Here is a 55,059-nt window from a genome sequence, read left to right as displayed (position 1 = left end):
GCGTGCCTGTTTGATGGCGCCGCCGACCAGCTGGTGGCCCAGGGTGATGGCGGCGGCCTGGCCGTGCTGCTTGTAGCAGGTGCCGACCTTCTGCCGCTCTTGATCGTTCATCAGCGGCAGGTTGACGGCGCCGGGGAAGGCGCCCTTGGCGAATTCGATCGGCGCGCGCATGTCCATCATCGGCACGTCGTCGAGGAACAGCTGGCGGTAGTCGGTGCAGTCGTTGCGCATCAAAGCACCTCGACCGCGTGGGTCTGTCGCTCGACCAGCTCGCCGATCGGCGAGAGGGCCAGGTTCAGTTCTGCTGCCACGGCAAGAAACTCGGCCTCGCCCTCAGGGCTGACCGCCACCAGCAGTCCGCCACTGGTCTGCGGGTCGCACAGCAGGTGCTTCTGGTCATCGGTCAAGGCGCCGATCTTATGGCCGTAGCTGTCGAAGTTTCGCAGCGTGCCGCCAGGGATGCAGCCCTCGGCCAGGTAGTGATCGACGCTGGGCAGGCGTGGCACGGCATCGTAGCGCAGGTGCGCGGTCAGGCCGCTGCCTTCGGCCAGCTCCACCAAGTGGCCGAGCAGGCCGAAGCCGGTGACGTCGGTCATGGCCTTGACGCCCTCGAGCTTGCCGAAGCGGCTGCCGGGGGTATTGAGGGTGCACATCCAGTCGCGGGCCAGGCCCTGGTCCTGGGTGCGCAGCTTGGCCTTCTTCTCGGCGGTGGTGAGGATGCCGATGCCGAGCGGCTTGGTCAGGTACAGGCGGCAGCCCACGCTGGCGGTGTCGTTGCGCTTGAGGTGGCGCTTGCTGACCACGCCGGTGACGGCAAGGCCGAAGATCGGCTCCGGCGCATCGATGGAGTGACCACCGGCGAGCGGGATACCGGCCTCGGCACACACGGCGCGGCCGCCGCGGATGACTTCGCGGGCGACTTCCGGTGGCAAGACGTTGACCGGCCAGCCGAGGATGGCGATGGCCATCAGTGGGTCGCCGCCCATGGCGTAGATGTCGCTGATGGCGTTGGTGGCGGCGATCCGGCCGAAATCGTACGGGTCATCGACGATCGGCATGAAGAAGTCAGTGGTCGAGACCACGCCGCGTTCGTCGTCCAGGGCATACACGGCGGCATCGTCGCGCGAGGCGTTGCCGACCCAGAGTTTCGGGTCCAGGGCCTGGGCGCCGCTCTCGGCGAGAATCACATCCAGCACCTTGGGGGAGATCTTGCAACCACAGCCGGCGCCATGGCTGTACTGGGTCAGACGAATCGGTTCGCTCATACGCACCTCGGATTTTCGTGATGCGCGATTGTAGCAAAGCTGGCCTTTGCGCCAGCGGCTCTTATAATCCCCCGGTCGGCGCGTTGCCGGCCTTTTCCCCGCTATTGAACCGGAGAATCCCATGCTCAAACGTCCCCTGGCGGTCGCCGCCGGTCTCGTGCTGTCTTGCTGTGCCGTCATTGCCCAGGCTGCTGACACCCTGCGGGTAAGCGCCATCCCAGACGAAGCGCCGACCGAACTGCTGCGCAAGTTCAAGCCGCTGGGTGAATACCTGTCCAAGCAACTGGGCATGGATGTGAAATTCGTTCCGGTGGCCGATTACCCGGCGGTGGTCGAATCGCTGGCCTCCAATCGCTTGGACATGGCTTGGCTCGGTGGTTTCACCTTCGTCCAGGTGCACCTGAAAGACCCGACCGCCACGCCGCTGGTGCAGCGTGAGCAGGATGCTCAGTTCACTTCCAAGTTCATCACCGCCAACCCGGACGTGAAGAGCCTGGCTGACCTCAAGGGCAAGTCGTTCGCCTTTGGTTCGATTTCGTCCACTTCCGGCAGCCTGATGCCGCGTTACTTCATGCTCAAGGAAGACAACATCAAACCTGAGAGCTACTTCAGCCGCGTGGCCTACTCCGGCGCCCACGATGCCACCGTGGCCTGGGTCCAGGCTGGCAAGGTCGATGGCGGCGTGCTCAACGCCAGCGTCTGGCAGAAGCTGGTCGATGCCGGCAAGGTCGATACCAGCAAGGTCAAGGTCTTTGCCACCACCCCGACCTACTATGACTACAACTGGACGGTGCGCGGCAACATGGACCCGGCCCTGAAAGAGAAGATCAAGGCGGCCTTCCTGGCGCTTGACCCGGCCAACCCGGAGCACAAGGCGATCCTCGACCTGCAGGCCGCCAGCCGCTTCATCGAAACCAAGCCTGAGAACTACGTAGGCACTGAGCAAGCCGCACGCGAGGCCGGTCTGCTCAAGTGACTATCCATCTGCACGGCGCCGGCCTGCGCCACGGCCAGGTTCGCGCCCTCGATGCGGTGAGCCTGCGCATCGACAAAGGCGAGCGGGTAGCGATCATCGGCCCTTCCGGGGCCGGCAAGTCCAGCCTGCTGCACCTGATGGCGACGGCTGTCCAGCCCAGTGCGGGGCGCCTGGAACTGCTCGGCGAGCAGCCTTGGGCGCTCTCGGCCAGGGCCCGTCAGCGCCTGCGCGCGCGGGTCGGGCTGGTGCACCAGGCGCCACCTCTGCCACCGCGCCAGCGCGTGGTCACGGCAGTGCTGGCTGGGCGTCTGGGGCAATGGAGCACTCTGCATGGCCTGCTCAACCTGATCTACCCGAGCGACGTACCGGGGGCTCGCCAGGCTTTGGCCGAGCTGGGGCTGGCGGACAAACTGTTCGTCCAGTGCGGGCAGCTTTCCGGTGGCCAGTTGCAGCGGGTCGGCATTGCCCGAGCGCTGTACCAGCGGCCCGAAGTGCTGCTGGCCGACGAACCGGTGTCGGCCATGGACCCGGTGCTCGCCGATCACAGCCTGGCCTTGCTCAACCGCCATGCCCAGGACAACGGCGTGACCCTGGTCGCCAGCCTGCACGCCGTCGACCTGGCCTTGGCGCATTTTCCCCGGGTGATCGGGATTCGCGAAGGGCAGGTGGCATTCGATTGCCCGGCCCAGGCGGTGACCGAGAGCCTGCTCGATGCGCTCTATGCCAATGAACAACTGACTTCGCCGCCCACCCCTGGGCCGACCCTGACGGTACAGATCCCGCGATGCTGAAGGCCGACACCCGCGACCCGGCGGCGTTATCCCGGCTGTTGCTGACCGTGCTCGCCCTGGCGTTGCTGTGGCCTGGGCTGCGTTTGAGCGAGCTGAACCCTGGTGTGCTGCTGCAGGCGGAAAACCGTCAGCAGATGGGCAGTTTCATCAGCGCGTTCTGGCCGCCCGCCCATGACGCCGACTTCCTCTCGCTGCTGTTCGAAGCCACCTTGCAGACGCTGGCGGTGGCCACCGCTGGCATGGCCCTGGCCCTGCTGCTCGCGGTGCCCACGAGCCTGCTGGCCAGTCGAGCGCTGTCGCTGAGGGCCGCCTCCCGAGGCGGTCGTCCGGGGCTGTGGTCGAGGATGCTGCGCATGCCCGTGCGCGGCTTGTTGGTGTTTCTGCGCAGCGTACCGGAGATCGTCTGGGCCTTGTTGTTTGTTCGCGCTGTTGGCCTCGGGCCCACCGCCGGCGTGCTGGCGATCGCCATCACCTACGCCGGGATGCTCGGCAAGGTCTATGCGGAAATCTTCGAGTCGGTCGACCAGCGCCCGGCTCACGCCCTGTTGCAGGCCGGCAGCGGGCGGCTGATGGCATTCTTCTACGGCATCCTGCCGGGCGCTGCGGCGGAGGTGGTGTCCTACACCGTCTACCGATGGGAATGTGCGGTGCGCGCCTCGGTGGTGATGGGCTTTGTCGGTGCCGGTGGGCTGGGGCAGCAGATCGACCTGTCCATGCGCATGTTCGCCGGGGCTGAAGTGGCGAGCATGCTGCTGGCGTTCCTGGTGCTGGTGATGCTCGCTGATCTGCTCAGCCGCTTCCTGCGAGGGAGGTTGGCATGAGCCGTCTGATCAACCTGCTGGTGATCGTCGCCATTCTCGCGGCCGTGGTCGCTTCGTTCGGCTACCTGGAGCTGGACATGGCATCGGTGGTCGGCAATGGCGGCCTGGCGCAGATGGGCGAGTACGCCCACCGCTTCCTCAGCCCGGACCTCTCTGCCGAGCATCTGAAGGCGGTAGGGCAGGGGGCCCTCGAAACCCTGGCCATGTCTGGCCTCGGCACGCTCCTGGCGATGGTTCTGGGTTTGCTGCTGGCACTGCCCGCTGCCGGGCGTTTCGGCTGGCCGTTGCAGGGCGCGGCACGCATGGTGCTCAACGCCTTGCGCGCCATTCCCGAGCTGGTCTGGGCCGCTCTGACAGTGCTTGCCGCAGGCCTGGGCCCTAATGCCGGGACCCTGGCCCTGGCCTTGCACACCGCCGGCGTGCTGGGCCGGCTGTTCGCCGAGGCCCTGGAAAATGCCCCGCCCGAGCCTGCCGCCGCCATTCGGCTGCAAGGTGGCAGCCAAGTCGCCGCATTCTGTTTCGGCACCCTGCCCAACCTCTGGCCGCAACTGCTCGCCTACAGCCTCTATCGTTGGGAAAACAACATCCGCATGGCCAGCGTGCTCGGCTTCGTCGGCGCTGGCGGGCTGGGGCAAATGCTCTACACCACCCTGAGCCTGTTCCAAGAGGCCCAGGCCAGTACTGTGATCATCGGCATGCTGGTGCTGGTGTTGCTGGTGGATGCCTTCAGCGACGTGCTGCGCCAGCGGTACGTGCGCGCCTGAACCATCCCGGGCCCGCTTCGCGGCCCTTTCACGCACAAGGCCGCTCCTATATACGGGAGCGGCGTTGCGTCCCTGTGGGAGCAAGCTGAGCGCGTAGCGCTCGCTATCTGATGTCTCTCGAACAGCGACGACAAAGCTGACCGAATGGTGGGACTGCACTGGCTATCTCATCGCTGAAGTGCTCGTCAGAGTGAACCGCTTCCAAATCTTGATGACTTGTATCCAACAGGATACGATGGAGGTCGTGGTGATCTATGGCGTCGAGCAGACGCAACGCTTTGCTCTATGGTTGGCTGGATTAAAAAACTTGAGGGCGAAGGAGATGAAATGACAGAGAAACTGATTCCTTTTGATATGGCTGCATTGCTGGACAGCGATGAGGCAATCAGTGAGTACCTGAGCCAGGTACTGGCCGATGGTGACAGCGATGAGATCATCCGTGCACTCGGACATATCGCCAGGGCGCGGGGAATGTCCGAAATTGCAGCGAACAGCGGCCTGGGGCGTGAGAGCCTTTACAAGGCGCTTACGCCAGGGGCAAAGCCTCGCTTCGATACCATTCTGAGAGTCGTTCGTGCGTTGGGAATCGACCTTTTTGCACAGCCTCATTCCGTATCACGCTGAGGTAGGTGCTCATATGAGCCTTTGACTCATCTGCACCAGCGCGACCCGGCTGCCATCCGGTGCCTGTCGTTCCTCGATGCCGAACGGCACGAACCCCAGCTGTGGATAAAGCAGCAGCCCCGCCGTGTTGTGGTTGAAGCACGACACCCACACCTCCCGCGCGGCAAACTGCTCCCGGGCCAAGTCGATCATGCATTGCACCAGGTAACGCGCCACGCCGTGGCCACGGGCGGCAGGTGCCACGACCACGTTGCCCAGGGCGCACACGCCACCGTGTTCGGCCTTGTAGAAATTGGCAAAGCCCAGCGGCACGCCATCGCCTTCAATCACCGTCGAGCCGCTGCGTTGGGCGATGGCATCGCTCAGTTGGTCCGGCGTGAGCGGGTAGGAGGCCTTGGGAAACATGTAGAACAGCTCATCCGGGCCTTGGGGGAAGCAGCAGATGGCGGCGATGTCGTCGTGGCGTACGGGGCGGTGTGACAGCTTCATGGGTATGCCTTCGAGGGTGGCTTCGGCCTACATACTGATGGCGTTGCCAATCGAGGGGCAAGTCGGACAGGCGATCGACGCACCCTCTCTTAGGCGCTGCGCCTACAGACGGCTAACGCTGTCGTACAAGAACGCCACGTACCCTGTGGGAGCGGGTTTACCCGCGAAGAAGGCTGGTCTATGGCAGAGGCATCGCCCTTGTTCATAAAGGGCATGCCTTGCCTGGCAAATTCCAGGCACAAAAAAACCGACCATAAGGTCGGTTTCTTTCGGATTTTGGTGCCCCGAGGGAGACTCGAACTCCCACTCCTTTCGAAAACGGATTTTGAATCCGCCGCGTCTACCAATTCCGCCATCAGGGCATGTGGCGCGCAGTATAGAGAGCCTCATTGAGCCGGTCAATCGGGTTTCATGGTCAATTTTCGTTCGTTGGGCTAAACTTTCCGGCCCTGTCGAACCGAACACCATCATGCGCGTCGCCGATTTTTCCTTCGAACTCCCTGATTCCCTGATCGCCCGTCACCCCCTGGCCGAGCGCCATGGCAGCCGTCTGCTGGTTCTCGATGGGCCGAGCGGGGAGCTGGCGCACCGGCAATTCACCGATTTGCTGGAATACCTGCGCCCCGGCGACCTGATGGTCTTCAACAATACCCGGGTGATCCCGGCGCGTCTGTTTGGCCAGAAGGCCTCCGGCGGCAAGCTGGAAGTGCTGGTCGAGCGTGTGCTGGACAGCCACCGGGTACTGGCCCATGTGCGCGCCAGCAAGGCGCCCAAACCGGGCACGCAGATCCTTATCGATGGCGGTGGCGAGGCCGAGATGGTGGCGCGCCACGAGACGTTGTTCGAGCTGCGCTTCACTGAAGAAGTGCTGCCGCTGCTGGAGCGTGTCGGGCACATGCCGCTGCCGCCGTACATCGATCGCCCGGACGAAGGCGCTGATCGTGAGCGCTACCAAACCGTGTACGCCGAGCGCGCAGGCGCCGTGGCTGCGCCGACTGCAGGCCTGCATTTCGATGAGGCACTGCTGGAAAAGATCGCCGCCAAGGGCGTGGAGCGTGCTTTCGTGACCTTGCATGTGGGCGCCGGTACCTTCCAGCCGGTGCGCGTCGACAAGATCGAAGACCACCACATGCACAAAGAGTGGCTTGAGGTCAGCCAGGATGTGGTGGATGCCGTCCAGGCCTGTCGCGATCGGGGTGGTCGGGTGATTGCCGTGGGTACCACCAGCGTGCGTTCGCTGGAGAGTGCCGCGCGTGATGGCGTGCTCAAGGCCTTCAGTGGCGACACCGATATCTTCATCTACCCGGGCCGGCCATTCCACGTGGTCGATGCCCTGGTGACCAACTTCCACCTGCCGGAGTCCACGCTACTGATGCTGGTCTCGGCCTTCGCCGGTTACCCCGAGACCATGGCTGCCTACGCGGCGGCGGTCGAGCAGGGGTACCGCTTCTTCAGTTACGGTGATGCCATGTTCATCACCCGCAATCCGGCGCCACGCGGCCCCGAGGATCAAGCATGAGTCGCACCTGTCGAATGTCGTTCGAACTGCTGGCCACCGACGGCAAGGCCCGTCGCGGCCGCCTGACCTTCCCCCGTGGCACGGTCGAGACCCCGGCATTCATGCCTGTGGGCACCTATGGCACGGTCAAGGGCATGCTGCCACGCGACATCGAGGCCATCGGCGCCGAGATCATCCTGGGTAACACTTTCCACCTGTGGCTGCGCCCAGGTACCGAGGTGATCAAGAAGCACGGCAGCCTGCACGACTTCATGCAATGGAAAGGCCCGATTCTCACTGACTCCGGTGGTTTCCAGGTGTTCAGCCTCGGCGCCATGCGCAAGATCAAGGAAGAGGGCGTGACCTTCGCCTCGCCGGTCGATGGCTCCAAAGTGTTCATGGGCCCCGAGGAGTCCATGCAGGTCCAGCGTGACCTGGGCTCGGACATCGTGATGATCTTCGACGAGTGCACGCCATACCCGGCCGAGCACGACGTGGCGCGGACCTCCATGGAGCTGTCACTGCGCTGGGCCCAGCGCTCGAAGAATGCCCACGCCGACAACACCGCGGCGCTGTTCGGCATCGTCCAGGGCGGTATGTACCAGGACCTGCGCATGCGTTCGCTCGAAGCGCTGGAAAACATCGGCTTTGACGGCCTGGCCATCGGCGGTCTGTCGGTGGGCGAGCCCAAGCACGAGATGATCAAGGTGCTGGACTACCTGCCAGGCCAGATGCCGGCTGACAAACCTCGTTACCTTATGGGGGTAGGCAAGCCGGAGGATCTTGTAGAGGGTGTGCGCCGCGGCGTCGACATGTTCGACTGCGTGATGCCGACGCGCAACGCGCGCAACGGTCATCTGTTCGTCGATACCGGGGTGATCAAGATCCGTAACGCGTTCCATCGTCATGATGATTCGCCGCTCGATCCGACCTGTGATTGCTATACCTGCACCAACTTCTCGCGCGCCTATCTCCATCATTTGGATAAATGCGGCGAAATGTTGAGCAGCATGCTGAATACCATCCACAACTTGCGCCATTACCAGCGCTTGATGGCCGGTTTACGCGAGGCTATTCAACAAGGTAAATTGGCCGCCTTTGTCGACGCCTTCTACGCCAAGCGCGGGCTGCCTGTGCCGCCTTTGGACTGACTGTTCGCATCCATTATTAGAAAATATCCATTAGGAGTGCCCAATGAGCTTCTTGATTCCCGCCGCCTACGCGGACGCTGCAGCCCCTGCCGCCGGCCCAGCCGGTACCGGCTTTGAGTGGATCTTCCTGGTTGGTTTCCTGGTCATCTTCTACCTGATGATCTGGCGCCCACAGGCCAAGCGCGCCAAGGAGCAGAAGAACCTGCTGAGCAACTTGCAAAAAGGTGACGAAGTTGTCACCAACGGCGGCATCGCCGGCAAGATCGTCAAAGTCTCCGATGACTTCGTGGTACTGGAAGTGTCCGACAACGTCGAGCTGAAGTTCCAGAAGGGCGCCGTAGCCGCGACCCTGCCAAAAGGTACGCTCAAGGCTATCTGAGTTACCGGTTATCTTTTCCAGTCGGGGCGCGCAACGCGCCCCGCGTCTTGAACGGGCGGCGTGATGCTGAACAAATACCCTCTGTGGAAATACCTGCTGATCCTGGTGGTACTGGCGATCGGCTTTATTTATTCCGCTCCCAACCTCTATCCGGATGACCCGGCGGTGCAGATCAGCGGTGCGAGTTCCGCGCTGCATGTGAGTCAGGCCGACCTGGATCGCGCCACCAAGGCGCTGACCGACGCCGGCATCGCCGTCAAGGGCGGCAGCCTGGGTGAGAAGGGCAGTGCGCTGTTGCGACTGACCAACCAGGAAGACCAGCTCCCGGCCAAGGATGTGGTGCGCAAGGCACTGGGCGATGATTACGTCGTGGCCCTGAACCTGGCCCAGACCACCCCGCAGTGGCTGCGCAACCTCGGCGCCAGCCCGATGAAACTGGGCCTGGACCTGTCTGGTGGTGTGCACTTCCTGCTGGAAGTGGACATGGACAAGGCCATGAGCGCCCGCATGAAAGTCTACGAAGGCGAGGTCAAGACCTTGCTGCGTAAAGAGCGCATCCGCTACCGCAGCCTGCCTCAGCAGGACGGCGCGATCATGCTGGGCTTCGCCGACGATGCTACCCGCGAACAGGCTCGCAGCCTGGTCCGCAAGAATTTCAACGACTTCGACCTGACCACCACCGAGCGCAACGAGCTCGCTGTGCTGCGTCTGGCGCTGACCCCGGCCAAAGTCGCCGAGATCCGCGAATATTCGATCAAGCAGAACCTCACCACCGTCCGTAACCGGGTCAACGAGCTGGGTGTCGCCGAGCCGCTGGTTCAGCGCCAGGGCGCCAACCGCATCGTGGTTGAGCTGCCGGGTGTGCAGGACACCGCCGAGGCCAAGCGTATCCTGGGCAAGACGGCCAACCTTGAGTTCCGCTTCGGCGCCGAGCCGGGTGCGTCCAAGGCCACCACCGAGGTGTTCGAGTTCCGCGAGGGCGGCCGTTCGGCTGCAGTCGAGCGTGGCCTGATCATCACCGGTGACCAGGTGACCGACGCTCAGGCCAGCTTCGATGAGCATGGTCGCCCGCAGGTGAACATCCGTCTCGATGGTCACGGCGGCGAGCTGATGAGCCGCGCCACCCGCACCAACGTTGGTCGTAGCATGGCGGTGATCTTCATCGAGCAGAAGCCGATGACCCGCTACGAGAAGCAGATGGTCGACGGTGTCGAGAAAGACGTCGCGGTCCAGACCTTCAAGGAAGAGAAGAAGATCATCAGCCTGGCGACCATCCAGTCGCCGCTGGGCAGCCAGTTCCGTATCACCGGCCTGAACGGCCAGGGCGAGTCGTCCGAGCTGGCCCTGCTGCTGCGTGCAGGCGGCCTGGCCGCACCGATGTACTTCGCCGAAGAGCGCACCATTGGCCCGAGCCTGGGTGCCGACAACATCACCAAGGGTATCGATGCGTCCCTGTGGGGCATGCTGTTCGTCTCGCTGTTCATCATCGCCATCTACCGCGCCTTCGGCGTGCTGGCGACCATCGCCCTGGCGGGCAACATGGTCCTGCTGCTGGCGCTGATGTCGCTGCTGGGTGCGACCCTGACCCTGCCGGGTATCGCCGGTATCGTGCTGACCATGGGCATGGCGGTGGACGCCAACGTGCTGATCTTCTCGCGTATTCGTGAGGAGATCGCTGCGGGCATGTCGGTACAGCGCGCCATTCACGAAGGCTTCAACCGTGCCTACTCGGCGATCGTCGATGCCAACCTGACCACACTGCTGGTCGGCGGCATCCTGTTCGCCATGGGTACCGGCCCGGTCAAAGGCTTCGCGGTCACCATGTCCCTCGGGATTTTCACCTCGATGTTCACCGCCGTCATGATGACCCGTGCACTGGTCAACCTGACTTGCGGCGGGCGTGACATCAAGAAGCTGTGGGTTTGAGGGAGCTGACATGAAAACCATCAACTTCATGGGCGTGCGCAACGTTGCGTTCGCCATCACCGCGCTCCTGACTGTCCTGGCGTTGTTCAGCTGGTGGCACAAGGGTCTGAACTTCGGCCTGGACTTTACCGGCGGTACGCTGATCGAGCTGACTTATGAGCGTCCTGCGGACCTCAAGGCGGTTCGTGCCGAGCTGGTCGACTCCGGCTTCCACGAGGCGGTGGTGCAGAGCTTTGGTGCTACCACCGACCTGCTGGTGCGTATGCCGGGCGATGATCCGCAACTGGGCAACAAGGTGGCCGAAGCCCTGCAGAAGGCAGGTGGCGACAACCCGGCTACCGTCAAGCGTGTCGAGTTCGTCGGTCCGCAGGTAGGTGAGGAGCTGCGTGACCAAGGTGGTCTGGGCATGCTCCTGGCCCTGGGCGGCATCCTGGTCTACCTGGCTTTCCGCTTCCAGTGGAAATTCGCTGTAGGCGCGATCGTCTCGCTGATCCACGACGTGGTGGTGACACTGGGTATCCTGTCGTTCTTCCAGATCACCTTCGATCTGACGGTGCTGGCGGCGGTCCTGGCGATCATCGGCTACTCGCTCAACGACACCATCGTCGTGTTCGACCGGGTGCGTGAGAACTTCCGCGTCATGCGCAAGGCCTCGCTGATCGAGAACATCAACGTCTCGACCACCCAGACCCTGCTGCGTACCATCGCCACTTCGGTGTCGACCTTGCTGGCCATTGCAGCGCTGCTGTTCTTCGGCGGCGACAACCTGTTCGGCTTCTCCCTGGCGCTGTTCATTGGTGTCATGGCCGGTACCTACTCGTCGATCTATATCGCCAACGTGGTGCTGATCTGGCTGAACCTGAGCAGTGAAGACCTGATCCCGCCAGCCAAGACTGATGGCGTGGATGACCGCCCGTAGGGCTGTTTCCTACGCCATTTGGCGTAAAGAGAGGCGCGAGTATTGAACTCGCGCCTTTTTTTTTGCTCCAAGGCTGGGAGAAGGCGGGGGAGATCCCGCGGGTACGATCAGGAGGTTCACGTGAATAAATCAATGCTGGTGGGTGCGGTTCTGGGTGCTGTCGGTGTAACCGCCGGAGGTGCTGTGGCGACCTACAGCTTGGTGAACAAGGGGCCGGAGTACGCCCAGGTTACGGACGTGCAGCCCATCAAGGAAACCATCAAGACCCCGCGTCAGGTCTGCAAGGACGTCGCCGTCACGCGCCAGGCGCCGGTCAAGGACCAGCACCAGATCGCCGGTACCGTGGTCGGGGCCATCGCAGGTGGCTTGCTGGGTAACCAGATCGGCGGCGGCACCGGTAAGAAGATCGCCACCGTGGCCGGTGCAGTCGGTGGTGGTTATGCGGGGAACAAGGTGCAGGAGGGCATGCAAGAGCGTGACACTTACACCACCACGCAGACTCGCTGCAATACCGTCAATGACCTGAGCGAAAAAGTAGTCGGCTACAACGTGACCTACTCCATTGGCGACAAGGTCGGACGGGTGAAGATGAACCATGAGCCGGGGTCGACCATCCCGTTGGACAAGAACGGCAATCTGGTCCTTAGCGAGAACCAGGCAGGCCAGTAAAGCGCGCGCCGACACCCTGGTGCCGGCGCTCCCGCAGGCTCGAAGCCTTCACTGGGTTTCAGTGAGCCACAAAAAAGCACCCCGAGGGGTGCTTTTTTGTGGCTGCTGCAACCGGCGCTTAGCGCTTCATGTGCTCGGGCAGGTGCGGCTGGATGGCAGTCAGCACGGCCTTGAAACACTTGATGTTGCCCGCGACGATGTGGCCTTTGTCGAGGAAGTCGTGGCCACCATTGAAGTCGCTCACCAGGCCGCCTGCTTCTTGGATCAGCAGTACGCCGGCAGCCATGTCCCACTCGGACAGGCCCGACTCCCAGAACGCGTCGAAACGGCCGGCGGCAACATAGGCCAGGTCCAGGCTGGCGGAGCCGGCGCGGCGGATGCCGGCGGTCTGGCCAGTCAGGGCGCGGAACATGCCGAGGTAGTTGTCCAGGTCGGCCATCTGGTTGTCACGGAACGGGAAGCCGGTACCCAGCAGGGCGCCTTCCAGGCTGGTGCGCGAGCTGACGCGCAGGCGGCGACCGTTGAGCTGGGCGCCGCGGCCGCGGCTGGCGGTGAATTCTTCCTGGCGAACCGGGTCGACGATGACGGCGTGCTCGAGGCGACCACGGTATTTGCAGGCGATGCTGACGGCGAAGTGAGGAACGCCACGCAGGAAGTTGGTGGTACCGTCCAGTGGGTCGATGATCCACAGGTAGTCCTTGCCTTCCTCGCCGGAGCCGGCGTGCAGGCCGGTCTCTTCACCCTGGATGGAGTGGTTCGGGTAGGCCTTGCGCAGGGCGTTGACAATGGTCTGCTCGGCGGCGCGATCGACTTCGGAGACGTAATCTTTGGCGTCTTTCTCGTCGACCTTGAGGCTATCCAGGCGTTCGATGGAGCGGAAAATCAGTTCACTGGCGCTGCGAGCGGCGCGCAGCGCGATATTCAGCATAGGCTGCATGGGCGTTTCACCTGGGGATGTTAAAGAAGAAAGCCGCACATTCTATCAGAAAACTGTTCCGGCAGAAGGGTGACATTTGCTTTCATGGCGTTACGTCTGTCGGTTCTGTAAGATCGACCCCCCCTTTTCCTGTCTCTGTGAGCTCTACACCTTGCTGCAAAATATTCGTGTTGTTCTGGTCAATACCAGCCACCCCGGCAATATCGGCGGCGCTGCGCGAGCCATGAAAAACATGGGCTTGTCGCGCCTGGTGCTGGTCCAGCCACTGGATTTCCCCGCGGTGGATGCCACCGCCCGTGCATCGGGCGCCGATGACGTGCTGGAAAACGCCCGCGTGGTCGACAGTCTCGAAGAGGCGCTGGTCGGCTGCAGCCTGGCGATTGGCACCAGTGCGCGCGACCGAAGCATTCCCTGGCCTTTGCTCGACCCCCGCGAATGCGGTGCCAAGGTCGTCGAGCAGGCGGGCGCCGGTGAGGAAATCGCCCTGGTGTTCGGTCGTGAACACGCCGGGCTGACCAACGAAGAGCTGCAGCGATGTCACTTCCACGTGCACATTCCCTCGAACCCCGACTTCAGTTCGCTGAACCTCGCCGCCGCGGTCCAGGTGCTCTCCTACGAGGTGCGCATCGCCTGGCTGGCGGTACAAGGTTCGCCAACCAAAGTCGAGAAGTTCGAAGCCAACTCGCTGCGTAGCGGCGAGCTGGCGACCATGGACGAAATGGAGCTGTTCTACGAACACCTGGAGAAGACCCTGGTGGAAATCGGCTTCCTCGACCCTGAAAAGCCCAAGCACTTGATGCCGCGCCTGCGCAGGCTCTATGGGCGCAGCTCGGTCAATCGTTCGGAAATGAGCATTTTGCGCGGCATCCTCACCGAGACCCAGAAAGTCGCTCGGGGCGAGCCGCATAAACGGAAGGACTAGAAAGAGATGTTCGAGCGTCTGCGTGAAGATATCCAGAGCGTATTCCATCGTGACCCCGCGGCGCGCAACGCCTTCGAGGTGCTGACCTGCTATCCGGGCATGCACGCGATCTGGTTGCACCGTCTGGGCCATGCCTTGTGGGTCCGCGACTTCAAGTGGCTGGCGCGCCTGGTGTCGAACTTCGGGCGTTGGCTCACCGGCATCGAAATCCATCCCGGGGCGACCATCGGTCGACGCTTCTTCATCGACCATGGCATGGGCATCGTGATTGGCGAAACCGCCGAGATCGGCGATGACGTCACCCTGTATCAGGGCGTGACCCTTGGCGGTACCAGCTGGAACAAAGGCAAGCGTCATCCGACCTTGGAGAACGGCGTGGTGGTGGGGGCCGGTGCCAAGGTGCTCGGCCCGTTCACTGTCGGGGCTGGGGCCAAGATCGGCTCCAACGCCGTGGTGACCAAGGCGGTGCCGGCGGGTGCCACGGCGGTCGGCATTCCGGGGCGCATCATCGTCAAGACCGAGGACACCGAGATCGAGGCCAAGCGCAAGGCCATGGCCGAGAAGATCGGCTTCGATGCCTATGGCGTCAGTGGTGACATGCCTGACCCGGTGGCTCGCGCCATCGGCCAGATGCTCGATCACCTGCAGGCGGTCGACGAACGGCTCGAAGGCATGTGCGGGGCGCTGACCAAGCTCGGCAGTGACTATTGCGGCAAAGAACTGCCCGCGTTGCCCGAGGAAGACTTCGTGGAGGTCAAGCAAGCCGCGCAGAGCGACACTCAGCCGCATTGATTACGGCGCGCTGATACATGGGGCGTGTGCTCACGCCCCTGGTCTGTTAAACTCGCGCCCGCCTCCCCGATGCAAACCCGACTAAAGCACTAGGTCTAATAGTTGACTTAAATGCTCGGGAATCGCATACTCGCTCACATCCTGTAACTCCCGTGGTACCCATTAGCCATGCGACTGACTACCAAAGGCCGATATGCCGTGACCGCCATGCTCGATCTGGCGTTGCACGCGCAGCATGGGCCGGTGTCTTTGGCCGACATTTCCGAGCGCCAGGGCATTTCCCTCTCTTATCTGGAGCAGCTGTTCGCCAAGTTGCGCCGCAGCAGCCTGGTCTCCAGCGTGCGCGGCCCGGGTGGCGGCTACCAGCTGTCGCGGGGCATGGAAACCATTCAGGTGGCCCAGGTCATCGATGCGGTCAACGAATCGGTCGATGCCACCCGTTGCCAGGGCCTGGGAGACTGTCACGCCGGTGACACCTGTCTGACCCACCACCTGTGGTGCGATCTCAGCCAGCAGATCCATGAATTCCTAAGCGGTATCAGCCTGGCCGACCTCGTCATGCGCCGCGAGGTGCAGGAAGTCGCCCACCGCCAGGACCTGCGACGCGTCGCGGGCCGTACCGCCCAGATGGACAAGATTGAGACGTCCGCCGTCGACTGATAGCAGCGACGAGCGACGCCACCGCCTGATAGGAGATACTCAATGAAGTTGCCGATCTACCTCGATTACTCCGCGACCACGCCGGTCGATCCCCGCGTCGCCCAAAAGATGGCCGACTGCCTGCTGGTCGACGGGAACTTCGGTAACCCGGCCTCGCGCTCCCACGTCTTCGGCTGGAAAGCCGAGGAAGCGGTCGAGAATGGCCGTCGCCAAGTCGCCGAGCTGATCAACGCCGATCCGCGCGAGATCGTCTGGACCAGCGGTGCCACCGAGTCCGACAACCTCGCCCTCAAAGGCGTGGCGCACTTCTATCAGACCAAGGGCAAGCACATCATCACCTCCAAGATCGAGCACAAGGCGGTCCTGGATACCGCTCGCCAGCTCGAGCGCGAAGGTTTCGAAGTCACCTACCTCGAGCCAGGCGAAGACGGCATCGTCACCCCGGCCATGGTCGAGGCGGCGCTGCGTGAAGACACCATCCTGGTCTCGCTGATGCACGTGAACAACGAAGTCGGCTCGATCAACGACATCGCCGCCATCGGTGAGTTGACCCGCTCGCGCGGCGTGCTGTTCCACGTCGACGCCGCTCAGTCGGCTGGCAAGGTCGAGATCGACCTGCAGAAGCTGAAGGTCGACCTGATGTCGTTCTCCGCGCACAAGGTCTATGGTCCGAAGGGTATCGGTGCGCTGTACGTCAGCCGCAAGCCGCGTGTGCGCCTCGAAGCGATCATCCACGGCGGTGGTCATGAGCGCGGCATGCGTTCGGGCACCCTGCCGACCCACCAGATCGTCGGCATGGGCGAGGCCTTCGCCATCGCCAAGCAGGAAATGGCCGCCGAGAACGCACGTATCAAGGCGCTGAGCGACCGCTTCTTCGAGCAGGTCTCCAACCTCGAAGAGCTGTACGTCAACGGCAGCCGTACCGCGCGCGTGCCGCACAACCTGAACCTGAGCTTCAACTACGTCGAAGGCGAGTCGCTGCTGATGTCGCTCAAGGACATCGCCGTATCGTCCGGTTCGGCCTGCACCTCCGCTTCGCTCGAGCCGTCCTACGTCCTGCGCGCCCTGGGCCGCAACGACGAACTGGCGCACAGCTCGATCCGCTTCTCCTTCGGCCGTTTCACCACCGAGGAAGAAGTCGACTACGCCGCGCAGAAAGTCTGCGAGGCCGTGAATAAACTGCGTGAGCTGTCGCCGCTGTGGGACATGTACAAAGACGGCGTTGACATCTCCAAGATCGAGTGGGCCGCCCACTAAGCAGTCGCCGGCAAGAGCGGCTCCCTGATGAGGAAGGAATTGCACCATGGCATACAGTGAAAAGGTCATCGACCACTACGAAAACCCACGCAACGTCGGCAAGATGAACGCCGATGATCCGGATGTCGGCACCGGTATGGTCGGTGCGCCGGCCTGCGGTGACGTCATGCGTCTGCAGATCAAGGTCAACGAGCAGGGCGTCATCGAAGACGCCAAGTTCAAGACCTATGGCTGTGGTTCGGCCATCGCCTCCAGCTCCCTGGCCACCGAGTGGATGAAGGGCAAGACCCTGGACGAAGCCGAGACCATCAAGAACACCCAGCTGGCCGAAGAACTGGCGTTGCCGCCGGTGAAGATCCACTGCTCCGTACTCGCCGAGGACGCCATCAAGGCGGCCGTGCGCGATTACAAGCAGAAGAAAGGCTTGCTCTAAGTCGCCTGTCGCAAGGTCACTGACGTTGAGGAAAGAGTTCCGATGGCTATCAGCATGACAGAAGCCGCCGCCAACCACGTGCGGCGTTCCCTCGAAGGGCGCGGCAAGGGCGAAGGCATCCGCCTGGGCGTGCGCACCACCGGCTGCTCGGGCCTGGCCTATGTGCTGGAGTTCGTCGATGAACTGGCTGCCGAAGACCAGGTGTTCGAGAACCATGGCGTGAAGGTCATCATTGACCCGAAGAGCCTGGTGTACCTCGATGGCACCGAGTTGGACTTCGTCAAGGAAGGGTTGAACGAAGGCTTCAAGTTCAACAACCCCAACGTGCGCGGTGAATGTGGCTGCGGCGAAAGCTTCAATGTCTGAGGCTTGACGTGGGTACTCCTTGCCATTTCGCTCTGTTTGACCTCCAGCCTGGCTTCCGTCTGGACCTCGATAAGTTGGCCAACCGCTACCGCGAGTTGGCCCGCGAGGTCCATCCGGACCGTTTCGCCGATGCCTCCGAGCGTGAGCAGCGCGTGGCGCTGGAAAAATCGGCGGCACTGAACGACGCCTACCAGACCCTGCGCAGCGCACCGAGCCGTGCTCGTTACCTGCTGGCCATCAGTGGCCATGAAGTGCCCCAGGAAGTGACCGTGCGTGACCCGGACTTCCTCCTGCAGCAGATGCAGTGGCGCGAAGAGCTCGAAGAGCTGCAGGACGAAGCCGACCTTGACGGTGTGGCGGTGTTCAAGAAGCGCCTGAAGGCGGCACAGGAGACGCTTAACGAGGACTTTGCCGCCTGCTGGGACGTGGCTGCCGAGCGCGACAGGGCCGAGCGCCTGATGCGCCGCATGCAGTTCCTCGACAAGCTCGCCCAGGAAGTGCGCCAACTCGAAGAGCGCCTCGACGATTAACCCCGGCGTTGCCCGTGACGACGCCTAAGGTACTCAGATAAGCATGGCCCTACTGCAGATCGCCGAACCCGGTCAAAGCCCTCAGCCGCACCAGCGTCGCCTGGCGGTGGGGATTGACTTGGGCACCACCAACTCCCTGGTCGCTGCCGTGCGCAGTGGTCGCAGCGAACCCCTGCCCGATGCGCAGGGCAACGTCATTTTGCCGTCCGCGGTACGCTACCTCGAAGGTCGCAGCGAAGTCGGCCTGGCTGCGCGCGAAGCGGCCTCCAGCGACCCGCTCAACACCATTCTGTCGGTCAAGCGCCTGATGGGGCGCGGCCTGGCTGACGTCAAGCAATTGGGCGAGCAACTGCCATACCGTTTTGTCGGCGGCGAGTCGCATATGCCGTTCATCGACACTGTCCAGGGGCCCAAGAGCCCGGTGGAAGTGTCTGCCGACATTCTCAAGGTATTGCGCCAGCGTGCCGAGGAAACCCTCGGGGGCGAGCTGGTGGGCGCAGTGATCACCGTCCCGGCCTATTTCGACGATGCCCAGCGCCAGGCCACCAAGGATGCTGCGCGTCTGGCCGGCCTGAGCGTGCTGCGTCTGCTCAACGAGCCTACCGCCGCAGCCGTTGCCTATGGGCTGGACCAAAACGCCGAAGGCGTGGTGGCGATCTATGACCTGGGCGGCGGCACTTTCGATATCTCCATCCTGCGCCTGACCGGCGGTGTCTTCGAAGTGCTGGCCACCGGTGGCGACACCGCACTGGGCGGGGACGATTTCGATCACGCGATCGCTGGCTGGATCATCGAGCAGGCGGGCCTGTCTTCCGACCTCGATCCGTCCGCCCAGCGCCAGCTGTTGCAGGCTGCCTGTGCTGCCAAGGAAGCCCTGACCGACGCCGATGTCGTCAGCGTGCGTCATGGCGATTGGCAGGGTGAATTGAGCCGTGCCGGTTTCGACGCACTGATCGAGCCGATGATCGCTCGTAGCCTCAAGGCTTGCCGCCGCGCTGTGCGCGACAGTGGCATTGAGCTGGAGGAGGTCGGTGCGGTGGTGATGGTCGGTGGCTCGACCCGCGTACCTCGTGTGCGTGAGGCTGTCGGGGGCTTGTTCGGCCGTACCCCACTGACATCGATCGACCCGGACCAGGTGGTTGCCATCGGTGCTGCCATCCAGGCCGACACCTTGGCCGGCAACCGCCGCGAAGGTGGCGAATTGCTGCTGCTGGACGTCATCCCGCTGTCCCTGGGTCTTGAGACCATGGGCGGCTTGATGGAAAAGGTGATCCCGCGCAACACGACCATTCCGGTGGCCCGCGCGCAGGAGTTCACCACCTACAAGGATGGCCAGTCGGCCATGATGATCCACGTGTTGCAGGGCGAACGCGAGCTGATCAGCGATTGCCGTTCGCTGGCGCGCTTCGAACTGCGCGGCATCCCGGCCATGGTCGCGGGCGCGGCGAAGATCCGCGTCACCTTCCAGGTGGATGCCGATGGCTTGCTCAGTGTCTCGGCTCGCGAACTGGGCTCTGGCGTGGAATCCAGTATCCAGGTCAAACCGTCCTACGGACTGACCGATGGCGAGATTGCCCGCATGCTCAAGGACTCCTTCGAGCATGCAGGTTCCGACAAGCAGGCGCGCCAGCTGCGCGAGCATCAGGTCGACGGCGAACGCCTGCTCGAAGCGGTGCAGGGTGCCCTGGATGCCGACGGTGACCGACTGCTCAGCAGCGAAGAGCGCGAAGCGATCGAGTACCAGATGCAAGAATTGCGTGATTTGCTCAGCGGCACCGATGGCGCGGCCATCGAGCAACAGACCAAGCGTCTGTCGCAGGTGACCGATGCATTTGCCGCCCGTCGCCTTGATTCGACGGTCAAAGCCGCACTGGCCGGGCGCAACCTGAATGAGATCGAGGAGTAACCGATGCCCCAGGTGATTTTCCTGCCGCACGAGAAGTTCTGCCCGGATGGGCTGGTGGTGGAGGTGGAGCCAGGCACCAATATCCTGGAGCTGGCCCACGAGCACCACATCGAGATGGAGAGTGCCTGCGGTGGCGTTTGCGCCTGCACCACCTGCCATTGCATCGTCCGCGAGGGGTTCGACTCGCTGGAAGAGGCCGATGAGCTGGAAGAGGACATGCTGGACAAGGCCTGGGGCCTGGAGGCGCAATCGCGCCTGGCCTGCCAGGTGATCGTCGGGGAAGAAGACCTGACCATCGAGATCCCCAAGTATTCGCTCAACCACGCCGCCGAAGCGCCGCACTGAGGTTTCAGCATGAGCCTGAAATGGATTGATGTACTTGAGATCGCCATCCAGCTTGCGGAAAGCAAGCCGGACGTCGATCCTCGTTATGTGAATTTCGTCGATCTGCACCGCTGGGTGCTGGCTTTGCCAGAATTCAGCGACGATCCGTCACGCGGCGGTGAGAAAGTGCTCGAGGCCATCCAGGCGGCCTGGATCGAAGAAGCCGACTGAGCGTCACCTGCAGGTTAGGCAATCCCCTGGAACCCGCGTATAATTCGCGGGTTTAATTTTTCGCAACACTCAATTTTCTGGAGTTATCCATGGCTGTTCAACGTACTTTCTCCATCATCAAGCCTGACGCCGTTGCCAAGAACGTCATCGGCGAAATCACCACCCGTTTCGAGAAAGCCGGCCTGCGCGTCGTCGCTTCGAAGATGAAGCAACTGTCCAAAGCCGAAGCCGAAGGCTTCTACGCTGAGCACAAAGAGCGCGGCTTCTTCGCTGACCTGGTTGCCTTCATGACTTCGGGCCCAGTCATCGTTCAGGTTCTGGAAGGCGAAAACGCCGTTCTGGCCAACCGTGAGCTGATGGGCGCCACCAACCCGAAAGAAGCTGCTGCCGGCACCATCCGCGCCGACTTCGCCGTTTCCATCGACGAGAACGCTGTCCACGGTTCCGACTCGGAAGCTTCGGCTGCCCGCGAAATCGCTTACTTCTTCTCCGCTACCGAGCTGTGCGACCGCATTCGCTAAGCGAAGCAGGTCTTGGGTGATTCCATGAGTGACATGACTGGCAAGATCAACCTGTTGGGCCTGACCCTGCAGGAAATGGAAAAATTCTTCGAGTCCATCGGAGAGAAGCGTTTTCGTGCCGGTCAGGTCATGAAATGGATTCACCACTTTGGCGTCGATGATTTCGCCGCCATGACCAATGTCGGCAAGGCCTTGCGCGAAAAGCTCGAGGCCGTTGCCGAGATTCGGGCGCCGGAAGTGGTCAGTGAAGACATTTCCGCCGACGGTACCCGCAAGTGGGTGGTCCGTGTTGCTTCCGGCAGCTGCGTCGAAACCGTCTACATCCCTACCGACGATCGCGGCACCCTCTGCGTTTCGTCGCAAGCCGGCTGCGCCCTGGATTGCAGTTTCTGCTCCACCGGCAAGCAAGGCTTCAACAGCAACCTCACCGCCGCCGAAGTGATCGGCCAGGTGTGGCTCGCCAACAAATCCTTCGGTACCGTCCCGGCCAAGATCGACCGCGCCATCACCAACGTGGTCATGATGGGCATGGGCGAGCCGCTTTTGAATTTCGACAATGTCATCGCCGCCATGAAGATCATGATGGACGATCTGGGCTATGGCATTTCCAAGCGCCGCGTCACGCTGTCCACCTCGGGCGTGGTGCCGATGATCGATGAGCTGGCCAAGCACATCGACGTATCCCTCGCGCTGTCGCTGCACGCGCCCAACGACGAACTGCGCAACCAACTGGTACCGATCAACAAGAAGTACCCGCTGAAGATGCTGCTGGACTCGTGCATGGGCTACATGTCGACTTTGGGCGGCAAGCGCGTGCTCACCATCGAGTACACCCTGCTCAAGGACGTCAACGACCAGCCTGAGCATGCCGCCCAGATGATCGAGTTGCTGCGTGATGTGCCGTGCAAGATCAACCTGATCCCGTTCAACCCGTTCCCTCATTCGGGCTACGAGCGGCCGAGCAACAATGCCATCCGCCGCTTCCAGGATCTGCTGCATCACGGTGGCTTCAACGTCACCACCCGCACTACCCGTGGCGAAGACATCGACGCTGCCTGTGGTCAGCTGGTCGGCCAGGTCATGGACCGCACCCGCCGTAGCGAGCGCTACATCGCCGTGCGCCAATTGAGCGCCGACGCAGAGCGCCAAGACAACGCCCCGCGTCACTGACGGTATCCGCCCATGACCTTGCGCGTCGCGCTGTCGATCCTGTCGCTTTCGCTGCTGGCTGGTTGCGTGTCCGGTGGGTCGGGTGACCCTCTGACCAGTCGCCAGGGGCGCGAGGAGGCCGGGCGGGCCTACGTGCAATTGGGCTTGGGTTATTTGCAACAGGGTTTGACTGGCCAGGCCAAGGCGCCTTTGGTGCGGGCCTTGGCACTCAACGGCAACGACGCCGATGCCCATGCCGCCCTGGCGCTGGTACTCCAGGCCGAGGGCGAGCCGGCCCTGGCCGAGGCGCATTTCGACAAAGCCCTGGCGGCGCGGCCGGGGGATACCCGGATTCGCAACAATTACGGCAGTTTCCTTTATGCTCAGGGGCAATTTGCCAAGGCCGAGCAGATGTTTCGCCAAGCCGCCGTCGATACCCTGTATCCTGAGCGCTCGCGGGTCTACGAGAACCTGGGCCTGGTGGCTCTGAAGCTCGAGCGTCGGGACCAGGCGCATGAATACCTGGTCAAAGCCCTGCAACTCAATCCGCGGCAACCGAAGGCGTTGCTCGAAATGGCTGAGTTGTCCTACGAAAACAGGCATTATGTGCCGGCCCGGGACTACTACGATCGTTTCAGCCAGCTGAGCGACCCGAGCGCCCGTAGCCTGTTACTGGGCAGCCGCCTTGCCCAGGCATTCGACGAGCCAGGCACCGTGGCCGAACTGGGCCAGCAATTACAACGACTTTATCCCGGTACGCCGGAATATCAGCAATACCTGTCGGAGCAACGATGAAAGCCGCGCACCCCGAAGTAGCAGCAGCGACTCGCCAGAATCCCGGTGAGGTCTTGCGCCAGGCCCGCGAGAGCCGGGAATGGTCGCAAGCCGAGGTGGCCCGTAAGCTCAACCTCACGCTAAGTTCGTTGAACAACCTTGAAAACGGCGCCTTCGACAAGCTGCCAGGGCATACCTTCGCCCGTGGTTACATCCGTGCCTACGCCAAGCTGATGGACATGGACCAGGCGCCTTTGGTCGAGGCCTTCGATCACTACACCGGTACCCACGCCAAGGGAAGCGAGGTCCACTCGTTGGGCCGGATCGAAGAGCCGGTGCGCCTGTCGCACAACATTCTGCGCGGGGTCAGCCTGCTCTTGCTGGTGGTCGTGGTCGGCGGTGGCTTCTTCTGGTGGCAGGACCAGAGCAGCCTGCGCGGCAAGGACCTGGCCAAGATCGCCCTTGAGCATGTCGAGGTCGAGAGTGCCGATGGCACCACCCAGATCCATCCGCTGGACGAGCCAGAAGACCAGGCCGTGACCGAAGGCCAGCAGCCCGAAGCCGCGCCGCTGCCGCTCGAACAGGCCACCGAGGGCTCCAGCCCTGAGGCTGCGATCAGCAGCGAAGCACCGGCAACCACGACCGAAGCCCCCGTAGCCGCGCCGGCGCCCCAGGCTCCAGCCGCAGTCCCGACCGCCAATGCGCCTGTGGCACCTGCTGCGCCTGTCGTGCCCGCCGCGGCTGTCCCTGTCGCGCCTGCTGTCAATGCACCGGTCACTGCCGCGCCGACCCCGGCCGAAGTGCCGGCAGGCAGCGCCAAGGTTCAAATCCAGTTCACCGCCGATTGCTGGACCCAGGTCACTGACGGCAACGGTAAGGTGCTGTTCAGCGCCATCAAACGCAAGGGCGACAGCCTCGACCTGAATGGCAAGCCGCCGTTCTCGGTGCGCCTGGGCTTTGCCCGTGGCGCCCAGGTCAGCTACAACGGCCAGCCGGTCGACGTAGCTCCGTTCACCAGTGGCGAGACCGCTCGCCTGAAGTTGGGACAGTAACCATGCACGGCGAATCTCCGATCAAACGTCGCGAATCCCGGAAGATCTGGGTCGGCAATGTACCGGTGGGTGGCGATGCCCCTATCGCGGTGCAGAGCATGACCAACACCGATACCAATGACGTCGCCGCCACCGTCGCGCAGATCCAGCGCTTGGTCGATGCCGGCGTCGATATCGTCCGTGTGTCGGTACCGGATATGGACGCTGCCGAGGCGTTCGGCCGAATCAAGCAGCAGGTCAGCGTGCCGCTGGTCGCCGACATCCACTTCGACTACCGCATCGCGTTGCGCGTGGCTGAGCTGGGCGTCGACTGTCTGCGCATCAACCCGGGCAACATCGGCCGTGAGGACCGTGTGCGTGCGGTGGTCGACGCCGCCCGTGACCGCGGCATCCCGATCCGCATCGGCGTCAACGCCGGCTCCCTGGAAAAGGACCTGCAAAAGAAATACGGCGAACCGACCCCAGCAGCGCTGGTCGAGTCGGCACTGCGTCATGTGGAGCACCTGGATCGTCTCGACTTCCAGGACTTCAAGGTCAGCGTCAAGGCGTCCGACGTGTTCATGGCCGTGGAAGCCTACCGCCTGCTTGCCAAGCAGATCGTCCAGCCCCTGCACCTGGGCATCACCGAAGCCGGTGGCCTGCGTTCGGGGACGGTGAAATCCGCCGTTGGCCTCGGTATGCTGCTGGCCGAAGGCATTGGCGATACCATTCGCATTTCCCTGGCCGCCGACCCGGTCGAGGAAGTGAAGGTCGGCTACGACATCCTCAAGTCGCTGCACCTGCGTTCGCGCGGCATCAACTTCATCGCCTGCCCGAGCTGCTCGCGGCAGAACTTCGATGTGGTCAAGACCATGAACGAGCTGGAAGGGCGCCTGGAAGACCTGTTGGTACCGCTGGACGTGGCCGTGATTGGTTGCGTGGTCAACGGCCCGGGCGAAGCCAAGGAGTCCCACGTGGGGCTGACCGGCGGTACGCCGAACCTGGTCTACATCGACGGCAAGCCGTCGCAGAAGCTGACCAATGACAACCTGGTCGATGAGCTGGAAAAACTCATCCGCCAGAAAGCGGCCGAAAAGGCCGAGGCCGACGCGGCGCTGATCGCCCGCGGCTGATACCCAGATTCGTAAGGACTTTTCGTGAGCAAATCGCTGCAAGCCATCCGTGGCATGAACGACATCCTGCCCGACCAGTCGCCCCTGTGGCGCTACTTCGAGGGTACCGTGGCCGGCCTGCTGGATAACTATGGCTACAGCCAGATCCGCACGCCGATCGTCGAGTTCACCGAGCTGTTCAAGCGCTCGATCGGTGAAGTCACCGATATCGTCGAAAAAGAGATGTACACCTTCGAGGACCGTAACGGCGACTCGCTCACCTTGCGTCCTGAAGGCACCGCAGCCTGCGTGCGCGCCGTGCTCGAGCATGGCATCACCGGCAATGGCCAGGTGCAGAAGCTGTGGTACGTCGGTCAGATGTTCCGCCACGAGCGTCCGCAGAAGGGCCGCTACCGCCAGTTCCACCAGATCGGTGTCGAGGTGTTCAACCTCGAAGGTCCGGATGTCGATGCCGAACTGATCATGCTGACCTGGCGTCTGTGGGGCCTGTTGGGCATCCAGGACGCGGTCAAACTGGAGCTCAACAGCCTCGGCACAAGCGAGGCCCGCGCACGCTACCGCGATGCGTTGGTCGAGTTCCTGTCGGCACGTCTCGAGCAACTGGACGAAGACAGCCAGCGTCGCCTCAAGAGCAACCCGCTGCGCATCCTCGACAGCAAAGACCAAGGTACCCAGGCGGTACTGGTCGGCGCGCCGAAGCTCGAAGATTACCTGGACGAAGAGTCCCGTGTGCATTTCGAGGGGCTCAAGGCTCGCCTGGATGCTGCCGGCATTCCGTTCGTGATCAATACCAAGCTGGTCCGCGGCCTGGACTACTACAGCAAGACCGTGTTCGAGTGGGTCACCGACAAGCTCGGCGCCCAGGGCACCGTCTGTGCCGGTGGCCGCTATGACGGCCTGGTCGAGCAGATGGGCGGCAAGCCGACCCCCGGCGTTGGTTTCGCCATGGGCATCGAGCGCCTGATCCTGCTGCTGGAGACCCTGGGCAAGGTGCCCGAGTCCATCAGCCGTCAGATCGACGTTTACCTGTGCGCCTTCGGCGAGCAGGCGGAGCTGGCCGGCCTGCGTCTCTCCGAGGCCCTGCGTGATCGCCTGCCGGGTCTGCGCCTGGCGGTCAACGCCGGTGGCGGCAGCTTCAAGAGCCAGTTCAAGAAGGCCGACAAGAGCGGGGCCCTGTTTGCCCTGATCCTCGGTGATGACGAGCTGGCGCAGCAAGTGATTGGATTCAAGCCCCTGCGTGGCCAGGGCGAACAACAGAACATTGCCTGGGATGCTCTGGCCGAGCACCTGCAAGCCGCTGTCGCGCAGGCGTGACAGGGTCAAACAGCCGAATTGCTGAAAAGGAGTATTGGGGTGTCGAGTACCGATGATGATGGCCTGGCCGCAGCCAAGGACTGGTGGAACCGCAACGGCAAGCCGCTGCTGACCGGTGCCCTGCTGGCTGGCGTGGTGGTGATGGGCTGGCAGACCTGGCACAAGTACCAGAACAACCAGTCGCAAGGCGCCTCGGCCCTGTACCAGGCCCTGCTGGAAACCAGCCTGACGCCAAGTGGCCAGCCAGACGCGACCAAGGTCGCGGAGCTGTCCGGCAAGCTCAAGAGCGAGTTCGGTGGCTCGGCCTATGCCCAATACGGCAGCCTGTTCGTGGCCAAGGTCGCGGTCGACAGCGGCAAGCTTGACGACGCCGCCGCCGAACTCAAGAGCGTGATGGACAAGCCGGCCGACGCCACCTTGGGCGAGATTGCGCGTCAACGCCTGGCCCGTGTGCTGGCCGCCCAGGACAAAGCCGAAGACGCCCTCAAGCTGCTCGACGGCGATGCCGATAAGGCCTTCCTGGCCAGTCGCGAAGAGCTCAAGGGCGACCTGCTGGTCCAGCTGGGGCGTGCCGACGATGCCCATAGCGCCTATGAAAAAGCCAAGGCTGCGCTGTCCGATGACGCCGCGGTCGGTGGCCTGCAACTGAAGCTGGATGACCTGGCCAAAGGGGACGCCTGACGTGATCGGTTGGAAACAAGCAGCAGTGCTGACCCTGGCCGTTCTGGCCGCAGGTTGCAGCAGCAACAGCAAGAAGGAACTGCCCCCGGCCGAGCTGACCAAGTTCACCGAGGAAGTGGTGCTCAAGAAGCAGTGGAGCCGCTCGATCGGCGACGGCCAGGGTGAGACCTACAACACCTTGGTCCCAGCCATCGAGAACGACCGTATCTACGCCTCCGACGTCAACGGTCGGGTCATGGCCCTGAACCGCATCGATGGCGACGTGGTATGGAAAAAGGACCTGGACCTGTCGGTCTCCGGCGCGGTTGGTGTGGGTTACGGCCTGGTCATGCTCGGCACCCTCAAGGGCGAAGTCATTGCCCTGGATGCCAGCACCGGCGAAGAGCGCTGGCGTTCGCGGGTGACCAGCGAAGTACTGGCGCCGCCTGCCAACAACGGTGACGTGGTGGTGGTGCAGACCCAGGACGACCGCCTGATCGGCCTCGACGCGGCCACCGGTGACCGCCTGTGGATCTACGAGAACACCCCGGCCGTACTGACCCTGCGCGGCACCGGTGCGCCGGTGGTGACCAACCGCCTGGCGGTGGCCGGCCTGTCCACCGGCAAGGTGGTCGCGGTGGATGTGCGCAACGGCGTGCCAGTGTGGGAGAGCCGCGTGGCCATTCCGCAGGGCCGTTCGGAGCTCGATCGCGTGGTAGACATCGACGGCGGCCTGCTGCTGTCCGGTGGCACCCTGTACGTGAGCACCTACCAGGGCCGCGTCGCGGGCCTGGACCTGGAAAGCGGCCGTGTGCTGTGGCAGCGCGATGCCTCCAGCTACGTCGGTGTCGCTCAAGGCTTCGGCAACGTCTATGTCAGCGAAGCGTCGGGCACCGTGGAAAGCGTCGATGAGCGCTCGTCCAGCGCCCTGTGGACCAACGACTCCATGGCACGCCGTCAGCTGTCGGCGCCGGAAGTGTTCTCCAGCTACGTGGCCGTGGGCGACTTCGAGGGCTACCTGCACCTGCTCAGCCAGGTCGATGGTCGCTTCGTCGGTCGCGAGCGAATCGACAGCGATGGCCTGCGCGCACGTCCCCTGGTGGTCGGCGACACCATCTATGTCTTCGGCAACAGCGGCAAACTCGAGGCACTGACCATCCGCTGAAGCTAAGCTTGAGGCCGGATACGGTCTCGAGCCGCGGCGCATGATGCGCCGCACGAACTCCGGCCGCTGCCTTGCAGCGGCCTTTGCATTTTCAAGAATTCAAGAGTGGAGAGCCGCATGGTTCCCGTAATCGCCCTGGTGGGACGGCCGAACGTCGGCAAATCCACCATGTTCAACCGCCTGACCAAGACCCGCGATGCCATCGTCGGTGACCTGTCGGGCCTGACCCGTGACCGCCAGTATGGTGATGCCACCTGGCAGGGTCGCTCGTACATCCTGATCGACACCGGTGGTATCACCGGCGACGAAGTGGGCATGGACGAGAAGATGGCCGAGCAATCGCTGATGGCCATCGAAGAAGCCGACTACGTGTTGTTCCTGGTCGATGCCCGCGCCGGTATGACCGCCGCCGACCAGATGATCGCCGAGCACCTGCGCAAGCGGAACAAAGAGGCGATCTTGGTCGCCAACAAGATCGATAACATCGATGCGGACGTCGCCCGCGCCGAGTTCTCGCCATTGGGCATGGGCAATGCCATTCCCGTAGCCGGTTCCCAGGGCCGTGGCATCAACGCCCTGATGGAAAGCGTGCTGGGCCACATCCCGCGCGACAAGGTCGAGGAAGCCCTCGACGAAGACGTCGCCGAAGGGGAAGAGGCCGCGCGTATTCCTGGCCCGAGCGAGAAGGATGGCATCAAGATCGCCATCATCGGCCGCCCCAACGTCGGCAAGTCGACCCTGGTCAACCGCATGCTCGGTGAAGAGCGCGTGGTGGTCTACGACCAGCCGGGCACCACCCGTGACAGTATCTACATCCCGTTTGAGCGTGATGACGAGAAGTACACCTTCATCGACACCGCTGGGGTGCGCAAGCGCGGCAAGATCCACGAGGAAGTCGAGAAGTTCTCGGTGGTCAAAACACTGCAGGCGATCAAGGACGCCAACGTGGTGATCTTTGTCATGGACGCCCGCGAAGGCGTGGTCGACCATGACCTGAACCTGCTGGGCTTCGCCTTGGAAGCAGGTCGCGCCATCGTTATCGCGCTGAACAAGTGGGACGGCATGGAGCCGAGCGAGCGCGATTACGTGAAGACGGAGCTCGAGCGTCGGCTGTTCTTCGTCGACTTCGCCGACATCCACTTCATTTCCGCGCTGCACGGCACCGGTGTGGGCCATTTGTACAAATCCGTGCAGGCTGCGTTCAAGTCGGCGGTCACCCGTTGGCCGACCAGCCGCCTGACCCAGATCCTTGAGGATGCCATCAGCGAGCACCAGCCGCCGATGGTCAACGGTCGCCGCATCAAGCTGCGCTATGCCCACCTGGGTGGCGCGAACCCGCCGTTGATCGTGATCCACGGCAACCAGACCGACAAGATCCCGCGGTCGTACTCGCGTTACCTGGAAAACACCTACCGCCGGGTGCTCAAGCTGGTCGGTACGCCGATTCGCATCGAGTACAAGGGCAGCGACAACCCGTTCGAGGGCAAGAAGAACACCCTCACTGATCGTCAGGTCAACAAGAAGCGTCGCCTGATGTCGCACCACAAGAAGGCCGAGAAGAAGCGCAAGGACAAGCGCAAGTAGGCCTATTGGGGGCGCTCTGCGGCCCTTTGCGGGTGAGCCCGCTGCCGTAGGTAGCGCATCGCAATTGAGCGCGATGCAATACCTGCGGCAGCGGGCTCACCCGTGAAGAGGCCTGTTGACCCAAGGCAATCCCCCTATTGTTTCAACCTTTTTCCTGACCGCTCGATCCGCTATGCTCGGCCTCTACCCCGTGCCGAATGCAGTGTTCAGGAAAGAGGGCTTCATGATCCGCAGCAAATTGCCGAACGTCGGCACGACCATCTTCACCACCATGTCGCAGCTCGCTGTGCAGACCGGTGCGCTCAACCTGTCCCAAGGCTTCCCTGACTTCGACGCGCCCCAGGCGCTGCTCGACGCGGTGTGCCGCCATGTCATGGCCGGCCATAACCAATACTCGCCGATGACCGGCCTGCCAGCCTTGCGCCAGCAGGTGGTGGCCAAGATCGCGCGTCTGTACGGCGCCACGGTCGATGCCGATCATGAGGTGACCATCACGCCGGGTGCCACCGAGGCGATCTTCTGTGCCATCCAGGCGGTGATTCAGGCGGGTGATGAGGTGATCGTCTTCGACCCCTCCTACGACAGCTATGAGCCGTCCGTGGAACTGGCCGGCGGGCGCTGCGTGCATGTGCAGCTCTGCGATGGCGATTTCCGTATCGATTGGCAGAAGTTCAGCGATGCGCTGACGCCGCGAACGCGCATGGTCATCCTCAACTCGCCACACAACCCCAGCGGCGCCTTGATCAGCCGTGAGGACCTGGACCAATTGGCGCGTCTGATCGAAGGCCGCGATATCTACCTGATCAGCGACGAAGTCTATGAGCACCTGATCTATGACGGCGTGCGCCATGCCAGCGTATTGGCTCATGAGCAGCTGTACTCGCGCGCGTTCGTGATCAGCTCGTTCGGCAAGACCTATCACGTCACCGGCTGGAAGACCGGCTATGTAGTGGCGCCACCGGCCTTGAGCGCGGAGCTGCGCAAGGTCCACCAATACGTCAACTTCTGCGGCGTGACGCCGTTGCAGTGTGCCTTGGCCGACTACATGGCTGAGCACCCGCAGCACCTGGATGAACTACCGGGCTTCTATCAGGCCAAGCGCGATTTGTTCTGCGATTTGCTGCAGGACTCGCGTTTCACCTTCACCCGCACGCCAGGCACTTACTTCCAACTGGTGGACTATTCGCAGATCCGCCCGGATCTGGGCGATGTCGAGATGTCCCTGTGGCTGACCCGTGAACACGGCGTGGCCACCATTCCGGTTTCGGTGTTCTACCAGCAACCCATCCCCGAGCAACGCCTGGTGCGCCTGTGCTTTGCCAAACGTGAGGAGACGCTGCGTCAGGCGGCGGAAAAACTATGCGCGATCTGAGTGAACTGCCCAATCTGAAAGTCGCCCTGGTGCAGACAACCCTGGCCTGGCACGACCGCGAGGCCAACTATGCGCATTTCGAAGAGCTGTTGGCCCAGGTCGGTGAAGCGGATCTGGTGATCCTTCCCGAGATGTTCACCACCGGTTTCTCCATGGAGTCCGAAAGCCTCGCCGAGCCCGAGAATGGGCCGACCTACAAGTGGCTCAAGGCCCAGGCCAAGAAGTTCGATACGGTGATCACCGGCAGCGTGATCATCCAGGCCGCAGATGGCAGCCACCGCAACCGGCTGCTTTGGGCACGGCCCGATGGCGAGATCCTGCATTACGACAAGCGCCACCTGTTCCGCATGGCCGGTGAGCATCGGCACTACACCCCGGGCGAGCGCCAGGTGCAGTTCGAGCTCAAGGGCTGGCGCGTGCGTCCGCTGATCTGCTACGACCTGCGCTTCCCGGTGTGGAGCCGTGATGCCCAGGACACCGACCTGCTGCTGTATACCGCCAACTGGCCGGCCGCACGCCGTCAGCACTGGAACCGTCTGTTGCCGGCGCGGGGGATCGAAAACCTGTGCTATGTGGCGGCGGTGAACCGTGTCGGCACCGACGGCAAGGGCTTTGCCTATTCCGGCGACAGCCAGGTGCTGGATTTCCAGGGCGAGAGCCTGCTCAGTGCCGGCGAGGCCGATGGAGTGTTCACGGCGGTGCTGAGCGCGGCGGACCTGGCGGCCTATCGTGCGCGCTTCCCGGCCAATCTGGATGCCGATACCTTCGAGCTGCATTGAGACCTAGGGGCTGCTTGGCAGCCCATCGCGGCGCAAGGCCGCTCTTACAGGGGATTGCGGTCTCCTGCAAGAGCGGCCTTGCGCCAGGAAAGGGGCGCCTTTGGGATCAATACACATCCCGCCGATACCGCCCGTCCTCGATCAGTTGCTGCACCACCTCGGCCCCGAGGATGCCACTGAGCGCCGCATCCACCCCAGCGGCCATTCCCTGCAAGCTGCCACAGACATAGACACATGCCCCGTCGGCTATCCAGCGGCTGAGCGTCTCGGCCTGCTGCAAGAGCACATCCTGTACATAGACTTTCTCCGCCTGGTCGCGGGAAAACGCCAGGTCCAGTCGTTGCAGGTCGCCATCGGCCAACCAGGTTTGAAGCTCGTCGCCACACAGCAGGTCATGGGCGCGGTTACGCTCGCCGAACAGCAACCAGTTGCGCCGCTCGCCAGCGGCGATACGCGCCTTGAGCAGACTGCGCAGGCCGGCAAGGCCCGTGCCGTTGCCGATCAGGATCATCGGTGCAGGCGCATCCGGGAGGCGGAAGCCGCTGTTGCGGCGCAGGCGCAGGCTGATGTTGCCCTGCAGCGGGAGGTATTCGGTCAACCAGCCCGAGCCCAGGCCCAAGGTGCCATCGGGGCGTCGCTCCTGGCGCACGATCAGCTCCAGAACGCCGTCGCTGGCGATCGAGGCAATGGAATATTCCCGTGCGGTGATGGGAATCAAGGCATCGACCAATGCCTGGGCGTGCAGGCCCACCAGATGCTCTCGGCTCAGCGGTAACTGGCGAGTGGCCAGGGCCTGGCCGAGGGGCTCATCCAGACCGTCCAGTCGCACCGGTGTCGTTGCGTCCAGGCCCAGCCCGGCGAGCAAGGCGTCGATGCGCGGTTGGCCGTTACGCGGCAGGACTTCCACCAGATCGCCGGCTTCCCAGGTCTGAGGTTGGTCTGACTGAAGCCCCAGCAGGTAGACCGGTGCGCCCTGGCTGCCAGGGTTCAGGCATTGGCGCTGGCGCAACGTCCAATTGGCGAACGACGGCGCTTGCCAGGCTGTCACCGGCTGGGCTCCGGTCAGTTGGGCGAGCTCCTGTTGCCACTGCTGCAAGGCGGCGGGGTCGGCGTTGTCCACCTCTACCGGGCTGAAGGCGCGGGTGGCGCCACGCTCGCCCAGCCAGGCCTGAAGCCTGCGAGCGAAGCCACAGAAATGCGGGTACTGGCGATCGCCCAGCGCGAGCACCGCGTAGTTCAAGTGGTTCAGCGCCCACGGTTGGCCCAGCACCTTGCGCTCGAAGGTGCGGGCACTGTCAGGGGCTTCGCCGTCGCCGAAGGTGCTCACCACGAACAGGGCGCGACGGGCCTGTTGCAGGTCGCTTTCACCCAGCTCGGCCAATGGACGGACCTGCACCGGCAGGCCGGCCGCTTGCAATTGGCCGGCACTCTGCCAGGCCAGTTGTTCGGCGAAACCGCTCTGGCTGGCGAAACCGATCAGCCAGCTGTCGGCGCTCGCCTTGGCACTGGATACTGAGCTGCGCGCCGCCCGTACCTGGCGCTTCTTGCGCCGACGGTCGAGGTACAGCAGCCACCCAGTGATGAAGAACAGCGGCATGGTCAGGCTGGCCACGGTGACGATGATCCGTCCTGGCAGGCCGAAGTAGCTGCCTACGTGCAGGGCATAGACGCTTTGCAGCAACTGCGCCTTGAACGACTTTTCGGTGTAGCGCTCATGGCGTTTCACCTGGCCGGTGGCCGGGTCCAGCGTCAGGGTATTGAAGGCGCGTTCGTGATCGGCGCCCTCGAGCAGGTAGAAGAGCGTGGCCGGCTGCCCACCGGCAGGCGGCAGGCGCAGGTTGTAGCTCACAAGGCTGGGGCCTGCGGCCTCCTTGAGGCTGGTCCAGATGGCGTCGTAGTCCACCACCAAAGGCGGTGCGTTCTTGTCGAGCTTTTGCGGGCCGTGGCGCCCACGGCCTTCGCCACGCTTGTGCTGCTGCCCGGCGGTGGGGGCGTCGGCCAGCAGTTTGTTCAAGCCTTCGCGGTACCACTCGTAGGACCAGAACAGGCCCGTCAAGGCGAACAGCAGATAGAACAGCAGGCACCAGGTTCCGGCGACGGCGTGCAGGTCCCAGTTGAAGGCGCGGCCTTTCTTGGCCCACTCCAGTGTCAGCCAGGCTCGCCAGTTCAGCGCCTGGCGTGGCCAGCGCAAGTACAGGCCCGAGAGGCAGAAGAACACCAGCATCAGGGTGCAGGCGCCGGTGATTTGCCGGCCGGTGTCGCCCATGGCCAAAAAGCGGTGCAACTGCAGCATCAGGTTGAAGAAGCCTTGCCCGGTGACTTCGCCCTGGAATTGGCCGGTGTAGGGATCGGCATAACGCATTTCGCCGCGACGCTGGCCCGGTGGCGGCTGGAAGAAGATCCGCGCGGCGTTGCCATCGCGGGTGTCGACCCACAGCATCGAGACGGTATCGCCTTGGGCGGCTTCGACTCGGCGCACCAGCTCGGTCGGTGGCAGCACGCCTTCCTCGCGCACCTGGACCTTGAGTACGTCCGGGTTGAACAGGCGCAGCAGTTCTTCCTGGAAGGAGTAGACCGCCCCGGTGATCCCCATCAATGCCAGCACCAGGCCGGCGGTGATGCCAAAGAACCAGTGCAATTGGAACAGCGACTTCTTCACCACATCGTTCACCTTGTCTGGGCGCCGGGCGAGGCGCGGCGTGCATTATGCCTTGGTACGCGAAAGCCCCGGTCACCGGAAAGGTGAGCGGGGCTTTCGACCAGCGTGCTTAGAAGTGGACGCTGGTGGTCAGCAGGGCAGTGCGGCCTGCCGCCTGGTTGGCGAAGTGTGTGGAATACGCCTTGTCGTAGTAGACCTCGTTGGTGAGGTTTTGCACGTTCAGCTGCAAGTCGATGTTCTTGGTCAGCTTGTACGCGGCCATGGCGTCGTAGCGCACGTAGCTGTCAACCATGGTGGTGTTGGCGACGTTGCCGTAGACATCATCCACGTAGAAGGCGCCACCACCGACGGTCAGCTTGGGCGTGATCGAGTAAGTGGTCCACAGGCTTGCGCTGTTGTTGGGAGTGTTCGGCAACTGGTTGCCGTCGTTGGCCTTGCCCATCGGGCCGCCATCGACCTGGCGAGCTTCCAGGTAGGTGTAGCCTGCGAAGACCTGCCACTTGTCGGTGAGCTTGCCGCTGGCCGACAGTTCGATACCGTCCACGCGGGTCTTGCCGACGTTCTCGTAGCTGGTGGTGTCGACCTGGACGCGGGCATTGTCTTTCTCGGTACGGAACACGGCAGCGGCCAGCGACAGGCGCTCGTCGAGCAGGTCCCACTTGGTGCCGATCTCGTAGTTAGTGGTCTCTTCCGGCTCCATGTCGCTGCTCAGGATCTGACCACCACGGTTCGCGGTACCCGACAGCGGGTTGGCTTCGGTACCTTCACCGAGCATGGCACCTGGCGGGGTCGCGGAGGTGGCATAGGAGACGTAGATGCTGCCGTTGTCCGCCGGTTTCCACACCAGGCCCAACTGGCCAGTGAAGAACTCGCTCTTGTCGCGACCCTTGTTCAGGGTCCCGTCCTTGTTCACGACGGTGGAGCCATCGGCGTTGTAGCCACGGAACTTGGTGTCGAAGTGGTCATAGCGCAGGCCCATGTTCAACAGCCACTGGGGGGTCAGCTCCAGGGTGTCGAAGGCATAGATCGCACGGGTCTTGCTGCTGGTCTTGGTGCCCGCGTAGTTACGCTCCACGGTGCCGTCCCACGCATCGTCCGGGTTCGGATCGCTCAGCGAGGTGCAGCTGCCGCCATGGCTTGGACCGGTGCAATCCTCGATCTTGCTGTTGGGGGTGACCTTGTAGCTCTGGCGGTCCGAATCTTCCTTGGTGAACTCGACACCGGTGGAGAAGTTGTTCTTGAAGCCGCCCACGAAGAATTCGCCGAACAGGTCGGTCTGGTTGGTGGTGGTAGCGGTGTTGCCCACGCGGGTGTTCGCGCGGCGCCATACGCCGTTGTTGTTCACGTTGCCGGCGCTGTCGTCAGGCTGGGTCAGGACGTAGTCCTGCATGCTGTTGCCGTGACGCAGGGTGTTCTTGATGGTCAGCGAGTCGCTCAGGTCGTGCTCGACGGCGATGGTCGCGATATCGGTGCGGGTCTTGCGGAAGTCGCGCCCGGTCAGACCGTAGAAATTGTCGCTGTCACCGCCATCGACCGGCTTGTCAGGATGAGCCGAGGTCCGGGCGTTGCTGCCTGCGCGCGGGATGCTGTAAGGGATGCCGGAATCTGGCAGGTCATCGCTTTCCAGGTGGTAGTAGTCGAGGTTCACGCGGGTCGGGGTGCCGAGGCCGAAGGCCAGGGACGGTGCGATACCCCAGCGGTCGTAGTTGACCTTGTCGCGACCGGCGACCTTGCTGTCGTGGGTCATCAGGTTAAGGCGACCGGCAACGGTATCGCTGAACTGGTAGTTGCCGTCGAGGGTGTAGCGCTGGGTCTGGTCGCTGCCCCAGGTGTAGCCTGCGTCGAACGAGTTGCCCAGGTGAGCGCGCTTGCTCACCAGGTTGATGGTGCCACCCGCCGCGCCGCGGCCGCCGATGGCGGAGTTCGGGCCTTTGGCGACTTCCACCGACTCGACGGCGAAGATCTCGCGGGTCTGGGCGCCGGTGTCACGCACGCCATCGAGGTAGGTATCGCCCTGGGCGTCGAAGCCACGGATGAACGGACGGTCGCCCTGAGGGTTGCCACCTTCGCCAGCGCCAAAGGTGATGCCTGGCACGGTACGCAGGGCATCCTGCAGGGTGAGGGCGTTGGTGTCCTTGATGACTTGTTGTGGGATCACGGTGATCGAGCGTGGTGTATCCACCAGCGGTGCTGTGTACTTCTGCGACGAGGCCTTCTCGACTTTGTAGTCGGTGCTGGCCTGCTCGGCTTTGCCATTGACGCTGGTGGCATCCAGGGTAATGGCGTTATTGGCAGCAGGATCAGCCGCATAGGCAGAAGTGGCGGTGATCGCCATGCCGATGGCGGAGACGAGCAGACGTGGTGAACTCACAGCAGATGGCACGTGACGCATTTCGATGAACCTTCCCCAAGGTTTGAAGTCTGCGGATCTTAATGTAAGCAATTGTGAGTCTCAATTGAGAATCGTTAACAGTCGCACAAAATTTACAATCTTTACAATTTCTCTTTACGGTTTCCGAGCGCTGGCGCGTCTTAATGCGCGACGGGGCTTGTGCGGTGTAAAAGGGAATCAATATCATTGATGGCTTTCCTACCTACCAAGGTGCCGCCGTCATGCTGCTTCACATTCCCGGCCTGTTCGATGCCGACGAGCTCTCCCGCATCCGTGAGGCGCTGGAGCAGGCGGACTGGGCCGATGGCAAGGTCACCGCGGGTTACCAGTCGGCCAAGGCCAAGCACAACCTGCAGTTGCCCGAAGGGCACGCGCTGGCCAAGGAGATTGGCAGCGCCCTGATCGATCGCCTGTGGCACAATCCGCTGTTCATGTCCGCGGCCTTGCCGCACAAGGTCTTCCCGCCGCTGATCAACTGCTATCGCGAAGGCGGCAATTTCGACTTTCATATCGACAATGCGCTGCGCCAGCCTAAGGGCAGCCCCGAGCGGATACGCACGGATGTCTCATCCACATTGTTCCTGAGCGACCCGGACAGCTACGACGGCGGCGAACTGGTGATCCAGGACACCTATGGTGTGCAGCAGGTCAAGCTGGCGGCAGGCGACATGGTGCTGTATCCCGGCACCAGCCTGCACAAGGTCAATCCGGTCACCCGTGGGGCGCGCTATGCGGCGTTTTTCTGGACCCAAAGCCTGGTCCGCGAGGACAGCCAGCGCGCCCTGTTGTTCGACATGGACAACGCTATCCGGCAGCTCACCGCCGATGTGCCGGACCACCCGTCGTTGCTGCAACTGACGGGCACCTATCACAACCTGTTGCGCCGCTGGGCCGAGGTCTGAGCCGTGTCGTATCAGTTGCGTCGTGAGGACGTCGTCGATATCGCAGGCCTGCAGGCCATGCTCGAACAGAGTCCCGGCACGGCGGCCCAAGCCATCCTGGCAGCGGCGGGAAGGGGGGCGGTCGAGGCGCAATTGCTGCTCGGGCAGATTCTGCTGGATGGACGCGGTATCGAGCAGGATCGGGTGCTGGCGCGGCAGTGGTTTGGCATTGCGGCCCAAGGCGGTAGCGCCATGGGACACAACATGCTGGGGCGCTGCCTGGAGCATGGCTGGGGCGGGGAGCCCAACCTGGCCATGGCCGCTGCGCACTATCGCCAGGCTGCCGACGCTGGGCTGGATTGGGGGCTGTACAACTACGCCAACCTGCTGGCCACCGGCCGCGGTGTCGCCGTGGACCAGGCGCGTGCGTTGAGCTGCTACGAAAAGGCCGCGCACCTGGGGCACGCCAAGTCGATGAACCTGTATGGCCGTTATCTGGAGCAGGGGATCGCCACCGCGGCCAGTCCGGCGCGCGCGGTGCGTTGGTATCGTCGTTCGGCCGAGGCGGGGGATTTTCGCGGCATGTTCAGCCTGGCGATGGTGCTCGTCGAGCGCGGGCAATTGGCCGAGGCGCAGCCTTGGCTGGAGCGGGCGCGGATCGAGGGGAACCTGAATTTTCTGAACAGTGCCTTGGTGACCTTGCAGCAGGCCGGGCCGATGCTGATGACGTTTGCCGCTCGGTATGCCGAAGAACTGCAAAAACGCCGGCAGTGAGGGCGTCTGTGCCGGCTCTTTCGCAGGTAAACCCGCAGGTTTCTCTAGGCCTCTTGATGACTCACACATGAAAACGGGGCCTTGCGGCCCCGTCGTGCATTACAGGTAGTACGCCTTCAGCGGCGGGAAGCCGTTGAACTCCACCGCGCTGTAGCTGGTGGTGTAGGCGCCGGTGGACAGCCAGTAGAGGCGGTCACCGATGGCCAGGTTCAGCGGCAGGCCGTACTTGTAGTGCTCGTACATGATGTCGGCGCTGTCGCAGGTAGGGCCGGCGATGACCACTTCTTCGGTCTCGCCTTTCTTCTCGGTCCAGATCGGGAACTTGATCGACTCGTCCATGGTTTCGATCAGGCCGGAGAACTTGCCCACGTCGGTGTAGATCCAGCGCTCGACGGCAGTGCGCGATTTACGCGCCACCAGCACCACTTCGCTGACCAGGATGCCGGCGTTGGCGATCAGCGAGCGGCCTGGCTCGAGGATGATTTCCGGCAGATCGTCACCGAAGTCTTCCTTGAGGAAGCGGATGATTTCCTCGGCGTAGGTCTCGAGGCTGTTGGTGCGGGTGATGTAGTTGGCCGGGAAGCCGCCGCCCATGTTGATCAGCTTGAGCTCGATGCCGTCTTCTTCTTTCAGACGCTCGAAGATCACCTTGACCTTGGCGATGGCTGCGTCCCAGACGCTGATGTCGCGCTGCTGGGAGCCCACGTGGAAGGAAATGCCGTACGGCACCAGGCCCAGGTCGCGGGCCAGGATCAGCAGGTCCATGGCCATGTCGGTCTGGCAGCCGAACTTGCGCGACAGCGGCCAGTCGGCGGTGGTGGAGCCTTCGGTGAGGATGCGCACATAGACTTTCGAGCCCGGTGCGGCCTTGGCGATGTTGCGCAGGTCCGCTTCGGAGTCGGTGGCATACAGGCGCACACCCTTCTCGTAGAAGTAGCGGATGTCCTTGGATTTCTTGATGGTGTTGCCGTAGCTGATGCGGTCGGCGGTGACGCCACGGCCCAGCACTTTATCCAGCTCGTAGATCGAGGCGATGTCGAAGCTCGAGCCTTTTTCCTTGAGCAAGTCGATGATCTCGACCGCCGGGTTGGCCTTGACGGCGTAATAGACCTTGGCGAATTCGAAGCCTGCACGCAGGTCGTCATAGGCCTGGCTGATCATCTGGGTGTCGATGAGTACGAACGGGGTTTCCTGCTTGTCGGCGAACGCCTTCATCTTCTGGAAGGTGTCACGCGCGAAATAGTCTTCGACCTGGATCGACATGCTGAGGGACTCCATGGGCAAACTGAAAAATTAAGTGGCGCAAACTGAACGTCCTCCGTATCCCCACTTTGGTTCGCCTACTTCCCAAGGCATGTCGCCGAAAGCAAAAAGGTCAACCGTGCCCGTGAAGCGGAGCGGCGGGTGACCTTGCTGTCTCGTCGTCAGTACTTGAGCCGGATGGATCGTTTCCAGCATGGACGTTCGGCGCGCACTTTAGGGCGTGAGGAATGCAGAATCAACAGGCAATCCCGGCACGTTCGTCGCGATTTGGCCACCTGCCACTGGAATAACCGACCTGTGTGAACGGCTGATGTTCCCAAGCGTAAAAAATTGTGGAATGGACCCCGCCGCCCCCTTCACAGGCAAGCCCCCGAAAACGACGCCATGGTGTTCGCTCGGCGCTGGGTGAGGGGCGGGGTTCAACAGATCAGCGGCGCCAAAGTGTTCATATTTATGGCCACCTGAGCGACAGGCCAGATCGGCTGAAATACCGATAAATTTTTTGTTACCAAGCCCTTGGTCGGCTCTCGTCATCGTGATTTGCCGTCGTTTATGAGAAGCATTACTATTCGCGACCTCGTATCGCTCCTCTAGATGGCCTCGACCATGTCAGGACACAAAGGCTTCCTCGATCACTATCACGAGCTGATCGGCACCTGGACGCGCAAGCTGCGCAACCGTCCACAGGCCGAGGACCTCGCCCATGACGCTTTCGTGCGCGTGCTGGAAAACCCGCGCGAGGTCATCGAGCAGCCGCGTGCGTACCTGCATCAGACCGCCCGCAACATCGCCGTGGACGGTTACCGTCGTGAGGACCGGCGCCAGGCCATGGAAGAGGAAATGCTCGACGATGGCGCCGCAGGCAATGGTGATCCGGAAGCCTATGTGCACGCCCTGGAACTGGCCGATAGGGTCGAGCGCGCCCTGGCCGAGTTGCCGATCAATTGCCGGCAGGTGTTCGTCTGGCAGAAGCTCGAAGGGCTGACCCAGGCGGAGATCGCCGCGCGCATGGGGCTGAGCAAGAACATGGTCGAAAAGTATATGATCCGCACGCTCCGGCATCTGCGTGAGCACCTGGATGTGTCCACCCGATGAGTCAGGAGACCCTTTGCATGAAACAGCCCGGTGCCGAAGACGTGCGCGAGCAGGCGGCCGAATGGTTCGCGCGTATCCAGGATGCGCCGGATGATGCCGGGCTGCAGGCGCGTTTGCATCAGTGGCTGCAGGCCGATTCCCGCCATCGTGAGGAGTACGACCTGCTCGAGCGCTTGTGGCAGGCCGCTGACCACATCCCGCCCCAACGCCTGGAGGCGTTGTGCGTGCCTGAGCCTGTGCGGCAGTTGCCCCGTCGGCGCTTCCTGCAGCAGGCCCTGGCAGCGGGTGTGTGCGCAGCCGCCCTTGGGCTGGGCTGGCGTGGCTGGCAATACACGCGCGAAAACCATCGCGAAGACCTGCAGACCGCCCTGGGCGAACGTCGTGACGTCGAGCTGCCGGATGGCTCGCAACTGCAGCTCAATGGCGCGACCCGCCTGAGCGTGAGGTTCAGTGCCGGGCAGCGGCAGATCGTGCTCGAGGCGGGCGAAGTGATGTTCAGCGTCGCCCACGACAGTGCACGGCCGTTCGTGGTCGACACCGCCCAGGGGCGCGTCACCGTGACCGGAACCCGGTTCGATGTGCGCCTGGATCCCGGGCACACCCGGGTGGCTGTAGAACAGGGCTCCGTGAAGGTGGAGGGCGCTGCGGGGCCCTCGGCGCAGCTCACCGCAGGCCTCGGCGCGCATATCGATCCGCAAGGCCAGGTTGCGGCGCCTTACCCTGTGAATGCGGCTGTCATGACAGCCTGGCGTCACGGCAAGCTAGTGTTCGACAACGCCACCTTGGCCGAGGTGGTGGCCGAAGTGTCCCGCTATCGTACCCACCCCCTGCGCGTCGCCCCTGGCAAGGTGGCGGGCCTGCGCCTGTCCAGCACCTTCAATGTCGACGACACCGACGCGCTGTTGCGCGCCCTGCCGAGCATCCTGCCGGTCGCCATCAAGACCCACGGCGACGGCTCCAGCGAAATTATCGCGAAATAGATTCAGGTTTTTTTTCACTCGTTCGTCTTCCTCGCCAGCTGCAACTGCCAAGCATTTCCATTTGCGTGTGGTTGGCGTTCATCCCGACTTTCAGGATTCTTCGACGACGTGAACAACAACAAGCCCTTCCTGCGTTTGCCTTCCCTCGCGCTGGCCCTGGCGATCAGCGCCGCCACGGCCAATGCCTACGCCGAACAAGCGCCAGCGACGATCCAGATCCAGGCCCAGCCCCTGGCTTCGGCCTTGAGCCAGTTGGGGCAACAGACCAACCTGCAATTGTTCTTCAGCCCTGAACTGGTGGCGGGCAAGCAGGCCCCGGCGGTGTCGGGCACGCTTGCGCCGGAGCAGGCGCTGCAACAATTGCTACAGGGCAGTGGGCTGACCTATGAAATGTTCCAAGGCACCGTGGTGGTCAAGCCGGCCGAGAGTGCTGGCACGCTGACTACCGGCAGCCTTGAGCTGGCGCCTACCGACGTCAAAGTGGTCGGCGACTGGCTGGGTGATGCCCAGCAGAGCGTGGTGCAAAACCATCCTGGCGCCCGCACCGTGGTGCGCCGCGAAGCCATGGTGGAAAAGGGAGCGATGAACGTGCGCGACGTGCTGCGTGGTATCCCCGGTGTGCAGGTTCAGGATTCCAACGGCACCGGCGGCAGCGACCTGTCGCTCAACGTGGGTGTACGCGGCCTGACATCGCGGCTGTCGCCACGCTCGACCGTGTTGATCGATGGCATTCCCGCCGCCTTCGCCCCCTATGGCCAGCCCCAGCTTTCCATGGCGCCGATCTCTTCCGGCAATCTCGACAGCATCGATGTGGTTCGCGGCGCTGGCTCCGTGCGCTATGGCCCGCAAAACGTCGGCGGGGTGATCAACTTCGTCACCCGTGCCATTCCGGAGAAAGCCGCGGGCGAGTTGTCCACCACGTTGGAAACCTCTCGCCATGGCGGCTGGAAGCACACCGAGTCGGCATTCGTCGGCGGCACCGCTGACAACGGCATGGGCGTGGCATTGCTGTATACCGGCGTGAACGGCAATGGCTACCGCAGCAGTAACAATGGCAACGACATCGACGACGTCATCCTCAAGACCCACTGGGCGCCTACCGACAGCGATGAGTTCTGGCTCAACTTCCATTACTACGATGGCCGCGCCGACATGCCCGGTGGCCTGACCCAGGCGCAGTTCGACCATGACCCCTTCCAGTCGGTACGCGACTACGACTACTTCGCTGGCCGTCGCAAGGACGTGTCGTTCAAGTGGCAGCGCCAACTCGACGATGCCACCCAGTTCGAGGTGCTGACCTACTACACCGACAGCTTCCGCGGCAGCTCCATCGCCGACCGCACCCTGCAGACCCTGTCGTCGTACCCGCGCAACTATCACACCTTCGCTATCGAGCCGCGCCTGTCGCGGATCTTCTTCGCCGGGCCTACCACCCAGGAAGTGAGTGTCGGCTACCGCTACCTGAAGGAAGCCATGCGCGAGCAGTCCTCGCAACTGGCGCTGGTCGACAACGTGCCGACGCCAGTTCCGGGCTCCGACGGCCATGTCATCCAGGACCGCAGCGGGGGCACCGAAGCCAGTGCCTACTACATCGACGACAAGATCGACGTCGGCAACTGGACCATCACCCCCGGCATTCGCTTCGAACACATCAATACCGACTGGCGCGACCGCCCGGTCCTGGATGAAGACTACCAGCGAGTCCCTGAGAAAAACCGCAGCGTCACCAGCAACGAACCGCTGCCAGCGTTGAGCGTAATGTATCACCTGTCCGATGCCTGGAAGCTGTTCGCCAACTACGAGACCTCCTTCGGCAGCCTGCAGTACTTCCAGCTCGGGCAGGGCGGTAAAGGCGACAGTACCGCAAATGGCCTGGAGCCAGAGAAAGCCAAGACCTACGAGATCGGTACGCGTTATGACGATGGCCATTTCGCAGGCGAGCTGACCGCGTTCTACATCGACTTCGACGACGAGCTGCAATACATCAGCAACGAGGTGGGCTGGACCAACCTGGGAGCGACCAAGCACCAGGGCATCGAAGCCGCCGTGCGCTATGACCTGTCCGGGCTGGACGCGCGCCTGCAAGGCCTGACGGCCAATGCCGGCTACACCTATACCCGCGCCACCTACGAAGGCGAGATCCCGGGCTTCAAGGGGCGCGACCTGCCGTTCTACTCCCGCCAGGTGGCCACGGCGGGGCTGCGCTATGAGATGAACCGCTGGACCTGGAACCTGGATGCCTATGCCCAATCCAAGCAGCGCTCGCCAGGCACGGGGATCACCAGTGGCCAGTTCAACGGCAACTACATCACAGAGCCGAGTGCCGATGGACGGTTCGGCGACATTCCGGGTTATGTGACCTGGCATGTGCGTGGCGGGTATGACTTCGGATCGCAGCTGTCGAACCTGAAGCTGGCGGCGGGGGTGAAGAACCTCTTCGACAAGCAGTACTACACCCGCTCCAGCGACAACAATGCCGGGCTCTATGTGGGTGAACCACGCACCTTCTATGTGCAGGCCAGTGTAGGGTTCTGATATCGGCGTAGCCTGGTTCGCGGGTAAACCCACAGGATGGACTGCCCCCAAGAAGTTGGACACCAATCCAACCCTTGGGGACAGTCCAGGATTCACCTCGGACCAGGTGGGAGCGGGTTCACCCGCGAAGAGGTCGACACGTGCCTTAGGAGATCACCGCTTCGGCTGGCGAAACGATACTGGTCTTGCCACCACGCGAACGCCCCGAGCTCAGGTAGGCCGCAATGGACTCCTGGGTCACCTCGCCCAGGAACACCTGCTCGGCATCGAGCACCGGCAACCACGCACGATTGAACTCGTACATCCGCGACAGGAGGATGCGCAGGTGTTCGTCGTGGGCCGCGGTGGCGTTGAACGGGCGCAGGAAATCGCCACAGTTCCCCTGCTGACGATGCAGGTCGCGTCGACGCACATACCCCAATGCTCGGTTCTGCGCATCGGTGACCACCACATAGCGGCGGTCGTGTTCGTCCATCAGCTCCAGTGCATCGGCCACAGGCGTCTCGGGGTCGAGGGACGGGGCGTTGTCTGCGGCATCCTCTGCACGCACCAGCAGCAGGCGCTTCAAGGTGCTGTCCTGGCCGACGAAATTGCTCACGAAGTCATCCACCGGATGGGCCAGCAAGGTGTCTGGATGGTCGAGCTGCAGCAGTTTGCCGGCGCGGAAGATGGCGATCTTGTCGCCCAGCTTGATCGCTTCGTCGATGTCATGGCTGACCATGATCACGGTCTTGTCCAGCGCCCGTTGCATCTCGAAGAACTCGTTCTGGATCATCTCGCGGTTGATCGGGTCGACCGCGCCGAAGGGTTCGTCCATCAGCAGCACCGGTGCCTCCGCGGCCAAGGCGCGGATCACGCCGATCCGCTGCTGCTGGCCACCTGAAAGTTCACGTGGGTAACGCTGCAGGTACTGCTTGGGCTCGAGCTTGATCATGTGCATCAGCTCGCGGGCACGCTCGTGGCATTTTTGCTTGTCCCAGCCCAGCAGGCGCGGGACAACCGTGATGTTTTCCTCGATGGTCATGTTGGGGAACAGGCCGATCTGCTGGATCACGTAGCCGATGTGGCGACGCAGGGTCACCTCGTCCAGGGCACTGGTGTCCTCGCCATTGATGAATACCTGGCCGCTGGTCGGTGTGATCAGGCGGTTGATCATTTTCAGGGTGGTGCTCTTGCCGCAGCCCGAAGGGCCGAGGAACACGCAGATTTCGCCTTCGTTGACGGTGAGGCTGACCGCGTCGACGGCTTTGACGTCCTTGCCGTTGACGTTGAAGGTCTTGCTGAGGTTCTTCAGTTCGATCATGGGCGCAGTCCTTCTGGAGTCAGGGCACGTTGCAGGGTTTGCAGAAGCAGGTCGGCGATGATCGCCAGCAGGCTGACCAGCACGGCGCCGACCAGCAGCATGGACATGTCGCTGCGGCTGATGGAGGTGAGGATGAGCACACCCAGGCCGCCGGCTCCGATGGTGGCGGCGATGGTCATCACGCCGATGTTCATCACCACGGCAGTGCGCACGCCGGCGAGGATCACCGGCACGGCGATGGGCAGCTCGACCATGCGCAGGCGCTGGCCGAAGGTCATGCCGATGCCGCGCGCCGCTTCACGGATGCCGGGCTCGACATTGGTCAGCGCCAGGTAGGTATTGCGCAGGATCGGCAGCAGCGAATAGAGGAACACCGCAGTGATCGCCGGCAATGGCCCCAGGCCCTGGCCAAACTTGGAATAGAACGGCAGCAGCAGGCCGAACAGGGCGATCGACGGGACGGTCAGCAGCACCGTGGCACTGGCCTGCAGGGGGCCGGCCAGGGACGGGAAACGGGTCATCAAGATCCCCAAGGGCACGCCGACCAGGATCGCCAGGCCCACGGCCACGCCCACCAGGGTGATGTGCTGACCGGTCAGATGCAGGACCTGGGCCCAGTCCAGGTGGGTGAATGTATCGAGCAGGTTCATGGCTGTACCTCACTGATCGGGTGCTCGCGCAGGAATGCCGCGGCCACGGTGGTCGGGCTCTGGTGCTCGACATCGACCTTGGCATTGAGTGCACGCATGGTCTGGTCGTCGAGCAGCTCGGCCAGCGGCTTGAGCTGAGCAGCCAGTTGCGGGTTGGCATCGAGTGTCTGCTGGCGCACCACGGGGGCAGCGGTGTAGTCAGGGAAGTAATGCTTGTCGTCTTCGAGCAACGTGAGGTTGAACGCGTTCAGGCGCCCGTCGGTGGTGTACACCAGCCCGGCGAAGACCTGGTTGTTGCGCATGGCGGTATAGACCAGGCCGCCGTCCATCTGGCGGATGTTTCGCCGGTCGAGCGGCAGGTCGTACAGCTCGCGCAATCCCACCAGGCCATCCGGGCGATTGGCGAACTCAGTGTCCAGCGCCACCAGGTGGTTGCGCTCACGCTCGTCGCGCAGCACCTGCTGTAACTGGCTGATGGTGGTGAGCTGCGGGTAGGCCTTGGCCACGGCCTGAGGCAGGCCTAGGGCATAGGTGTTGCTGAACTTCGACGGTGTCAGCCAGACCAGTCCCTTCCTGGCATCCAGGGCTTTGACCTTGGCATAGGTGGCTTCGGCGTTGGGCATGCGCTCGTCAATGTGGTTGTAGGACACCAGCGAAACCCCGGTGTACTCCCACATCAGGTCGAGCTGGCCGGTTTCGTGGGCCTGGCGTGCGATGTTGCTGCCCAGACCCTCGGTGACGCGCACGTTGTAGCCGTTGGCGCGCAGGTATTGGGCGGTGATTTCGGCGAGCACGGTCTGTTCGGTGAAGACTCGCGCCCCGATGCGAATCAGCGGTTTTTCCGCTGCATGGGCGAGCCCTGCGAACAGCATGGCCGCGCCCAGGAGCAAGGCGATTTTCTTGTTCATCGGATCCCTCTTTTATTGAGCCAGGCCGCGTTCCAGCCAGCGTTTGCTGGAAAGGCTCACCACGGCATCGAGCACCAGTGCAAGCAAGGCCGTGCAGGCCGCGCCCAGCAGCAGTTGCGGCTGGTTGTTCAGGGCGATGCCGGGGAAGATCAGGCTGCCCAGGCTGTTAGCGCCGATCAGGAACGCCAGTGGCGCGGTGCCCACGTTCAGCGCCAGGGCCACGCGCACACCGCCGACGATGATCGGCACGGCATTGGGCAGTTCCACCTGCCAGAGTTGCTGGCGCGCGGTCATGCCGATGCCGGTGGCGGCTTCCTTGAGCGAGGCGGGGACGTTCTTCAGGCCTTCGTAGGTGTTGCGCACGATGGGCAGGAGGGAGGCGAGGAACAGGGCGAAGATCGCAGGGCCTGCACCGATGCCCAGGACACTCAGGGCAATGGCCAGGACGGCCAGGGGAGGGATGGTGTTGCCAACGTTGAACAACTGCATGAAGCGCTCGGCCTTGTCGACCCTGTGCGGTCGACTCAAGGCAATGCCGGCGGGGATGCCCACGGCCAACGCCGCCGCCATCGAAGCCAGCACCAGTACCAGGTGCGCTTGCAGGTAGAACCAAAGGTCTTCGCGATAACGCGCGAAGGTCTCGATGCCGATCCAGTGGACCAGCAGGGCCAGGATGACGAGCACGGCGGCCCATCCCAACAGCCCTTTGCCATAGCGTTCAGCCACAGGCGGACTCCTTTGTAGTCGGCGATCACACTCCCGTGGCGAGCGCCATTCCTGGCAGCGGGCAGTGTGGTCGCGAGTAGCAGCGTGGCGCCCTGCGAAGGCAGCGCGGTCACGCCATGAGCCGAACCCCGTCGGGCCCGAAATGCAGATGAAACCCGCCCTGAACCGAGGCGGGTTGCAGGGGGAGTGGACGTCTCCATAGCGTTAAAGGTTCCCATCTGAAGCGGCGTTTGGCCAGTGTTAATCACTGGCTTGTAGGAAATCTCGCGCGATAAAAAATCGTGGATAGTACGTCTAGGCGTTGAAGTACCTGCTATTCGGCGGCTTGCCGTAAGGTGACTATGGCTGGCAATTTTTCCGAATAGTCGCTTGAGGGAATATTCCTCTGAGGGCATTTTATTGTCTTGGTCCATCAGATTTTGTACGGAGTTCGTGCAGGCTGGCCGATGATCGCCTGGACAACCATTTGTCCAAAGGAGAGGAAAATGTCCAAGACACTTGACGAGGTCATGGAGCGTTTGTCGCCCGAGCGCAGAGCACGGGGTGAGGCGCTTGGCCACCAATTGATTCGAGAGCATGCAACGTTAAAAGCGTTGCGCCAGCAGCTTGAATTCACTCAGGAGGGTATGGCGGAACGTTTGGAGATCCGACAAGCCACTGTCTCGAAGCTCGAAAACCGCGGCGATATGCTGATTTCTACCTTGCGTGGCTATGTCGAGGCTCTTGGCGGAACACTTGAGCTTGTAGCACATATGCCTGGACATGCACCGGTCACGCTTGAAGGTTTCTCTGAGGCACCGACGCTTCGCAAGATTCATCGCTGATAGGCCCAAGGGGCCAGGCGGATTTTGGCCCTTGCTTCGACATCGGGTATGATACTGCCCCTTTTTGATCCCACGTCAGGCGATTTCCCATGACCAACCAGGCCGCCGAAGTCGCGAAGCGCCGCACTTTCGCCATCATTTCCCACCCCGACGCCGGTAAGACCACCATCACCGAGAAGCTCCTGCTGATGGGCAAGGCCATTGCCGTCGCCGGTACCGTGAAGTCGCGCAAGTCCGACCGCCACGCCACCTCCGACTGGATGGAAATGGAGAAGCAGCGCGGCATCTCCATCACCACCTCGGTGATGCAGTTCCCCTACCGCGAGCACATGATCAACCTGCTCGATACCCCCGGCCACGAGGACTTCTCCGAAGACACCTACCGCACCCTGACCGCGGTGGACTCGGCGCTGATGGTGCTCGACGGCGGTAAAGGTGTAGAGCCGCGGACCATCGCCCTGATGGACGTCTGCCGCCTGCGCGACACGCCGATCGTCAGCTTCATCAACAAACTCGACCGCGACATCCGCGACCCGATCGAGCTGCTCGACGAGATCGAGGCGGTCCTGAAGATCAAGGCTGCGCCGATCACCTGGCCGATCGGTTGCTACCGCGATTTCAAGGGTGTGTACCACCTGACCGGCGACTACATCGTGGTCTATACCCCGGGCCACGGCCATGAGCGCACCGAAGCCAAGATCATCCGGAAGCTGGACTCCGACGAGGCCCGTGCGCACCTGGGCGACCAGTACGATTCGTTCGTCGAGCAATTGGAGCTGGTGCAGGGCGCCTGCCATGAGTTCAACCAGGACGAGTTCATCAACGGTCAGTTGACCCCGGTGTTCTTCGGTACTGCCCTTGGTAACTTCGGTGTCGACCATGTGCTCGATGCGGTCGTCGATTGGGCACCGCGCCCGCTGGGTCGCGTTGCCCACGAGCGCACCGTCGAGCCTGTGGAAGAGAAGTTCACCGGCTTCGTGTTCAAGATCCAGGCGAACATGGACCCGAAACACCGCGACCGCATCGCCTTCATGCGGATCTGCTCGGGCAAGTACGAAAAAGGCATGAAGATGCGCCATGTGCGTTTGGGCAAGGACCTGCGTATCGGCGATGCGCTGACGTTCTTCTCCTCCGAGCGTGAACAGCTCGAAGAAGCCTATGCCGGCGACATCATCGGCCTGCACAACCACGGCACCATCCAGATCGGCGACACCTTCACCGAAGGCGAGGCGCTGGGCTTCACGGGCATTCCGCACTTCGCCCCGGAACTGTTCCGCCGCGTGCGCCTGAAGGACCCGCTCAAGTCCAAGCAACTGCGTCAGGGCCTGCAGCAGCTGGCCGAAGAGGGCGCGACCCAGGTGTTCTTCCCCGAGCGCAGCAACGACATCATCCTCGGCGCCGTGGGTGTGCTGCAGTTCGATGTGGTCGCCAGCCGCCTGAAGGAAGAATACAAGGTCGAATGCGCATACGAGCCCATCACTGTCTGGTCGGCACGCTGGATCAGCTGCGACGACAAGAAGAAGCTTGAGGAATTCCAGAACAAGGCCATGGAGAACCTGGCCATCGACGGTGGCGGTCACCTGACCTACCTGGCGCCGACCCGGGTCAACTTGTCGCTGATGGAAGAGCGCTGGCCGGACGTCCAGTTCCGCGCGACGCGCGAGCACCATTGATCGTAGGGGAGGGCGTTGCCCTCCCATCGCGGCACAAGGCCGCTCCTACAGGCAATCGCATACCCCTGTAGGAGCGGCCTTGTGCCGCGATCGGCCGCAAAGCGGCCCGAGCAGTTCTCAGTTCCCCGCCTTGATGCTGGTCCAGATCCGCGTACGAATGCGGTCGATCTTCGCCGGCATCGCCTCCAGGGCATACAGCTTGCCCAGCACCTCGTCACTCGGGTAGATCATGCTGTTGGCCTTGAGTTTCGGGTCCACCAGGGTGTCGGCTTTGACGTTGCCATTGGCGTACTGCACGTAGTCGCTGATGTTGGCCATCACCTCAGGCTGCAAGAGGTAGTTCATGTAGGCATAGCCTGCTTTCTCGTCCGGCGCGTCGGCGGGCATGGCGACCATGTCGAACCACAGCGGCGCCCCTTCCTTGGGTATCGAGTAGCCCACCTTCACCCCATTGTTCGCCTCTTCGGCGCGGTTCTTCGCCTGCAACACATCCCCCGAGAAGCCCACCACCACACAGATGTCACCGTTGGCCAGGTCGCCGGTGTACTTGGAGGAGTGGAAGTAGCTGATGTACGGGCGCACCTGCATCAACAGCGCCTTGGCTTTGTCGTAGTCGGCCGGGTTCTGACTGTGGTGTGGCAGGCCCAAGTAGTGCAGGGCGATCGGCAGCAGCTCCGGGCCATTGTCCAGCACGGCGACGCCGCAGCTTTTGAGTTTGGAAATGTTCTCGGGCTTGAAGATCAGGTCCCAGGAGTCCACCGGCGCATTGTCGCCCAGTACCGCTTTGACCTTGTCGATGTTGTAACCAATGCCAGTGCTGCCCCACAGGTAGGGGAAACCGTAGCGATTGCCCGGGTCGTTCACCTCCAGCGCCTTGAGCAACACCGGGTTGAGGTTGTGCCAGTTGGGCAACTGGCTCTTGTCCAGTGGCTTGAGGGCTTTGCCCTGGATCTGCCGGGCCATGAAGTGGTTGGAGGGGAACACCACGTCGTAGCCGGAATTGCCTGTCATCAGCTTGCCGTCGAGGGTCTCGTTGCTGTCGAACACGTCGTAGGTCGGCTGGATGCCGGTGGCTTGCTGGAACTGTTTGAGGGTGTCGGGGGCGATGTAGCTGGACCAGTTGTAGATCTTCACCGAGTCGGCGGCGTTGGCTACGCAGGTGGCGAGCATCAGTGGGGCGAGCAGGAGGGTGCGCATGTCCGGTATACCTTTCTTTGCTTGTTGTTATCGAAGGGCGGCAGGCGATCGGTGGATCAAAAAATCAAAACGTAGGTCTTGCGCACTGTCTCCTGGATATCCCAGGTGCCGGTGCTGTTGGCTGGCAGCATCAGGGCGTCGCCGGCTTCGATGAGCAAGGGTTCGCCACCGTCGGGGGTGAAAGTGCAGCGGCCCTTGATGAAGTGGCAGAACTCCTGCTGCACGATCTGCCGCCGCCAGCGTCCCGGGGTGCACTCCCAGATGCCGGTTTCGACGCCGTCGTTGCGTTCGACGCAGGTCACCGACGTGACCGCGACCGGTTCACCGAGCGGGACGGCAACAGGGGTGGAGCTTTCCAGGGGGACGCTGCCTGTGTGCTTGAACTGGGTGATGCTCATGACCGTGGATCCTGTGTAGTGGTTTAAGGGAATCAGCGCATGAAACCTTCCATGAAGTCGGCAAGCGTGCTGGCCAGGCGGCGTCGCCAGGGGGCGCTGCCGGGCTGGGCGAGGGTCTGGTCCTCGTGCACGAAGCTTCGGATGATCGCGTTGTAGCCCAGCCAGCGGCAGGGCTCGGGAGGCCAGCTGGCCAGGCTCCACAGCGGGCGGTTGTCGTACACCCAGGGCTGTGCGGTCAGGGCGTTGTGCTGGTCGAGAATCAGCGCGGCCAGGGTGCGTCCGCCCAGGTTGGTGGCACCGACGCCTTCGCCGCCGTAGCCACCCGACAGCGCAATGCCGCGCTGGCGGTCGCACAGCATGTGCGGGTGGAAGCGGCGTGCCATGCCCAGGTTGCCACCCCAGGAATGGGTGATGCGCACGTCCTTGAGCTGCGGGAACAGGTCGCCGAACAGGTAGCGGCGCAGGGCGATTTCGCTGTCGGTGAGGCTGAAGTCTTCCCGCAGCCGGCCGCCGAAGCGGTAGCCGCCGCGGGCACCGAATACCAGGCGATTGTCGGCGGTGCGTTGGCCGTAGGTGACCTGGCGGCTGCCTTCGCTGAAAGCCTGGCCGTGGTTCAGGCCGATCTGTGCCCAGGTCGATTCCGGCAGCGGCTCGGTGGCCACCAGCAGGCTCTGCACCGGCAACTGATGACGGCCCAGGGGCGGCAGGCTGGCGGCATAGCCTTCCACGGCTGGCACGATCCACTGGCTGCGGATCGTCGCCTGGGGCGTGCGCACCTCGCCGGTTCGCCAGTCGATGGCCGGGGTATTCTCATAAATCGGTACGCCCAGACGTTCGACCGCACGGGCCAGGCCACGGGCGAGCTTGGCCGGCTGGAGGGTGGCAACGTGCGGGCTGAAGATCGCGCCATAGGCATTGCTCACCCGCAGTTGGCCATCCAGTTGCTCGGGCCCCAGCCAGCGGTAGTCGTCTTCGTTCATGCCTTGGCGATAGAGGTCGTCCAGGTAGGCGCGCAGGCTGCGTTCCTGTTCCGGGTAGCGGGCGGCGCAATAGAGCACGCCGCCTTTGCGGTAGTCGCAGTCGATGCCTTCGCGTTGCAGGACGCTGTGGACCTCGTCGGGGATGCCATGCAGCAGGTCGGTGCTGGCGCGACGCTGCTGCGGCGAGAGGCTGGCGAGCATCCGGTCCTCGCCGAGCAGGTTGCCCATCAGCCAGCCGCCGTTGCGGCCCGAGGCGCCGAAGCCTGCGATGTTGGCGTCGATCACCACGACGTTCAGGTGCGGCGCCTGGCGCTTGAGGTAGTAGGCAGTCCACAGGCCGGTGTAGCCGGCGCCGATGATGCACACGTCCACTTCCAGGTTCTGGCCCAGCGCCGGGCGGGCGCAGAGTGGCTCCTCGAGCTGGTCCATCCAGAGGCTGATCGTACGCCAGGCTTGCATCGGGTTGCGCTCCACATCCGTAAAGGTCTGGGGCGATCCTAGAGGCGTGTGGGGAAGGTTGTCTTACGTGCGTGCACGCAGGGAAATCTGCTTCACATAGGCCTTGGGCGACAAGCCGGTGTGTTCGCGGAAACACTTGTAGAACGCCGACAGCGAATTGAAACCCGCGGCGAAGGCCAGGTCGTCGACCGGGGCTGCGGCGTCCTGGGCGTCTAGGCTGGCCAGCAGGTGTTGCAGGCGGGCCTGGTTGACGTAGCGGTAGAAGCTCTGGCCCAGCACCTGGTTGAGCAGATAGGAGATTTGGTTGCGGCTGTAGCCGCTGTGGTCGGCGACCTGTTGCAGGTCCAGCTCCGGGTCCAGATAGGGGCGCTGGCGCTGGAAGTAGTGCTCCAGGTCCTGGGCCATGGTGGAGAGCTGGCGGGGTGACAGGCCCAGGCGACTGGTGGCTGGGCGCGGGTTGGCACGGCTGGCGCCCTGGGCGTCACGACGCACCAGGGTGGCGTATTCGTTGATGCGCCAGATCAGCCCGTCTTTGACGGTGATCGCCTCGCTGGCCTGGAACGCCACCAGCCCCTCACCGCCTTGGACCGTGACTTGGTACTGGATGAACGCCGTGCAGCCGTCCACGCGGATGCGGTCGCTGTGCACGATGTCTTCGCCGGCCTGGTGGGGCAGGGAGGCGCGCACGTAGTCGCGCAGCTCATCGAGGCCTAACACGCGGTTCTGGAAGAAGTCGTGGTACTGGATGTCCGGGTGGTACAGCGCCATGACGCCGTCGAGGTCACGGTGCTTCCAGCATAAGTGGTAGCGCAGGACGGTGTCGGCCGTGAGCGGGGTTTGCGCTGGGCCGTCGGGGAGGATGGTGGCGGTCATGGGCTTGATAGTGCATTGCAGAACACCCTGGTGCAAGGCCAGGGATCCGGCAATTTGCACGGTTTTGCCAAGCGGTTCGCCGGTTAACCCGTTGATTCACATAGGACCGAATTTCTGATCAGGCTGGCACGTGCGCTGCACTTGTCTTGTTACCAACCAACAGGAGAAAGGCCATGCGCTCGATACTGCTGTGGATGATAGGGGTACCGATTCCGGTGATCATCCTGATCTGGTTCTTCATGCATTGAGGTTTCCTGTGGCTGCTTTGCGGCCCTTTCGCGGGCCCACCGCGCGCCCACACCCGGGGGTTTGTGCGGGCCGGTGGCCCCCCACGGCTGGCGCCCCCCCCCCCGCACCGGAACGCACATCGCCCGGGT

General features: G+C 63.0%; 55 protein-coding genes and 1 tRNA gene (1 of these 56 only partly in view). 39 read left to right on the top strand and 17 right to left on the bottom strand.

Annotation, left to right across the window (positions count from 1 at the left end; genetic code table 11):
* Together mnmH and selD are read right to left on the bottom strand one after the other, a co-directional pair.
* Nucleotides 1-231, bottom strand: the start of a protein-coding gene (mnmH, locus tag ACNFCH_RS05535) for a tRNA 2-selenouridine(34) synthase MnmH (protein WP_416742402.1). Its footprint begins 888 nt before the window's first position; 231 of the gene's 1,119 nt are visible here — the first part of the coding sequence; it begins with the start codon at nucleotides 229-231; its stop codon lies beyond the left edge, outside the window.
* The gene (gene selD, locus ACNFCH_RS05530; protein ID WP_337157944.1) at nucleotides 231-1,265 is read right to left on the bottom strand and encodes a selenide, water dikinase SelD; all 1,035 of its coding nucleotides are present in this window, start codon (nucleotides 1,263-1,265) and stop codon (nucleotides 231-233) included. Before selD ends, mnmH begins: the two co-directional genes overlap by 1 nt.
* 121 nt (nucleotides 1,266-1,386) lie before the next feature.
* On the opposite strand from selD, the gene ACNFCH_RS05525 reads away from it, so the two are divergent.
* From ACNFCH_RS05525 to ACNFCH_RS05505, 5 genes are all read left to right on the top strand, one after another.
* Nucleotides 1,387-2,241, top strand: a complete 855-nt coding sequence (locus ACNFCH_RS05525; protein ID WP_416742401.1) for a putative selenate ABC transporter substrate-binding protein — start codon at nucleotides 1,387-1,389, stop codon at nucleotides 2,239-2,241.
* A complete protein-coding gene (locus tag ACNFCH_RS05520) occupies nucleotides 2,238-3,032 on the top strand; it encodes a phosphonate ABC transporter ATP-binding protein (RefSeq protein WP_337157945.1) in 795 nt (264 codons plus the stop codon). The genes ACNFCH_RS05525 and ACNFCH_RS05520 overlap by 4 nt, the downstream gene beginning before the upstream one ends.
* Nucleotides 3,026-3,853 (top strand): PhnE/PtxC family ABC transporter permease, encoded by an 828-nt coding sequence (locus ACNFCH_RS05515; protein ID WP_337157947.1) that lies wholly within the window; start codon nucleotides 3,026-3,028, stop codon nucleotides 3,851-3,853. Before ACNFCH_RS05520 ends, ACNFCH_RS05515 begins: the two co-directional genes overlap by 7 nt.
* On the top strand, nucleotides 3,850-4,617 hold the full coding sequence (gene phnE / locus ACNFCH_RS05510; RefSeq protein ID WP_416742400.1) for a phosphonate ABC transporter, permease protein PhnE: 768 nt from the start codon (nucleotides 3,850-3,852) through the stop codon (nucleotides 4,615-4,617). Before ACNFCH_RS05515 ends, phnE begins: the two co-directional genes overlap by 4 nt.
* A gap of 327 nt (nucleotides 4,618-4,944) precedes the next feature.
* Entirely contained in the window at nucleotides 4,945-5,241 is a 297-nt protein-coding gene (locus ACNFCH_RS05505; protein WP_337157949.1) for an addiction module antidote protein, read from the top strand.
* A 9-nt stretch (nucleotides 5,242-5,250) separates the two neighbouring features.
* On the opposite strand, the gene ACNFCH_RS05500 is transcribed toward ACNFCH_RS05505, so the two are convergent.
* Both ACNFCH_RS05500 and ACNFCH_RS05495 read right to left on the bottom strand, forming a co-directional pair.
* Nucleotides 5,251-5,730, bottom strand: a complete 480-nt coding sequence (locus tag ACNFCH_RS05500) for a GNAT family N-acetyltransferase (protein ID WP_337157950.1) — start codon at nucleotides 5,728-5,730, stop codon at nucleotides 5,251-5,253.
* 277 nt (nucleotides 5,731-6,007) lie between these two features.
* Nucleotides 6,008-6,092: transfer RNA gene (locus ACNFCH_RS05495), tRNA-Leu, on the bottom strand.
* Between the two features lie 107 nt (nucleotides 6,093-6,199).
* Here ACNFCH_RS05495 and queA point away from each other — a divergent pair.
* The 6 genes from queA to ACNFCH_RS05465 all read left to right on the top strand — a co-directional run bounded on the left by queA (nucleotide 6,200) and on the right by ACNFCH_RS05465 (nucleotide 12,272).
* Nucleotides 6,200-7,249, top strand: a complete 1,050-nt coding sequence (gene queA / locus ACNFCH_RS05490; RefSeq protein ID WP_070094189.1) for a tRNA preQ1(34) S-adenosylmethionine ribosyltransferase-isomerase QueA — start codon at nucleotides 6,200-6,202, stop codon at nucleotides 7,247-7,249.
* 14 nt (nucleotides 7,250-7,263) lie between these two features.
* Nucleotides 7,264-8,379, top strand: coding sequence for a tRNA guanosine(34) transglycosylase Tgt (tgt, locus tag ACNFCH_RS05485; RefSeq protein WP_167358102.1), 1,116 nt, complete (start codon nucleotides 7,264-7,266; stop codon nucleotides 8,377-8,379).
* A gap of 43 nt (nucleotides 8,380-8,422) precedes the next feature.
* Nucleotides 8,423-8,758: a preprotein translocase subunit YajC gene (gene yajC / locus ACNFCH_RS05480; protein ID WP_023382222.1), complete on the top strand. Its 336-nt coding sequence runs from the start codon at nucleotides 8,423-8,425 to the stop codon at nucleotides 8,756-8,758.
* Between the two features lie 63 nt (nucleotides 8,759-8,821).
* A complete protein-coding gene (gene secD / locus ACNFCH_RS05475) occupies nucleotides 8,822-10,684 on the top strand; it encodes a protein translocase subunit SecD (protein ID WP_337157964.1) in 1,863 nt (620 codons plus the stop codon).
* 10 nt (nucleotides 10,685-10,694) lie between these two features.
* Nucleotides 10,695-11,603 (top strand): protein translocase subunit SecF, encoded by a 909-nt coding sequence (secF, locus tag ACNFCH_RS05470; RefSeq protein WP_337157966.1) that lies wholly within the window; start codon nucleotides 10,695-10,697, stop codon nucleotides 11,601-11,603.
* A gap of 120 nt (nucleotides 11,604-11,723) precedes the next feature.
* Nucleotides 11,724-12,272, top strand: coding sequence for a glycine zipper 2TM domain-containing protein (locus ACNFCH_RS05465; RefSeq protein WP_070094192.1), 549 nt, complete (start codon nucleotides 11,724-11,726; stop codon nucleotides 12,270-12,272).
* A 118-nt stretch (nucleotides 12,273-12,390) separates the two neighbouring features.
* Here ACNFCH_RS05465 and suhB read toward each other — a convergent pair whose 3' ends face one another.
* Nucleotides 12,391-13,209, bottom strand: a complete 819-nt coding sequence (gene suhB / locus ACNFCH_RS05460) for an inositol-phosphate phosphatase (protein WP_043208077.1) — start codon at nucleotides 13,207-13,209, stop codon at nucleotides 12,391-12,393.
* A 151-nt stretch (nucleotides 13,210-13,360) separates the two neighbouring features.
* On the opposite strand from suhB, the gene trmJ reads away from it, so the two are divergent.
* The 21 genes from trmJ to ACNFCH_RS05355 all read left to right on the top strand — a co-directional run bounded on the left by trmJ (nucleotide 13,361) and on the right by ACNFCH_RS05355 (nucleotide 32,112).
* Nucleotides 13,361-14,131 (top strand): tRNA (cytosine(32)/uridine(32)-2'-O)-methyltransferase TrmJ, encoded by a 771-nt coding sequence (gene trmJ, locus ACNFCH_RS05455; RefSeq protein ID WP_416742399.1) that lies wholly within the window; start codon nucleotides 13,361-13,363, stop codon nucleotides 14,129-14,131.
* Between the two features lie 6 nt (nucleotides 14,132-14,137).
* The gene (gene cysE / locus ACNFCH_RS05450; RefSeq protein WP_416742398.1) at nucleotides 14,138-14,923 is read left to right on the top strand and encodes a serine O-acetyltransferase; all 786 of its coding nucleotides are present in this window, start codon (nucleotides 14,138-14,140) and stop codon (nucleotides 14,921-14,923) included.
* Between the two features lie 168 nt (nucleotides 14,924-15,091).
* On the top strand, nucleotides 15,092-15,583 hold the full coding sequence (gene iscR, locus ACNFCH_RS05445; protein WP_070093064.1) for a Fe-S cluster assembly transcriptional regulator IscR: 492 nt from the start codon (nucleotides 15,092-15,094) through the stop codon (nucleotides 15,581-15,583).
* Between the two features lie 42 nt (nucleotides 15,584-15,625).
* Nucleotides 15,626-16,840, top strand: a complete 1,215-nt coding sequence (locus ACNFCH_RS05440) for an IscS subfamily cysteine desulfurase (RefSeq protein WP_043208086.1) — start codon at nucleotides 15,626-15,628, stop codon at nucleotides 16,838-16,840.
* 46 nt (nucleotides 16,841-16,886) lie between these two features.
* The gene (gene iscU / locus ACNFCH_RS05435) at nucleotides 16,887-17,273 is read left to right on the top strand and encodes a Fe-S cluster assembly scaffold IscU (protein ID WP_043208088.1); all 387 of its coding nucleotides are present in this window, start codon (nucleotides 16,887-16,889) and stop codon (nucleotides 17,271-17,273) included.
* Nucleotides 17,274-17,315: 42 nt separating this feature from the next.
* The gene (gene iscA / locus ACNFCH_RS05430) at nucleotides 17,316-17,639 is read left to right on the top strand and encodes an iron-sulfur cluster assembly protein IscA (protein WP_043208089.1); all 324 of its coding nucleotides are present in this window, start codon (nucleotides 17,316-17,318) and stop codon (nucleotides 17,637-17,639) included.
* An 8-nt stretch (nucleotides 17,640-17,647) separates the two neighbouring features.
* Nucleotides 17,648-18,169: a co-chaperone HscB gene (gene hscB, locus ACNFCH_RS05425; RefSeq protein ID WP_196163717.1), complete on the top strand. Its 522-nt coding sequence runs from the start codon at nucleotides 17,648-17,650 to the stop codon at nucleotides 18,167-18,169.
* Between the two features lie 43 nt (nucleotides 18,170-18,212).
* Nucleotides 18,213-20,075 carry a Fe-S protein assembly chaperone HscA gene (hscA, locus tag ACNFCH_RS05420; protein WP_070093062.1) on the top strand — a complete coding sequence of 621 codons (1,863 nt, stop codon included), beginning with the start codon at nucleotides 18,213-18,215 and terminating at the stop codon, nucleotides 20,073-20,075.
* A 3-nt stretch (nucleotides 20,076-20,078) separates the two neighbouring features.
* On the top strand, nucleotides 20,079-20,420 hold the full coding sequence (gene fdx / locus ACNFCH_RS05415) for an ISC system 2Fe-2S type ferredoxin (RefSeq protein ID WP_043208095.1): 342 nt from the start codon (nucleotides 20,079-20,081) through the stop codon (nucleotides 20,418-20,420).
* Nucleotides 20,421-20,429: 9 nt separating this feature from the next.
* A complete protein-coding gene (gene iscX / locus ACNFCH_RS05410; protein WP_023382209.1) occupies nucleotides 20,430-20,630 on the top strand; it encodes a Fe-S cluster assembly protein IscX in 201 nt (66 codons plus the stop codon).
* 89 nt (nucleotides 20,631-20,719) lie between these two features.
* Nucleotides 20,720-21,151 carry a nucleoside-diphosphate kinase gene (ndk, locus tag ACNFCH_RS05405; RefSeq protein ID WP_023382208.1) on the top strand — a complete coding sequence of 144 codons (432 nt, stop codon included), beginning with the start codon at nucleotides 20,720-20,722 and terminating at the stop codon, nucleotides 21,149-21,151.
* Between the two features lie 24 nt (nucleotides 21,152-21,175).
* Nucleotides 21,176-22,321, top strand: a complete 1,146-nt coding sequence (gene rlmN / locus ACNFCH_RS05400) for a 23S rRNA (adenine(2503)-C(2))-methyltransferase RlmN (RefSeq protein WP_196163715.1) — start codon at nucleotides 21,176-21,178, stop codon at nucleotides 22,319-22,321.
* Between the two features lie 12 nt (nucleotides 22,322-22,333).
* Complete coding sequence (gene pilW / locus ACNFCH_RS05395) at nucleotides 22,334-23,095, top strand: type IV pilus biogenesis/stability protein PilW (RefSeq protein ID WP_416742397.1); 762 nt, start codon at nucleotides 22,334-22,336, stop codon at nucleotides 23,093-23,095.
* A complete protein-coding gene (locus ACNFCH_RS05390; RefSeq protein WP_337157977.1) occupies nucleotides 23,092-24,126 on the top strand; it encodes a RodZ family helix-turn-helix domain-containing protein in 1,035 nt (344 codons plus the stop codon). Before pilW ends, ACNFCH_RS05390 begins: the two co-directional genes overlap by 4 nt.
* A gap of 2 nt (nucleotides 24,127-24,128) precedes the next feature.
* Entirely contained in the window at nucleotides 24,129-25,238 is a 1,110-nt protein-coding gene (ispG, locus tag ACNFCH_RS05385; protein ID WP_043208105.1) for a flavodoxin-dependent (E)-4-hydroxy-3-methylbut-2-enyl-diphosphate synthase, read from the top strand.
* Between the two features lie 24 nt (nucleotides 25,239-25,262).
* Nucleotides 25,263-26,552, top strand: coding sequence for a histidine--tRNA ligase (gene hisS, locus ACNFCH_RS05380; RefSeq protein WP_337157979.1), 1,290 nt, complete (start codon nucleotides 25,263-25,265; stop codon nucleotides 26,550-26,552).
* Nucleotides 26,553-26,591: 39 nt separating this feature from the next.
* Nucleotides 26,592-27,233, top strand: coding sequence for a tetratricopeptide repeat protein (locus ACNFCH_RS05375; protein ID WP_196163711.1), 642 nt, complete (start codon nucleotides 26,592-26,594; stop codon nucleotides 27,231-27,233).
* A gap of 1 nt (nucleotide 27,234) precedes the next feature.
* Nucleotides 27,235-28,377: an outer membrane protein assembly factor BamB gene (gene bamB / locus ACNFCH_RS05370; RefSeq protein ID WP_196163710.1), complete on the top strand. Its 1,143-nt coding sequence runs from the start codon at nucleotides 27,235-27,237 to the stop codon at nucleotides 28,375-28,377.
* A 117-nt stretch (nucleotides 28,378-28,494) separates the two neighbouring features.
* A complete protein-coding gene (gene der, locus ACNFCH_RS05365; protein WP_070093054.1) occupies nucleotides 28,495-29,961 on the top strand; it encodes a ribosome biogenesis GTPase Der in 1,467 nt (488 codons plus the stop codon).
* A 223-nt stretch (nucleotides 29,962-30,184) separates the two neighbouring features.
* Complete coding sequence (locus ACNFCH_RS05360; protein ID WP_416742396.1) at nucleotides 30,185-31,333, top strand: pyridoxal phosphate-dependent aminotransferase; 1,149 nt, start codon at nucleotides 30,185-30,187, stop codon at nucleotides 31,331-31,333.
* Complete coding sequence (locus tag ACNFCH_RS05355; RefSeq protein WP_196163708.1) at nucleotides 31,321-32,112, top strand: amidohydrolase; 792 nt, start codon at nucleotides 31,321-31,323, stop codon at nucleotides 32,110-32,112. The genes ACNFCH_RS05360 and ACNFCH_RS05355 overlap by 13 nt, the downstream gene beginning before the upstream one ends.
* 106 nt (nucleotides 32,113-32,218) lie before the next feature.
* On the opposite strand, the gene ACNFCH_RS05350 is transcribed toward ACNFCH_RS05355, so the two are convergent.
* Both ACNFCH_RS05350 and ACNFCH_RS05345 read right to left on the bottom strand, forming a co-directional pair.
* Nucleotides 32,219-34,774: a PepSY domain-containing protein gene (locus tag ACNFCH_RS05350; protein WP_416742395.1), complete on the bottom strand. Its 2,556-nt coding sequence runs from the start codon at nucleotides 34,772-34,774 to the stop codon at nucleotides 32,219-32,221.
* A 106-nt stretch (nucleotides 34,775-34,880) separates the two neighbouring features.
* Nucleotides 34,881-37,163: a TonB-dependent receptor gene (locus ACNFCH_RS05345; protein WP_196163706.1), complete on the bottom strand. Its 2,283-nt coding sequence runs from the start codon at nucleotides 37,161-37,163 to the stop codon at nucleotides 34,881-34,883.
* Between the two features lie 221 nt (nucleotides 37,164-37,384).
* Here ACNFCH_RS05345 and ACNFCH_RS05340 point away from each other — a divergent pair, with 221 nt between their 5' ends.
* Together ACNFCH_RS05340 and ACNFCH_RS05335 are read left to right on the top strand one after the other, a co-directional pair.
* Nucleotides 37,385-38,065 (top strand): Fe2+-dependent dioxygenase, encoded by a 681-nt coding sequence (locus ACNFCH_RS05340; protein WP_337157989.1) that lies wholly within the window; start codon nucleotides 37,385-37,387, stop codon nucleotides 38,063-38,065.
* Between the two features lie 3 nt (nucleotides 38,066-38,068).
* Nucleotides 38,069-38,818, top strand: a complete 750-nt coding sequence (locus tag ACNFCH_RS05335) for a tetratricopeptide repeat protein (protein ID WP_337157991.1) — start codon at nucleotides 38,069-38,071, stop codon at nucleotides 38,816-38,818.
* A gap of 99 nt (nucleotides 38,819-38,917) precedes the next feature.
* Here the strand turns inward: ACNFCH_RS05335 and ACNFCH_RS05330 are convergent, their stop codons facing one another.
* Nucleotides 38,918-40,081, bottom strand: coding sequence for a type III PLP-dependent enzyme (locus ACNFCH_RS05330; protein ID WP_043208127.1), 1,164 nt, complete (start codon nucleotides 40,079-40,081; stop codon nucleotides 38,918-38,920).
* A 594-nt stretch (nucleotides 40,082-40,675) separates the two neighbouring features.
* Here ACNFCH_RS05330 and ACNFCH_RS05325 point away from each other — a divergent pair.
* From ACNFCH_RS05325 to ACNFCH_RS05315, 3 genes are all read left to right on the top strand, one after another.
* Nucleotides 40,676-41,176: an RNA polymerase sigma factor gene (locus ACNFCH_RS05325; RefSeq protein ID WP_196163702.1), complete on the top strand. Its 501-nt coding sequence runs from the start codon at nucleotides 40,676-40,678 to the stop codon at nucleotides 41,174-41,176.
* A gap of 17 nt (nucleotides 41,177-41,193) precedes the next feature.
* Nucleotides 41,194-42,156 (top strand): FecR family protein, encoded by a 963-nt coding sequence (locus tag ACNFCH_RS05320; RefSeq protein WP_416742394.1) that lies wholly within the window; start codon nucleotides 41,194-41,196, stop codon nucleotides 42,154-42,156.
* A gap of 108 nt (nucleotides 42,157-42,264) precedes the next feature.
* Complete coding sequence (locus tag ACNFCH_RS05315; protein WP_337157998.1) at nucleotides 42,265-44,691, top strand: TonB-dependent siderophore receptor; 2,427 nt, start codon at nucleotides 42,265-42,267, stop codon at nucleotides 44,689-44,691.
* Nucleotides 44,692-44,836: 145 nt separating this feature from the next.
* Here the strand turns inward: ACNFCH_RS05315 and ACNFCH_RS05310 are convergent, their stop codons facing one another.
* From ACNFCH_RS05310 to ACNFCH_RS05295, 4 genes are read right to left on the bottom strand one after another with little or no spacing between them, the layout of a single operon-like run.
* A complete protein-coding gene (locus ACNFCH_RS05310; RefSeq protein ID WP_337158000.1) occupies nucleotides 44,837-45,994 on the bottom strand; it encodes a betaine/proline/choline family ABC transporter ATP-binding protein in 1,158 nt (385 codons plus the stop codon).
* Nucleotides 45,991-46,644 carry an ABC transporter permease gene (locus ACNFCH_RS05305; protein ID WP_337158001.1) on the bottom strand — a complete coding sequence of 218 codons (654 nt, stop codon included), beginning with the start codon at nucleotides 46,642-46,644 and terminating at the stop codon, nucleotides 45,991-45,993. The genes ACNFCH_RS05310 and ACNFCH_RS05305 overlap by 4 nt, the downstream gene beginning before the upstream one ends.
* On the bottom strand, nucleotides 46,641-47,552 hold the full coding sequence (locus ACNFCH_RS05300; RefSeq protein WP_416742393.1) for a glycine betaine ABC transporter substrate-binding protein: 912 nt from the start codon (nucleotides 47,550-47,552) through the stop codon (nucleotides 46,641-46,643). Before ACNFCH_RS05300 ends, ACNFCH_RS05305 begins: the two co-directional genes overlap by 4 nt.
* A gap of 12 nt (nucleotides 47,553-47,564) precedes the next feature.
* Nucleotides 47,565-48,278: an ABC transporter permease gene (locus tag ACNFCH_RS05295; RefSeq protein WP_323114494.1), complete on the bottom strand. Its 714-nt coding sequence runs from the start codon at nucleotides 48,276-48,278 to the stop codon at nucleotides 47,565-47,567.
* Between the two features lie 485 nt (nucleotides 48,279-48,763).
* Here ACNFCH_RS05295 and ACNFCH_RS05290 point away from each other — a divergent pair, with 485 nt between their 5' ends.
* Nucleotides 48,764-49,102: a helix-turn-helix domain-containing protein gene (locus tag ACNFCH_RS05290; RefSeq protein WP_337158007.1), complete on the top strand. Its 339-nt coding sequence runs from the start codon at nucleotides 48,764-48,766 to the stop codon at nucleotides 49,100-49,102.
* Between the two features lie 89 nt (nucleotides 49,103-49,191).
* Nucleotides 49,192-50,775: a peptide chain release factor 3 gene (locus ACNFCH_RS05285; protein WP_337158009.1), complete on the top strand. Its 1,584-nt coding sequence runs from the start codon at nucleotides 49,192-49,194 to the stop codon at nucleotides 50,773-50,775.
* 117 nt (nucleotides 50,776-50,892) lie between these two features.
* On the opposite strand, the gene ACNFCH_RS05280 is transcribed toward ACNFCH_RS05285, so the two are convergent.
* From ACNFCH_RS05280 to ACNFCH_RS05260, 5 genes are all read right to left on the bottom strand, one after another.
* Nucleotides 50,893-51,972 carry a polyamine ABC transporter substrate-binding protein gene (locus ACNFCH_RS05280; protein ID WP_337158011.1) on the bottom strand — a complete coding sequence of 360 codons (1,080 nt, stop codon included), beginning with the start codon at nucleotides 51,970-51,972 and terminating at the stop codon, nucleotides 50,893-50,895.
* A gap of 56 nt (nucleotides 51,973-52,028) precedes the next feature.
* Complete coding sequence (locus ACNFCH_RS05275; RefSeq protein ID WP_337158013.1) at nucleotides 52,029-52,370, bottom strand: cupin domain-containing protein; 342 nt, start codon at nucleotides 52,368-52,370, stop codon at nucleotides 52,029-52,031.
* A gap of 32 nt (nucleotides 52,371-52,402) precedes the next feature.
* Nucleotides 52,403-53,809 (bottom strand): NAD(P)/FAD-dependent oxidoreductase, encoded by a 1,407-nt coding sequence (locus ACNFCH_RS05270; RefSeq protein WP_416742392.1) that lies wholly within the window; start codon nucleotides 53,807-53,809, stop codon nucleotides 52,403-52,405.
* A gap of 63 nt (nucleotides 53,810-53,872) precedes the next feature.
* Nucleotides 53,873-54,682 carry a nuclear transport factor 2 family protein gene (locus ACNFCH_RS05265; protein WP_337158039.1) on the bottom strand — a complete coding sequence of 270 codons (810 nt, stop codon included), beginning with the start codon at nucleotides 54,680-54,682 and terminating at the stop codon, nucleotides 53,873-53,875.
* A 118-nt stretch (nucleotides 54,683-54,800) separates the two neighbouring features.
* Nucleotides 54,801-54,923 (bottom strand): hypothetical protein, encoded by a 123-nt coding sequence (locus tag ACNFCH_RS05260; protein ID WP_337158015.1) that lies wholly within the window; start codon nucleotides 54,921-54,923, stop codon nucleotides 54,801-54,803.
* Nucleotides 54,924-55,059 lie beyond the last annotated feature (136 nt).

The organism is Pseudomonas sp. NY15354, from assembly GCF_048068075.1.
GTDB classification, from domain to species: Bacteria; Pseudomonadota; Gammaproteobacteria; order Pseudomonadales; family Pseudomonadaceae; genus Aquipseudomonas; species Aquipseudomonas guariconensis_C.
The sequence above is the reverse complement of the archived record's forward strand: the minus strand, read 5'-3'. Positions and strand labels throughout refer to the sequence as shown.

Excerpts from the sequence above, each read along its gene's own strand:
- secF (WP_337157966.1), top strand. The coding sequence starts at position 10,695 with ATGAAAACCATCAACTTCATGGGCGTGCGCAACGTTGCGTTCGCCATC.
- ACNFCH_RS05300 (WP_416742393.1), bottom strand. The coding sequence starts at position 47,552 with ATGAACAAGAAAATCGCCTTGCTCCTGGGCGCGGCCATGCTGTTCGCA.
- queA (WP_070094189.1), top strand. The coding sequence starts at position 6,200 with ATGCGCGTCGCCGATTTTTCCTTCGAACTCCCTGATTCCCTGATCGCC.
- cysE (WP_416742398.1), top strand. The coding sequence starts at position 14,138 with ATGTTCGAGCGTCTGCGTGAAGATATCCAGAGCGTATTCCATCGTGAC.
- tgt (WP_167358102.1), top strand. The coding sequence starts at position 7,264 with ATGTCGTTCGAACTGCTGGCCACCGACGGCAAGGCCCGTCGCGGCCGC.
- ACNFCH_RS05440 (WP_043208086.1), top strand. The coding sequence starts at position 15,626 with ATGAAGTTGCCGATCTACCTCGATTACTCCGCGACCACGCCGGTCGAT.
- ACNFCH_RS05500 (WP_337157950.1), bottom strand. The coding sequence starts at position 5,730 with ATGAAGCTGTCACACCGCCCCGTACGCCACGACGACATCGCCGCCATC.
- ACNFCH_RS05525 (WP_416742401.1), top strand. The coding sequence starts at position 1,387 with ATGCTCAAACGTCCCCTGGCGGTCGCCGCCGGTCTCGTGCTGTCTTGC.
- iscA (WP_043208089.1), top strand. The coding sequence starts at position 17,316 with ATGGCTATCAGCATGACAGAAGCCGCCGCCAACCACGTGCGGCGTTCC.
- ACNFCH_RS05390 (WP_337157977.1), top strand. The coding sequence starts at position 23,092 with ATGAAAGCCGCGCACCCCGAAGTAGCAGCAGCGACTCGCCAGAATCCC.
- ACNFCH_RS05280 (WP_337158011.1), bottom strand. The coding sequence starts at position 51,972 with ATGCGCACCCTCCTGCTCGCCCCACTGATGCTCGCCACCTGCGTAGCC.
- ACNFCH_RS05325 (WP_196163702.1), top strand. The coding sequence starts at position 40,676 with ATGGCCTCGACCATGTCAGGACACAAAGGCTTCCTCGATCACTATCAC.
- ACNFCH_RS05360 (WP_416742396.1), top strand. The coding sequence starts at position 30,185 with ATGATCCGCAGCAAATTGCCGAACGTCGGCACGACCATCTTCACCACC.
- suhB (WP_043208077.1), bottom strand. The coding sequence starts at position 13,209 with ATGCAGCCTATGCTGAATATCGCGCTGCGCGCCGCTCGCAGCGCCAGT.
- selD (WP_337157944.1), bottom strand. The coding sequence starts at position 1,265 with ATGAGCGAACCGATTCGTCTGACCCAGTACAGCCATGGCGCCGGCTGT.
- ACNFCH_RS05345 (WP_196163706.1), bottom strand. The coding sequence starts at position 37,163 with ATGCGTCACGTGCCATCTGCTGTGAGTTCACCACGTCTGCTCGTCTCC.
- ACNFCH_RS05505 (WP_337157949.1), top strand. The coding sequence starts at position 4,945 with ATGACAGAGAAACTGATTCCTTTTGATATGGCTGCATTGCTGGACAGC.
- ACNFCH_RS05355 (WP_196163708.1), top strand. The coding sequence starts at position 31,321 with ATGCGCGATCTGAGTGAACTGCCCAATCTGAAAGTCGCCCTGGTGCAG.
- iscR (WP_070093064.1), top strand. The coding sequence starts at position 15,092 with ATGCGACTGACTACCAAAGGCCGATATGCCGTGACCGCCATGCTCGAT.
- rlmN (WP_196163715.1), top strand. The coding sequence starts at position 21,176 with ATGAGTGACATGACTGGCAAGATCAACCTGTTGGGCCTGACCCTGCAG.
- ACNFCH_RS05515 (WP_337157947.1), top strand. The coding sequence starts at position 3,026 with ATGCTGAAGGCCGACACCCGCGACCCGGCGGCGTTATCCCGGCTGTTG.
- phnE (WP_416742400.1), top strand. The coding sequence starts at position 3,850 with ATGAGCCGTCTGATCAACCTGCTGGTGATCGTCGCCATTCTCGCGGCC.
- secD (WP_337157964.1), top strand. The coding sequence starts at position 8,822 with ATGCTGAACAAATACCCTCTGTGGAAATACCTGCTGATCCTGGTGGTA.
- ndk (WP_023382208.1), top strand. The coding sequence starts at position 20,720 with ATGGCTGTTCAACGTACTTTCTCCATCATCAAGCCTGACGCCGTTGCC.
- ACNFCH_RS05310 (WP_337158000.1), bottom strand. The coding sequence starts at position 45,994 with ATGATCGAACTGAAGAACCTCAGCAAGACCTTCAACGTCAACGGCAAG.
- ACNFCH_RS05285 (WP_337158009.1), top strand. The coding sequence starts at position 49,192 with ATGACCAACCAGGCCGCCGAAGTCGCGAAGCGCCGCACTTTCGCCATC.
- hscA (WP_070093062.1), top strand. The coding sequence starts at position 18,213 with ATGGCCCTACTGCAGATCGCCGAACCCGGTCAAAGCCCTCAGCCGCAC.
- ACNFCH_RS05270 (WP_416742392.1), bottom strand. The coding sequence starts at position 53,809 with ATGCAAGCCTGGCGTACGATCAGCCTCTGGATGGACCAGCTCGAGGAG.
- fdx (WP_043208095.1), top strand. The coding sequence starts at position 20,079 with ATGCCCCAGGTGATTTTCCTGCCGCACGAGAAGTTCTGCCCGGATGGG.
- ACNFCH_RS05260 (WP_337158015.1), bottom strand. The coding sequence starts at position 54,923 with ATGAAGAACCAGATCAGGATGATCACCGGAATCGGTACCCCTATCATC.
- ACNFCH_RS05320 (WP_416742394.1), top strand. The coding sequence starts at position 41,194 with ATGAAACAGCCCGGTGCCGAAGACGTGCGCGAGCAGGCGGCCGAATGG.
- ACNFCH_RS05275 (WP_337158013.1), bottom strand. The coding sequence starts at position 52,370 with ATGAGCATCACCCAGTTCAAGCACACAGGCAGCGTCCCCCTGGAAAGC.
- ACNFCH_RS05265 (WP_337158039.1), bottom strand. The coding sequence starts at position 54,682 with ATGACCGCCACCATCCTCCCCGACGGCCCAGCGCAAACCCCGCTCACG.
- ACNFCH_RS05330 (WP_043208127.1), bottom strand. The coding sequence starts at position 40,081 with ATGTCGATCCAGGTCGAAGACTATTTCGCGCGTGACACCTTCCAGAAG.
- der (WP_070093054.1), top strand. The coding sequence starts at position 28,495 with ATGGTTCCCGTAATCGCCCTGGTGGGACGGCCGAACGTCGGCAAATCC.
- pilW (WP_416742397.1), top strand. The coding sequence starts at position 22,334 with ATGACCTTGCGCGTCGCGCTGTCGATCCTGTCGCTTTCGCTGCTGGCT.
- iscU (WP_043208088.1), top strand. The coding sequence starts at position 16,887 with ATGGCATACAGTGAAAAGGTCATCGACCACTACGAAAACCCACGCAAC.
- ispG (WP_043208105.1), top strand. The coding sequence starts at position 24,129 with ATGCACGGCGAATCTCCGATCAAACGTCGCGAATCCCGGAAGATCTGG.
- yajC (WP_023382222.1), top strand. The coding sequence starts at position 8,423 with ATGAGCTTCTTGATTCCCGCCGCCTACGCGGACGCTGCAGCCCCTGCC.
- iscX (WP_023382209.1), top strand. The coding sequence starts at position 20,430 with ATGAGCCTGAAATGGATTGATGTACTTGAGATCGCCATCCAGCTTGCG.
- ACNFCH_RS05290 (WP_337158007.1), top strand. The coding sequence starts at position 48,764 with ATGTCCAAGACACTTGACGAGGTCATGGAGCGTTTGTCGCCCGAGCGC.
- ACNFCH_RS05340 (WP_337157989.1), top strand. The coding sequence starts at position 37,385 with ATGCTGCTTCACATTCCCGGCCTGTTCGATGCCGACGAGCTCTCCCGC.
- ACNFCH_RS05305 (WP_337158001.1), bottom strand. The coding sequence starts at position 46,644 with ATGAACCTGCTCGATACATTCACCCACCTGGACTGGGCCCAGGTCCTG.